The 44,184-nt window shown below is 69.7% G+C and carries 37 protein-coding genes, 1 tRNA gene and 1 pseudogene (1 of these 39 cut by a window edge); 15 read left to right on the top strand and 24 right to left on the bottom strand.

What is annotated here, in order from left to right; genetic code table 11:
* The 3 genes and pseudogenes from G528_RS0113270 to G528_RS0113265 form a co-directional block, all read right to left on the bottom strand.
* Positions 1 to 221, bottom strand: a pseudogene (locus G528_RS0113270) (IS256 family transposase); the annotation flags it as partial.
* A 100-nt stretch (positions 222 to 321) separates the two neighbouring features.
* On the bottom strand, positions 322 to 930 hold the full coding sequence (locus G528_RS18255) for a DUF3558 family protein (protein WP_169515278.1): 609 nt from the start codon (positions 928 to 930) through the stop codon (positions 322 to 324).
* A gap of 38 nt (positions 931 to 968) precedes the next feature.
* Complete coding sequence (locus tag G528_RS0113265; protein WP_026919394.1) at positions 969 to 1,277, bottom strand: hypothetical protein; 309 nt, start codon at positions 1,275 to 1,277, stop codon at positions 969 to 971.
* Between the two features lie 266 nt (positions 1,278 to 1,543).
* Here G528_RS0113265 and G528_RS0113260 point away from each other — a divergent pair, with 266 nt between their 5' ends.
* Both G528_RS0113260 and G528_RS0113255 read left to right on the top strand, forming a co-directional pair.
* Entirely contained in the window at positions 1,544 to 2,047 is a 504-nt protein-coding gene (locus tag G528_RS0113260) for an SRPBCC family protein (protein ID WP_211220636.1), read from the top strand.
* Between the two features lie 87 nt (positions 2,048 to 2,134).
* Positions 2,135 to 3,040, top strand: coding sequence for a type IV toxin-antitoxin system AbiEi family antitoxin domain-containing protein (locus tag G528_RS0113255; protein WP_026919392.1), 906 nt, complete (start codon positions 2,135 to 2,137; stop codon positions 3,038 to 3,040).
* A gap of 75 nt (positions 3,041 to 3,115) precedes the next feature.
* Here the strand turns inward: G528_RS0113255 and G528_RS0113250 are convergent, their stop codons facing one another.
* Positions 3,116 to 4,273 (bottom strand): cystathionine gamma-synthase, encoded by a 1,158-nt coding sequence (locus G528_RS0113250; protein ID WP_026919391.1) that lies wholly within the window; start codon positions 4,271 to 4,273, stop codon positions 3,116 to 3,118.
* Positions 4,274 to 5,689 (bottom strand): cystathionine beta-synthase, encoded by a 1,416-nt coding sequence (locus tag G528_RS0113245; protein ID WP_026919390.1) that lies wholly within the window; start codon positions 5,687 to 5,689, stop codon positions 4,274 to 4,276.
* 98 nt (positions 5,690 to 5,787) lie between these two features.
* Between G528_RS0113245 and G528_RS0113240 the strand changes: the two genes are divergently transcribed.
* Positions 5,788 to 7,011 (top strand): acetyl-CoA C-acetyltransferase, encoded by a 1,224-nt coding sequence (locus tag G528_RS0113240; protein ID WP_026919389.1) that lies wholly within the window; start codon positions 5,788 to 5,790, stop codon positions 7,009 to 7,011.
* Here the strand turns inward: G528_RS0113240 and G528_RS17555 are convergent.
* The 4 genes from G528_RS17555 to G528_RS0113220 form a co-directional block, all read right to left on the bottom strand.
* Entirely contained in the window at positions 6,992 to 8,524 is a 1,533-nt protein-coding gene (locus G528_RS17555) for an MDR family MFS transporter (protein WP_084638214.1), read from the bottom strand. The genes G528_RS0113240 and G528_RS17555 overlap by 20 nt on opposite strands.
* A gap of 180 nt (positions 8,525 to 8,704) precedes the next feature.
* Positions 8,705 to 9,592 carry a Bax inhibitor-1/YccA family protein gene (locus tag G528_RS0113230; protein ID WP_026919388.1) on the bottom strand — a complete coding sequence of 296 codons (888 nt, stop codon included), beginning with the start codon at positions 9,590 to 9,592 and terminating at the stop codon, positions 8,705 to 8,707.
* Positions 9,593 to 9,671: 79 nt separating this feature from the next.
* A complete protein-coding gene (locus tag G528_RS0113225; RefSeq protein WP_026919387.1) occupies positions 9,672 to 10,304 on the bottom strand; it encodes a TetR/AcrR family transcriptional regulator in 633 nt (210 codons plus the stop codon).
* A gap of 61 nt (positions 10,305 to 10,365) precedes the next feature.
* Positions 10,366 to 12,579 carry an MMPL family transporter gene (locus G528_RS0113220; RefSeq protein ID WP_026919386.1) on the bottom strand — a complete coding sequence of 738 codons (2,214 nt, stop codon included), beginning with the start codon at positions 12,577 to 12,579 and terminating at the stop codon, positions 10,366 to 10,368.
* A gap of 125 nt (positions 12,580 to 12,704) precedes the next feature.
* Here G528_RS0113220 and G528_RS0113215 point away from each other — a divergent pair, with 125 nt between their 5' ends.
* The 5 genes from G528_RS0113215 (at position 12,705) to G528_RS17545 (ending at position 18,871) form a co-directional block, all read left to right on the top strand.
* Complete coding sequence (locus G528_RS0113215; RefSeq protein ID WP_026919385.1) at positions 12,705 to 13,823, top strand: phosphotransferase family protein; 1,119 nt, start codon at positions 12,705 to 12,707, stop codon at positions 13,821 to 13,823.
* Positions 13,823 to 14,947 carry an Rv3169 family protein gene (locus G528_RS0113210; RefSeq protein WP_026919384.1) on the top strand — a complete coding sequence of 375 codons (1,125 nt, stop codon included), beginning with the start codon at positions 13,823 to 13,825 and terminating at the stop codon, positions 14,945 to 14,947. The genes G528_RS0113215 and G528_RS0113210 overlap by 1 nt, the downstream gene beginning before the upstream one ends.
* 41 nt (positions 14,948 to 14,988) lie before the next feature.
* Entirely contained in the window at positions 14,989 to 16,053 is a 1,065-nt protein-coding gene (locus tag G528_RS17550; protein ID WP_084638213.1) for an ABC transporter ATP-binding protein, read from the top strand.
* Between the two features lie 112 nt (positions 16,054 to 16,165).
* Positions 16,166 to 17,203 (top strand): extracellular solute-binding protein, encoded by a 1,038-nt coding sequence (locus G528_RS0113200; RefSeq protein ID WP_051198831.1) that lies wholly within the window; start codon positions 16,166 to 16,168, stop codon positions 17,201 to 17,203.
* A 15-nt stretch (positions 17,204 to 17,218) separates the two neighbouring features.
* On the top strand, positions 17,219 to 18,871 hold the full coding sequence (locus tag G528_RS17545; RefSeq protein WP_084638212.1) for an ABC transporter permease: 1,653 nt from the start codon (positions 17,219 to 17,221) through the stop codon (positions 18,869 to 18,871).
* Between the two features lie 90 nt (positions 18,872 to 18,961).
* Here G528_RS17545 and G528_RS0113190 read toward each other — a convergent pair whose 3' ends face one another.
* Positions 18,962 to 19,669 carry a DsbA family oxidoreductase gene (locus G528_RS0113190; RefSeq protein WP_026919382.1) on the bottom strand — a complete coding sequence of 236 codons (708 nt, stop codon included), beginning with the start codon at positions 19,667 to 19,669 and terminating at the stop codon, positions 18,962 to 18,964.
* A 113-nt stretch (positions 19,670 to 19,782) separates the two neighbouring features.
* On the opposite strand from G528_RS0113190, the gene G528_RS0113185 reads away from it, so the two are divergent.
* From G528_RS0113185 to G528_RS17540, 3 genes are all read left to right on the top strand, one after another.
* Positions 19,783 to 19,856, top strand: a tRNA-Leu gene (locus G528_RS0113185).
* Positions 19,857 to 20,044: 188 nt separating this feature from the next.
* Positions 20,045 to 21,181 carry a DUF3089 domain-containing protein gene (locus tag G528_RS0113180; protein WP_051198829.1) on the top strand — a complete coding sequence of 379 codons (1,137 nt, stop codon included), beginning with the start codon at positions 20,045 to 20,047 and terminating at the stop codon, positions 21,179 to 21,181.
* Between the two features lie 365 nt (positions 21,182 to 21,546).
* Complete coding sequence (locus G528_RS17540; protein WP_245569773.1) at positions 21,547 to 22,416, top strand: aldose epimerase family protein; 870 nt, start codon at positions 21,547 to 21,549, stop codon at positions 22,414 to 22,416.
* Between the two features lie 14 nt (positions 22,417 to 22,430).
* Here G528_RS17540 and galK read toward each other — a convergent pair whose 3' ends face one another.
* The 3 genes from galK to G528_RS0113155 are packed head-to-tail and all read right to left on the bottom strand — an operon-like array spanning position 22,431 to position 25,479.
* Entirely contained in the window at positions 22,431 to 23,540 is a 1,110-nt protein-coding gene (gene galK / locus G528_RS0113165; RefSeq protein WP_026919380.1) for a galactokinase, read from the bottom strand.
* Positions 23,537 to 24,679 carry a galactose-1-phosphate uridylyltransferase gene (gene galT / locus G528_RS0113160; RefSeq protein WP_026919379.1) on the bottom strand — a complete coding sequence of 381 codons (1,143 nt, stop codon included), beginning with the start codon at positions 24,677 to 24,679 and terminating at the stop codon, positions 23,537 to 23,539. The genes galK and galT overlap by 4 nt, the downstream gene beginning before the upstream one ends.
* On the bottom strand, positions 24,676 to 25,479 hold the full coding sequence (locus tag G528_RS0113155) for a DeoR/GlpR family DNA-binding transcription regulator (RefSeq protein ID WP_026919378.1): 804 nt from the start codon (positions 25,477 to 25,479) through the stop codon (positions 24,676 to 24,678). Before G528_RS0113155 ends, galT begins: the two co-directional genes overlap by 4 nt.
* Positions 25,480 to 25,600: 121 nt before the next feature.
* Between G528_RS0113155 and G528_RS0113150 the strand changes: the two genes are divergently transcribed.
* The 3 genes from G528_RS0113150 to G528_RS18075 all read left to right on the top strand — a co-directional run bounded on the left by G528_RS0113150 (position 25,601) and on the right by G528_RS18075 (position 30,237).
* Positions 25,601 to 27,307: a sodium:solute symporter family protein gene (locus tag G528_RS0113150; RefSeq protein WP_026919377.1), complete on the top strand. Its 1,707-nt coding sequence runs from the start codon at positions 25,601 to 25,603 to the stop codon at positions 27,305 to 27,307.
* A 34-nt stretch (positions 27,308 to 27,341) separates the two neighbouring features.
* Complete coding sequence (locus tag G528_RS18915) at positions 27,342 to 27,677, top strand: hypothetical protein (RefSeq protein WP_051198827.1); 336 nt, start codon at positions 27,342 to 27,344, stop codon at positions 27,675 to 27,677.
* A 118-nt stretch (positions 27,678 to 27,795) separates the two neighbouring features.
* Positions 27,796 to 30,237, top strand: a complete 2,442-nt coding sequence (locus G528_RS18075; RefSeq protein WP_051198825.1) for a GGDEF domain-containing protein — start codon at positions 27,796 to 27,798, stop codon at positions 30,235 to 30,237.
* A 10-nt stretch (positions 30,238 to 30,247) separates the two neighbouring features.
* Here G528_RS18075 and G528_RS0113135 read toward each other — a convergent pair whose 3' ends face one another.
* Genes G528_RS0113135 through G528_RS0113120 form a run of 4 tightly spaced genes read right to left on the bottom strand, consistent with a single transcriptional unit; the run spans position 30,248 to position 35,672 of the window.
* Positions 30,248 to 31,525 (bottom strand): competence/damage-inducible protein A, encoded by a 1,278-nt coding sequence (locus G528_RS0113135; RefSeq protein WP_026919376.1) that lies wholly within the window; start codon positions 31,523 to 31,525, stop codon positions 30,248 to 30,250.
* A 56-nt stretch (positions 31,526 to 31,581) separates the two neighbouring features.
* Positions 31,582 to 34,176 carry a multicopper oxidase domain-containing protein gene (locus G528_RS0113130; protein ID WP_035720032.1) on the bottom strand — a complete coding sequence of 865 codons (2,595 nt, stop codon included), beginning with the start codon at positions 34,174 to 34,176 and terminating at the stop codon, positions 31,582 to 31,584.
* Between the two features lie 52 nt (positions 34,177 to 34,228).
* Complete coding sequence (locus G528_RS0113125) at positions 34,229 to 35,101, bottom strand: patatin-like phospholipase family protein (protein WP_026919374.1); 873 nt, start codon at positions 35,099 to 35,101, stop codon at positions 34,229 to 34,231.
* 40 nt (positions 35,102 to 35,141) lie between these two features.
* Positions 35,142 to 35,672 carry a DinB family protein gene (locus G528_RS0113120; RefSeq protein ID WP_026919373.1) on the bottom strand — a complete coding sequence of 177 codons (531 nt, stop codon included), beginning with the start codon at positions 35,670 to 35,672 and terminating at the stop codon, positions 35,142 to 35,144.
* A 69-nt stretch (positions 35,673 to 35,741) separates the two neighbouring features.
* On the opposite strand from G528_RS0113120, the gene G528_RS0113115 reads away from it, so the two are divergent.
* Positions 35,742 to 37,442 carry a fumarate hydratase gene (locus G528_RS0113115; protein WP_026919372.1) on the top strand — a complete coding sequence of 567 codons (1,701 nt, stop codon included), beginning with the start codon at positions 35,742 to 35,744 and terminating at the stop codon, positions 37,440 to 37,442.
* A gap of 53 nt (positions 37,443 to 37,495) precedes the next feature.
* Here G528_RS0113115 and G528_RS0113110 read toward each other — a convergent pair whose 3' ends face one another.
* The 7 genes from G528_RS0113110 to G528_RS0113080 form a co-directional block, all read right to left on the bottom strand.
* Positions 37,496 to 38,902, bottom strand: coding sequence for a class II fumarate hydratase (locus G528_RS0113110; RefSeq protein ID WP_026919371.1), 1,407 nt, complete (start codon positions 38,900 to 38,902; stop codon positions 37,496 to 37,498).
* 48 nt (positions 38,903 to 38,950) lie between these two features.
* A complete protein-coding gene (locus G528_RS0113105; protein WP_035720030.1) occupies positions 38,951 to 39,985 on the bottom strand; it encodes a siderophore-interacting protein in 1,035 nt (344 codons plus the stop codon).
* The gene (locus tag G528_RS17520) at positions 39,975 to 40,799 is read right to left on the bottom strand and encodes an ABC transporter ATP-binding protein (protein ID WP_051198821.1); all 825 of its coding nucleotides are present in this window, start codon (positions 40,797 to 40,799) and stop codon (positions 39,975 to 39,977) included. The genes G528_RS0113105 and G528_RS17520 overlap by 11 nt, the downstream gene beginning before the upstream one ends.
* A complete protein-coding gene (locus G528_RS0113095; RefSeq protein WP_026919369.1) occupies positions 40,796 to 41,848 on the bottom strand; it encodes a FecCD family ABC transporter permease in 1,053 nt (350 codons plus the stop codon). The genes G528_RS17520 and G528_RS0113095 overlap by 4 nt, the downstream gene beginning before the upstream one ends.
* The gene (locus tag G528_RS0113090) at positions 41,845 to 42,849 is read right to left on the bottom strand and encodes a FecCD family ABC transporter permease (protein WP_051198819.1); all 1,005 of its coding nucleotides are present in this window, start codon (positions 42,847 to 42,849) and stop codon (positions 41,845 to 41,847) included. The genes G528_RS0113095 and G528_RS0113090 overlap by 4 nt, the downstream gene beginning before the upstream one ends.
* Positions 42,846 to 43,862: an iron-siderophore ABC transporter substrate-binding protein gene (locus tag G528_RS0113085; RefSeq protein WP_026919367.1), complete on the bottom strand. Its 1,017-nt coding sequence runs from the start codon at positions 43,860 to 43,862 to the stop codon at positions 42,846 to 42,848. Before G528_RS0113085 ends, G528_RS0113090 begins: the two co-directional genes overlap by 4 nt.
* Positions 43,863 to 43,959: 97 nt before the next feature.
* A protein-coding gene (locus tag G528_RS0113080; protein ID WP_342663121.1) for a phosphoribosylanthranilate isomerase crosses the window boundary here: on the bottom strand, positions 43,960 to 44,184 show its 3' portion. Its footprint extends 411 nt past the window's final position; 225 of the gene's 636 nt are visible here — the last part of the coding sequence; its start codon lies beyond the right edge, outside the window — the gene reads right to left on this strand; the stop codon is at positions 43,960 to 43,962.

Here is a 44,184-nt window from a genome sequence, read left to right as displayed (position 1 = left end):
GTCATCACCTCCCGCTCGTTGTGGTAGCCGTTACGCACCACCAGCCGGCGACCGTGCTCATCGACCTGATCGGTGAACTGATCGACATAGGCAGCGACCTCGGCCTGCAGGGCTGCGGCGAGCATCTGCCGGGCCCCGTCGCGCACGATCTCATCGAGGATCGACCGGTGATCGTCGTTGGACTGGTTGGAACCATCAGGGGCGTTGACTACCGTGAGCACGAGGCGTGCCTTTCCGCCAGCGCTGCAACGCTGACTTGATCAAGTGACTACCGGGATCATTCTGCGGGAAGGCACGCCCTCCCAGATCCACAGGTCTTGATCATTCCTCGATCGTCGCCCGCGTGAAGGCCAACGCCCGCTCGCAGATCTCCTCCGGGGTTGCAGCCGGTCTTCCATGATTGCGCACCATCGTATTTACGGCCGCATCCCCTGACTGCACGTAGGTGTCACAATCACGGTTGTTGGTAGTGCGATGAACGCCTACGGTGCGGCCCGCCATGCGGACGTCGGGAAGCCAAATGTCATGACTTGTTGACTTCAGCCGCTTGTCCTCGTTGAGGCTCGGCGAATTTCCAACAAATTGCATCAACGTCCACCGAATAGCTGCATCGTTCGCCTGGAATTGCCACCGGCAACCGCGAAGTGTCTGACCGTCAGTCCCCGCAGCATCCTCGGCACTCACCGGATCGACCCCGAGCGATTGAAGTGTTCCCGAATCTAACGCAGTGCACGGCTCGTACTCCGTACCGCTGTTCGCACGACTCCAACGACGATGAAACTTCGTTTCGAAGGGTAACTTCCGGCCAGCCGCATCCGTCTGCCTAGGCTTAGGCAGACTTCGCGACGAACCCTGGCTAACGACGGCGCTATTCCCCGCCCTCGGAATCGATCCCTCTGAGTTGCATCCCTGCAGCAACGGACCTGCCATGGCCAGAATCAGTAAGCAACTACTGACTCGCCGAGGCATCACTTACCGTCCATCTGGAATAGACCCGTCTGGCCGTCCGAGGTCTCGAGAATTCGGCCTCCGAGTGTGGTCAGTTCGCTGATGTTGCTGGCGGCACTTGCAGCGTCCTGCAGCATCCCAACCCCAGCGCTCAAGAGTGATTGCAACAACGTGAACATCCGTTCCCCCTCCACGCAGCCGCAACCAAAATAGTTTCGACTCACAAGACTCGCGAGCCGATCCCCCAAAGCGTCGAGCGAAGTCGCCGATTCCCTCGCGACGCTGGCGCGACGGGCCCAAAGGTCTGGGTCGAAGATCAGGTCTGCCACTCGTGCCTCCGTCGTTCCGCCGTCGACTTGGAAGTTCCGTGGCGAAGACCGCACCCCCCAGCGCGGTCTTCGCCACGGCCCCCTTCGCCGACGTGGTCTTGGCGTCTCCGGGATCCAGGCGCTGATCCAGACGCTTATGAATTAGACGCTGCCGAGCCGAGAACGGTTCCGTGTCAGATTCCCGAGCGGCCGAACGTCACGCCGACACACGCGCACCGTCATACTGTCGGCGCCCCGACGTGACGGCGACCACTACACTCGTGGCCATGGCATACGACCTCGAACCATTCGACGAGTCCTACTTCGACATCGCCCCGATGAGCTACACCATCGACGTCAACATCCCGGTGTCCCCCGAAACGGCGTGGGCGGAGTTCACGCGACAGAACACCCTCGACTGGTGCCGCGCCCTGAACTCTGTGGAGTACACCTCGACGCCGCCTCACCACGTCGGCACCACACGGTCGGTCGCACTCGCGCCCGGATTCATCAAGATGGACGAGCTGTTCTTCGTGTGGAGTGAGGACTCCGCGACCTCCACCTACAAGCACGCATTCCACGGCGTCCGCGCCAGCGTTCCCGGTCTCAAGAAGTTCGGCGAGTACACCGAGGTCTCACCCGCCGCCAACGGGTCACGTCTCATCTGGAAATTCGCGATGGAACTGGGCGGCGTCGGACTGCCGCCATTCCTGTCCGGGCCGATCGCGAACGGCGCATTCGGCACCGTGAAGACCGACACGATCAAGCACTTCGCGACCTTCGCCGGCTGACCTGCCTTCGCCGGCTGCCCCCGCCCCCACGAAACGCCCGAGAGGCCCGCTGCGGAACCGTCGGGCCGGCCGGAGCGTCCAATCGGCATGGACGATGAGCGCGCGAGCGACCTGCGCGTCGCCGAACACCTGGCCGACCACGACGGCGTGATCACCACCGCCCAGGCCCTCACGCTCGGGATGACGCGCGGCCAGATCCGCGCTCGCCGCCGCAGCGGCCTGTGGACACCACACGCGCGGTCGACCCACCTGTCCGCCGAGCACCGGATGACCGACGCCGCCCGCATCAGGATCGTGAGCTCCGCACACACCGGGGCGGTCATCGACCGCACCGCCGCAGCGTGGCTCCACGGCCTCGCCGACCGCCTCCCCGACGAGGTCACCGCGTCGGTCGCCCGCAGCGGCAGCAACACGCCCCGCTGCGTCGTCCCCGCATCCATCCGCCGACGCACCTACCCAGCCGAAGACATCAGCAACGTTCGGGGCATCCCGGTGACCGCGCTTCCGCTGACCGTGCTCACCGCGGCCGCCGAACTCCCCGACGGGATCGCGATCCTGGACCGCGTCCTACAGACGCGGCGCGTCACCGTGGCCGAACTCCGCGCGACCCTCGACCGCAACTCCGGCATCCACGGTCTGCGCCCGGCACGACCGATCCTCGAATCGGCCGACAGCCTCTCAGAATCCGAACTCGAACGCCGATTCGTCCGGTTCTTACGCAAGCACTCGATCACCGGATGGCAGCAGCAGGTGTGGCTCGGGAATCGGCGGCTCGACTTCGCGTGGCCCGCCGAACAGGTCGCCGTGTCACTGCACGGATGGGCGTTCCACCACCAGCACGACCGTTGGGAGAACGACCAGGCGACCACCAGTGCGCTCGCCTCGATCGGTTGGCTTCCCCTCGTGTTCACCTGGAAACGGCTCGAGTACCAACCCGACGAGGTCCTCGCCGAACTCGCTCGAGCCCTTGACCTCCGTCGCGCTGTGCAATGACAGAAGTGCGACAGAAACTTGGGTGATTTTCCGGTTCTCATGGACCGGAAAATCACCCAAGTTCTTCGGGCTGGGTCAGGCGAGCGCCTGCCGGACGTCCTCGAGCAGATCCTCGGCGTCCTCGATGCCGACCGAGAGCCGCACGAGGTTGTCGGGAACCTCCAACTGCGATCCGGCGGTCGACGCGTGCGTCATGGCTCCGGGATGCTCGATCAGCGACTCGATCCCACCGAGCGACTCCGCGAGAGTGAAGATCTTGGTCCGCGCACAGAAGTCGAGGGCCGCGTCACGGCCACCGGCCAGCTGCACCGAGAGCATCCCGCCGAATCGGCGCATCTGGCGTGCCGCCGCCTCGTGGCCGGGGTGGTCGGCGAGGCCCGGGTACAGCACCTTCTCGACTCCCGGATGAGTACCGAGGAATTCGACGATCTTCTCGGCGTTGTCGCAGTGCCGCTCCATGCGGACCGCGAGGGTCTTGACGCCGCGCATCGTGAGATAGGCGTCGAACGGCCCGGGAACCGCGCCCGCACCGTTCTGCAGGAACGCGATGTCGGCGTCCAACTGCTCGTCGTCGGTGATGATCGCCCCGCCGACCACGTCCGAATGCCCGCCGAGGTACTTGGTGGTGGAGTGGAGCACCACATCGGCACCCTGCCGCAGCGGCTGCTGCAGGTACGGCGTCGCGAAGGTGTTGTCGACGACCAGCTTGGCGTCACCCGCATGCGCGACGGCGGCGAGCGCCTCGATGTCGCCCACGTTGAGCAGCGGGTTCGTCGGCGTCTCGACCCACACCAGCTTGGTCTGCGGGGTCATCGCCGCGGCGACGGCCTCCGGGTCGATCACCGGCGCCACCGAATACGTGATGCCCCACTGGGTGAAGACCTTGTCGATCAACCGGTACGTGCCGCCGTAGGCGTCGTCGGGGATGACGATGTGGTCACCGGGGCGCAGCGCGGCCCGCAGCATCGCATCGGTCGCCGCCATCCCGGAGGCGAAACCACGCCCGTAGCGACCGCTCTCGATCGCCGCGAGGTTCGCCTCGAGCACCCGTCGCGTGGGGTTGCCGGTGCGTGCGTACTCGAAACCGTCGCGCATGCCGCCGACGCCGTCCTGAGCGAACGTCGAACTCGCATAGATGGGGACGTTGACCGCACCGGTCCGGCCGTCCGGGTCCCACCCCGCGTGGATCGCGGTCGTCGAGAATCCGCCGCCGACGAAATCGTTGTCTGCCATCTACTTCTCCTCCTGCCGTGCCACCGCCATCGGATGCGTGCTCGCGAACGCCAGCAGATCGTGGCGGGTGATCACGCCGATCGGTTTGCCGTCTTCCACCACCATCAACGCGTCAGAGGCCCCGAGAGCTTCCATCGCCTCGGAGACCTCCTCGCCGGCGCCGATCAGCGGGAAGGGTTCGCCCATGTGCTTCGACACCGGGTCGGCGAGGTTGGCCCGACCCTCGAACACCGCGCTGAGCAGGTCGCGCTCGGACACCGCGCCGGCGATCTCGCCTGCCGTGATGGGCGGCTCGGCGCCGACGACGGGCATCTGGGAGACGCCGAACTCGCGCAAGATCTCGATGGCGTCGCGCAGCGTCTCCTGCGGGTGGGTGTGCACCAGATCGGGCAACGTCCCGCCCTTGCCGCGCAGCACGTCGCCGACGCGGGACTCCTCGCGTTCCACCCCGTCGAGCGGGGTGCGCAGGAAACCGTAGCTGCTCATCCAGTCGTCGTTGAAGATCTTCGACATGTAGCCGCGACCGCCGTCGGGCAGCAGGACCACGACGACGGCGTCGGGGCCCTCCCGCTCGGCGACGAGCAGTCCCGCGACGACCGCCATCCCGCAGGAGCCGCCGACCAGCAGGCCCTCTTCGCGGGCGAGGCGGCGGGTCATCTCGAACGAGTCGGCGTCCGAGACGGCGATGATCTCGTCGGGCACCGTCGGGTCGTAGGCGCCCGGCCAGAAGTCCTCGCCGACGCCTTCGACGAGGTAGGGCCGTCCCGAGCCGCCGGAGTACACCGATCCCTCGGGGTCGACGCCGATGACCTTGACGCGGCCGTCGGAGACCTCCTTGAGGTACCGGCCGGTGCCGGTGATCGTGCCGCCGGTGCCGACGCCGGCGACGAAGTGCGTCACCGTGCCGTCGGTGTCGTCCCAGATCTCCGGACCGGTGGTCTCGTAGTGGCTCAGCGGGCCGTTCTGGTTCTCGTACTGGTTGGGTTTCCAGCCGCCGGGCAGGTCACGCGCGAGCCGGTCGGACACGTTGTAGTAGCTGTCGGGATGCTCCGGCGGGACCGCTGTCGGGCACACGATCACTTCGGCGCCGTAAGCGCGCAGCACGTTCCGCTTGTCCTCGGCGACCTTGTCGGGGCACACGAAGACGCACTTGTAGCCGCGCTGCTGGGCGACGAGGGCGAGCCCGACGCCGGTGTTGCCGGACGTCGGTTCGACGATGGTTCCACCGGGTTTGAGCTCCCCGGACTCCTCGGCCGCATCGATCATGCGGGTGGCGATCCGGTCCTTGGAGCTGCCTCCCGGGTTCATGTACTCCACCTTGGCCGCGACGAGCCCGGAGCCGGGTTTGACGACCTTGTTCAGCTTGACCAGCGGGGTGTTTCCGACCAGGTCCACGACGTGATTGGCGATGCGCATACCGTCCATGGTCCCAAACGAGACGGCCTCGCGCCCGTCCGGGCCGCGATCGGGTCATCGGTCGGATCCCGTCGGACCCCTGGAGTAAGGTGCAGCGCATGACTGAAGCAGTGATTGTCGCCCATGCCCGCTCCCCGATCGGCCGTGCCGGCAAGGGTTCCCTCAAGGATGTCCGGCCCGACGAGCTCGCCCGTCAGATGATCGCGGCCGCGTTGGCCAAGGTCCCGGAGCTCGACGCCGCCGACATCGAGGACATTCATCTCGGCATCGGCCAGCCCGGTGGCGCCGGCGCGTACAACATCGCACGGTCGGTGGCCGTGCAGCTCGGTCTCGACCACGTGCCGGGTGTGACGGTGAACCGCTACTGCTCGTCGTCGCTGCAGACCACGCGGATGGCGCTGCACGCGATCAAGGCCGGGGAGGGCGACGTCTTCATCTCGGCGGGCGCCGAGAGCGTGTCGAGTTTCGGGTACGCCGGTGCTGCCGACGGTCTGCCGAACTCCAAGAATCCCCTGTTCGCCGAGGCTGAGGCGCGCACGGCGAAGACCGCCGAGGGCGGCGCCGGAGCGTGGCACGATCCCCGCGAGGACGGGCTGCTGCCGGACGTCTACATCGCGATGGGCCAGACGGCGGAGAACGTCGCGTCGTACACGGGCATCTCGCGCGAGGACCAGGACCGTTGGGCGGTGCTGAGCCAGAATCGTGCCGAGAAGGCCATCGACGACGGCTTCTTCGCCCGCGAGATCGATCCGGTCACGCTCGCCGACGGTACGGCGGTGTCGACCGACGACGGGCCGCGCGCCGGCACCACGTACGAGAAGATCTCGCAGCTCAACCCGGTGTTCCGTCCCGACGGCACCATCACCGCGGGCAATGCCTGCCCGCTCAACGACGGTGCGGCCGCACTGGTCGTCATGAGTGACGCGAAGGCGAAGGCGCTGGGCCTCAAGCCGCTGGCGCGGGTCGTCGCCACGGCGGCCACGGGTCTGTCGCCGGAGATCATGGGGTTGGGCCCCATCGAGGCGGTCCGCAAGGTGCTGCGGGTGGCGGGGATGTCGATCTCCGACATCGATCTGGTGGAGCTCAATGAGGCGTTCGCCGTGCAGGTGCTGGGTTCGGCCGCCGAACTGGGCATCGATCACGACAAGCTGAACGTCTCGGGCGGCGCGATCGCTCTGGGGCATCCTTTCGGCATGACGGGCGCCCGCATCACCACGACGCTGATGAACAACCTGAGCACGCACGACAAGCAGTTCGGTCTGGAGACCATGTGCGTCGGCGGCGGTCAGGGCATGGCGATGATCATCGAGCGGTTGAGCTGATCGGTTCGACGTCGCGATCAGGGCGGTCCCGGGTTCCGGGGCCGCCCTCGTACTGTTCGGCGGGTGCGGACGATGCGGTGTCCCGCACGAGGAGTGCGACGGCGACGACGACGAGCGCGAGCGCTCCCGCGGCGTAGAAGACGGTCCGCACACCGTTGGTGATCGCGTCGGGTGCGGGCACGCCCGCCTCCTGGTCGGCGGTCGACACGACGGTCATCACCGTGATGAACACCGCGGTGCCCGCCGCACCGGCGACCTGTTGGAGGGTGCCGAGCACCGCGGAGCCGTGCGAGTACAGGTGGGGTGCGAGCGAACCGAGGCTCAACGTCATCAGCGGCGTGAAGGTCGCCGCCAGTCCGAGGCACAGGATCGCCTGGGCCACGACGAGCAGCCAGGCGGACGTGTCGGGGGTGATCCGGGTGAGGAGCCAGACGCCGGCGGCGATCGCCAGCGTTCCCGGGACGACGAGGATTCGCGGGCCGCGGAGATCGTAGATCCGTCCGATGAGCGGTGACGCGAGACCCATGAGCAGGCCGCCTGGCAGCATCAGCAGTCCCGTCGTCATCGGCCCCAGCAGCAGGACTTTCTGGGCGAAGTAGGGCACGACGATGAAGGTGCCCATCATGGTGGCCATCGCCGCGACCACAAGGACGATCGACAGCGCGAACGGCCGTGACGCGAACACCCGCAGGTCGAGCAGGGCGCGGTCGGCGCGGGCGAGGACGATCTGGCGTCCGACGAATCCGGCGAGGCCGAGGCCGCCGATCAGGAACGGTATCCACAGGGGCATCGCGGCGTTGCCCTCCGCCGCCTGGCCGATGCCGACGAGGCCGTAGACGGCGCCGCCGAATCCGGCGATCGCCAGCGGGATCGACACGACGTCGACCGGCTCGGACGTGCGGTCGCCGACCGGTCGCACGAACACCGCACCGACCAGCAGCGCGATGACGGCGATGGGCAGGACGGCCCCGAAGATCCAGCGCCAGTGCCAGTTCTCGAGGATGAGGCCCGACAGGGTGGGGCCGAGGGCCGGGGCGACGGCGATGACGACGGAGATGTTGCCCATCATCACCCCGCGGCGTTCTTCGGCGACGAGCGTCATGACGGTGGTCATCAGCAGGGGCAGCATCACGGCCGTGCCGAGCGCCTGCACCACCCGCGCGACCAGGACCATGCCGAATCCCGGAGCGACGATCGCCAGCAGCGTGCCGAGGACGAACAGGGTCATCGCCGCGATGAACATGGTGCGGGTGCCGAAGCGTTGGATCAGGAACCCGGTCAGCGGGATCACCACCGCCATCGTCAGCATGAAGATGGTGGTCAGCCACTGTCCCTGTGTCGGGTCGACGCCCAGGTCGTCCTGCAGGACGGGGATCGCGACACTCATGACCGTCTCGTTGAGGATCACGACGAAGGTCGCGACGATCAGCGTGGCGATGATCGTCAGATCGGTGCGTGGCATCGCGGTGCCGGCGGTGTCGTCGGCGGGTGCGGCTGCGGGGTCGGCGGTCATATGAGCTCTCGTCGGTCGGCGGGTGCGGTGGACAGGTACCGCGTCGGTGGTGCACCCCGGCGGCGAAGGTTCCGGCAGCGGCGAACCACTACAGCGAACACGACGAAGCCCGGCCGTGCAATTCGATTTCTCGATGCACGGCCGGGCTTCGTCGAGCGACTCGCCGCGGGGCGCGTCGTCCTAGTCGCTGTTGAGGTAGCTCAGCAGGCGCAGGATCTCGACGTACAGCCACACCAGGGTGACGGTGAGGCCGAGCGCGACCCCCCACGCCGCCTTCGACGGTGCACCGGCGCGGATCAGCTGGTCGGCGGCGTCGAAGTCGATGAGGAACGAGAAGGCCGCCAGACCGATGCAGACGAGGGAGAAGATGTAGCCGATCGGGCCGGCTTCACGCAGTCCGGTCTCGACGCCGAACATGCCGAGGACGAGGTTGCCGACCATGAGGACGAGGACGCCGACGAGACCCGCGGTCATCATGCGGGTGAATCGCGGTGTGACGCGCACGGCGCCGACCTTGTAGACGATCAGCATGCCCACGAACACGCCGATGGTGCCGAGGACCGCCTGTCCGATGAGGGCGCCCGGCGAGGTGTCGCTGACGCTCATGTTGCCGAAGACGAACGAGATGGCGCCGACGAAGAGGCCTTCGAACGCTGCGTATGCGAGAACGATCGCGGGATTGTCCTGCTTGCGGCCGAAGCTCGCGATGAGGACCAGCACCAGGCCGCCGATGGCACCGACGGCGAGGAACGGGAGTGCCATCTTCTGCTGTGCGAGGATGTCGCCGCCGCCGCTGGTCGCGATGATCCCGTAGGAGGCCACGGCGACGGCGATCAGGACGCCGAGCGTCATCGCGGTCTTGGTGACGACGTCGTCGATGGTCATCGGGCGGATGCCGGCCGGGGCCTGGTATCCCTGCGTGTACTGCTCGAGATGCTGCTGCTGGCCGTGCGTCATCGACGCCTGCCCCGCACCGGCGAGGCCGGTGCCGAACGTCGCGTACCCGTTCGCATCCTTCTTGTTGTCCCGAATCACGCCGCGCATGATCGGGTTGTTGGACTCTCGCACTGATGCTCCTTAGACGATGTACGTGCGCAGGTGTGTCGGTATCTCAACGACCATGAGACCGATTCGGTTCCGAGTTTACTTATTCTTGACGGAGTCCGTCGGATACGGCCCTCAGCGTGGCCTCGGCGAGGTCGAGGTCGTGGCCCCACGGCAGACCCGGTTTGGAGATCATCAGCGACGCCACCCCGTGCGCGGCCGACCAGAGCTGCAGGACGCGCGGGACGACGTCGCCCTGCGGCATCATCCCGGCGTCCATCACGTCCTGAACGGTCTCGGAGAAGTGCACGAACGCCGATGACAGCAGCACCTGGTCGGTGAGTGTCGGCTCACCGGGCGGCGTGACGCGGCCGAAGGTGATCCGGTAGAGGACGGCGCTGTCGATCGCGAATCGCACATAGGCCATGCCCTGGGCCAGACCCCGGTCGATCGGGTCGTCGACGCCGCGGGCCGCGGCCACCATCACCTCGTCGAACTGCTCGAAGTATTGGGCGCAGACGGCGTCGAGGAGGGTTTCCTTGTCGGCGAAGTGCAGGTAGATCGACGGCGGGGTGACTCCGACGCGGTGGGCGACGGCGCGGATCGACACGGCGTCCTCGCTGCCCGTCTCGATGAGCAGTTCGGTGGTCGCGGTGATGATCTCGTCGGCGAGTCGTTCGCCGGCCCCGCGGGGCGACCGCGGCCGGACGGCCGCCCGATCCGCATCGGCGCTCACTGGCACCACCGTCCTTCTCCGTCGCATCCCGTCATCCGTCGCGCCCCGTTCGCCGACCGTCTCACTCTTCGGTGAGCCCGATCCGCTCGTGCAGGGCACGCAACGGTTTCGGTGCCCACCAGTTTCCCACGCCCATCAGCCGCATGAACGCGGGAACCACCAGCATTCGGATGAACGAGGCGTCCATCAGGACCGCGAGGGCGAGACCGACGCCGAACATCCGCATGAACGACACCTCCGATGCGGCGATGCCGGCGAACACGATGCTCATCAGCAGTGCCGCCGCGGTGACCACCCGGCCGGTCCGGGCGATGCCGACGGCCACCGCCCGATCGTTGGCGGCGTGGTCGCGGTCGGACTTGAGCCATTCCTCACGGATGCGTCCGAGCAGAAACACCTCGTAGTCCATCGACAGGCCGAAGGCGATGCAGAACATGAGCACGGGCATGGTGGCGACGAGATACCCGGTCGGTGTGGTGCCGAACGCCCCGAGGTGCCCGTCCTGGAAGATCCACACCATGGCGCCGAAGGTCGCCGAGAGCGACAGGATGTTGAGGACGAGCGCCTTGAGCGGCAGCAGGACGCTGCCGGTGAACAGGAACAGCAGCACGTAGGTGGCGATCGCGATCACCCCCAGCACCCACGGCACGTATTTGTACAACGAGTCGACGACGTCGTTGTTCAATGCGGCCATCCCGGTGAAGCTGACGCGCGCGTCGGCGGGGGTCGCGACGTCGCGCAGTTCGTCGATCTGGGCGCGCCCCAGGTCGCTGAGCGGCGCGACGGTGCTGGAGATCGTCACGACGGCGCGGTCGCCGATGCGGTCGGCGGGATCGCCCGGCGCCACCGGGCGCCCGTCGGCGAAGATTCCGGCGGGGGTGCTGACGGCTCCGACCGCGTCGACTCGCGACAGCGAGGAGGCGTAGTCGCCGAGGGCCGCGTCGGTGACGTCGCCCTCGACGAGGGCGGTGACGGTGCCGCCGGAGTTCTCGGCGAACTGGTCGTCGATCTGTTTCTGCACCGCGTGGACCTCGGCGGTCTCGGGCAGGACGCGTTCGTCGGGGAAGCCGAACTTGATGCCGAGGAACGGCGCCCCGAGCAGCAGGAGGATCGCGGGCACGATCACGGCCACGGGCACGGCGCGTCGCAGCACGGCCGTCGCGATGCGGTACCAGCCGCTCTGCTCGACCGGTTTCACGCAGGGTTCCGGGCGGCCGAGTCGGCGTCGGATCCAGGCGCGGACGTCCAACGCGTCGATCCTGTCGCCGAGGACGATGAGCAGCGCGGGCGTCAGGATGAGGGCGGCGGCGACGGCGACGATGACCACGCCGACGCCCGCGTAGGCGAACGACCGCAGGAAGTACATGGGGAAGATGCCGAGCGCGGCCAGGGACAGTCCGACGGTGATCCCGGAGAAGAGCACCGTGCGGCCCGCGGTGTCCATGGTGCGCAGGACGGCGGCCCGCCGGTCGAGTCCGGCGTCGACCTCTTCGCGATAGCGGGTGATGATCAGCAGCGTGTAGTCGATGGCGAGGGCCAGGCCCATCGCGGTGGTGAGGTTGAGCGCGAAGATCGAGACGTCGGCGAGGCCGGCGACGATGCGCAGCAGCGCGAGGGTGCCGAGGATGGCCGATCCGCCGATGAGGACCGGGAGGGCTGCGGCGACGACGCCGCCGAAGACGATGACGAGCAGCAGGAAGCTGATCGGGATCGCGATGGCCTCGGCGACGAGGAGGTCCTTCGACGTCTGGTCGTTGACCTGGCTGAACATCAACGCTTCACCGCCGACCGCGATGTGGAATCCGTCGCGGTCGCCGCGGATCGTCTCGGCGAGGTCGGCGGCCCGCCCCGGTGCGAGTTCGTCACCGCCTCGGACGCCGGCGACGACCAGGGTGGACGTCTTGTCGCGGCTGAGGAGTTCTCCGGCGAGGCCGGGGTCGTTCCACAGGGTGAGGACGGGGTCCTGGATGTGGCCGGATGCGGTGAGCCGGGTGACGACGTCGGCGGCGACGGCTTCGGCCTCGGGACTGTGCGAGATGTCGACGCCTTCGGGGCCGTCGATCTTCACGACGATGTTCGCGCCGCCGCGGTCGAGTTCCTCGTCGAGGATCTGGCGGGCGTGGGACGACTCGGCGTGCGGGTCCTCGAAACCGCCGGCGAGCATCTGGTCGGCGGCGCCGAGGCCGTAGATCCCGCACAGGGTGAGGAGGACGACGGCCGCGCCGAGGACGGTTCGGGGCGCGGACGCGACGCGCGATGTGAGTCGAGTGAGCATCGAGGTCTCCCGATCGCAGGTGAGTTACCGGCGTTAACTTATCAGCGATATCTCAGGACCTGAAGTCTGTGCCACCCGTCGGTGATCGACCCCACATCCCGACTAGAACGTGTTTCAATCGACTCATGGCTGACAACGAAGACGCCGACAAGGCCCAGATCGCGCGGCCCAGCGACTCCCGCCGCGACCCGGAATGGCTCCGCGACCGACTCGACGCATGGATCCGGTCGGTCGAAGGCCCCGATGCGACGGTCACCGAGGTCACGGTCCCCGAATCGAACGGCATGTCCAGCGAGACGCTCCTGGCCCGCGCCCGATGGGGCGGCAGCGACCGCGACGTCGTCGTCCGGGTGGCCCCGCAGCCCGAGAGCGACCCGGTGTTCCCGACATACGACCTCGACGGCCAGTTCCGCCTCGTCGAACACGTCCGCGACCACACCGACATCCCGCTGCCGAGACTGTGGTGGTCCGAGCCGAAACCGGAGGCGCTCGGCGCACCGTTCTTCGTGATGGACCGCGTCGACGGCGAGGTCCCGCCCGACGTGATGCCGTACACCTTCGGTTCGTGGGTCACCGAGGCCACCGCCGACCAGCGGGCGGCCATGATGCGCGCCTCGGTCCGCGTCCTCGCGGCCGTCCACGCGGCGCCCGTCCCCGACTTCTTCGTCGCCCGACCCGCCGACGGCGAGACGCCGCTGCGCGCCCACGTGACCAGACTCCGCGACTTCTACGACTGGGCGAGCGCGGGACGCGCCGGCTCCCCGCTCATCGAACGCGCCTTCGCCTGGGTCGACGACAACCTCCCCGACACCGATGACGGCGTCCTCACCTGGGGTGACGCGCGCATCGGCAACATCATGTACCGCGACTTCGCGCCCGTCGCCGTCCTCGACTGGGAGATGGCGGCCATCGGTCCGCGCGAACTCGACGTCGCCTGGATGATCTTCCTGCACCGCTTCTTCGAGGACCTCGCCGCACTCGCGGGCATGGAGGGCCTCCCCGACTTCCTGCGGAAGGACGACGTGGCCGCCGAGTACGAGCGCCAGACCGGGCATCGCCCCGTCGACCTCGACTTCTACATCACGTACTCCGCGCTCATTCACGCGGTGATCATGTTTCGGATCCAATGCCGCGCCATCCGATTCGGGCAGGTCGCCGAACCCGCCGACCCCGACGAGATGATCATGCACCGAGCCGCCCTCGAGGCGATGCTCGCCGGAACCTACTGGGACGGAGTCGCCTGATGCTCTCACCCATGGACGACTACCCGATCCACCAGGTCGCCGAGGTGGTCCGCCACGTCGGAACGTCCGACCGCAACTTCTACGACCGCTACTACTTCAACTGCCATCACGGCGACCCCGACGACCCGTGGCTCATAATCGGCCTGGGCGTGTATCCGAATCTCGGCGTCAGCGACTGTTTCGCCGTGGTCCGCCACCGCGACGACCACATCGTGGTCCGCGCCTCGCGGGCGCTCGGCGCCGACCGCAACGACCTGCGGGTGGGCCCGTTCCACGTGGAGGTCCTCGAGGGCCTGTCGCGGCTCGCGGTCCGCCTCGAGCCCGGTCACGGCGACCTGTCGTTCGACCTCGTCTTCGACGCCGACGGCCCGGCGGCACTCGAGCCGCGTCACTTTCAACGGCAGCTCGAGCGGGTCACGTTCGACACGATGCGGTTCGTGCAGACCGGCCGCTGGACGGGATCGCTCACCGTCGACGGCGAACACTTCGACGTGGAGCCCGAGACGTGGCGCGGCAATCGCGACCGCTCGTGGGGTGTGCGGCCCGTCGGCGAGGCCGAACCTCCGGGGCGGCGCGCCGCCGAGACGGAGGCGACGACGTTCTTCTGGATCTACTCGGTGATGCGGTTTCCCGACTACTCCGTGATCGTCCTCGTTCAGGAGTTGCGCAGCGGGGAGCGGATCATGGGCGATGCCCGCCGGGTCTGGAACGATCCGGACCGCGAACCGGAGTGGCTGGGCCGGGTGGAACACGATGTCCGCTTCGTCTCCGGCGGCCGCGAACCGGAGTCGGCGACCCTCCGTTTCGTGAAACCCGACGGGTCGACCATCGCGGTGGAGTGCCGCCCGAGGCTCGCCAACTACATCGGCTTCGGCACCGGGTACGGGCTCGAGGAGGACTGGCGTCACGGCATGTGGCAGGGCGAGGAGAAGGTGGAGTCCCAGCGGTTGAGCATCGCGGGCCTCGATCCGGTGATGGCGATGTTCTGTCCCGTCGATCACCTGTCGGATTTCACGCTCACCGAGAACGGCGACGATCTGGCCGGTCGGGGGCTGTTCGAGTTCGCCGTGATCGGCCCCCACGACCAGTACGGGTTCACCGAGTTCCTCGACGTGGCGCCCTGACCGATCGCGGCGCCCGCGGCCGACGGTTGTAGCCTGGCGTCATGTTCGAGATCCGCGGCGTCACCCGGGTCTTCCCCGCGCGCCCCGAGCCGGTGCGCGCTCTGCGCGGGGTCGACCTGAACGTCGTGCGCGGCGGACTCACCGCGGTGCTCGGCGCGTCGGGGTGCGGCAAGACGACGCTCCTGCGGATTCTGGCCGGTTTCGACCGTCCCGACGGAGGTGTCGTCCGGCTCGACGGCGCCGTGGTCGCCGGGCCGGGTGTCTTCGTGCGGCCGGAGAAGCGCAGTGTCGGCATCGTCGCCCAGGAGGGCGCGCTGTTCCCGCATCTGAGCGTGGCCGCCAACATCGGCTACGGGCTTCCCGGCGGCGGCCGGCCGTCGCTGCGGCCCGCCGAACGGCGGCGGCGGACCGATCGGGTGGAGCAGATGCTCGAGTTGGTCGGGTTGCCCGGTTACGGCCGCCGCCGGCCGGCCGAGCTGTCCGGCGGGCAGCAGCAGCGGGTCGCGTTGGCTCGGGCCCTCGCTCCGGCGCCGTCGGTCGTCCTGCTCGACGAGCCGTTCTCCGCCCTCGACGCCGCGTTGCGCGTGGAGTTGCGCGAGGAGGTCCGCGACCTGCTGGCGCGGATCGACACGACGGCCGTGCTGGTGACGCACGATCAGGACGAGGCGCTCTCGCTCGCCGATCACATCGCGTTGATGCGTGACGGGCGGGTGGTGCAGGAGGGCACGCCGCAGGCGGTGTACCGCGCACCCGCCGACCGCGAAGCCGCCGCATTCCTCGGCGATTCGGTGGATCTGCCGTGCACCGTCGTCGACGCCGACGACCACGGTCGGACGCGCGTGCACTGCGTGCTCGGAACGTTGACGGTGGCGACGTCGTCGGTCGACGGCGACACCGTGATGCTGCGGCCGGAGCAGCTCGAGATCGCCGATTCCGGGGTGCCCGCGACGGTGTGCGCCACCCGGTTCTTCGGGCACGACGGTCTGGTGCGGCTGCGTCTGGACGACGGGACGCCGCTGCGGTTGCGTGCCGCGGGCGATGCATTGCCGTCGGTCGACGCCACGGTCCGGGTGCGCGCCGTGCACACCGTCGACGCGACTGTGTGACACCCCTCTCCCGCCGAGTTATGAGGGAAGACTATCCTTACATCCGTCGTGTTCTCACGGTGACAGCATGCGAGCGCGGCCCGAACCGACTTCGCGACGAGAGTGAGAAACCATGTCCCTGCAGTGGAAACGCGGCCGCACCGCGCGGCTGCTCGCCGCCACAGCCGTTGCCGTCACCGCACTCGGTCTGACCGTCGGCTGCTCGGCCGACGACTCCGGCGACGCCCTGACGATCTACTCCGGCCAGCACGAAGACCTGGCGAAGGCCCTGGCCGACGGCTTCGAGAAGGCCACCGGCACACCGGTCGAGGTCCGCGCGGGCAAGGACGCCGAGATGGTCGGGCAGATCGTCGAGGAGGGCGACCGCTCGAAGGCCGACGTCATCATCACCGAGGAGCCCGCGCCGATGGGCACCCTCGACGCCAAAGGCCTCCTGGAGACCGTCGACCCCGCCGTCCTGAAGGTCCCCGACCAGCGCTTCGTCCCGTCCACCGGGCACTGGCTGCCGTTCGCGGCCCGCTCCCGCGTCATGTTCTTCAATCCCGACGAGATCGCCGAGGACGCACTGCCGTCGTCGATCCTCGACCTCACCCGACCCGAGTGGAAGGGCCGGTTCGCCTACGCCCCGTCGGGCGCGTTCAAGTCGACGACCACGTATCTGCTGAACACCATCGGTAAGCAGAAGACGCTCGCATGGCTCAAGGGCATCAAGGCCAACGGCGTCAACGAGCAGAAGAACGGCAAGGTCCGCGACAGCGTCGAAGCCGGCCGCCACGCGTTCGGACTCTCGAACCACTACTACTGGTACATCCTCGCCAAGCAGAAGGGCGGCGAGAAGGCGCTGACCTCCCGCGTCCACTACCTCAACAACACCGACGCCGGCTCGCTGATGCTGGCCTCCGGTGCGGGTGTCCTGACCTCGAGCTCCAAGAAGAAGGAGGGCGCCGAGTTCCTGTCGTGGCTGGCCTCCGCCGACGGCGGGCAGAAGATCGTGGCGACCCAGAGCCCGCAGTTCCCGCTGACCCCGGGCGTCACCAGCGCGTACGGCCTACCCGCGCTCGACTCGCTGACGTTCCCCGAGTTCGACCAGGCGTCGTTGAAGAACGTCGACGAGGCCAACGACCTGCTCAAGCAGAGCGGGATCGTCTGACGGCCACGGCGACGCATGGCTGATCCGTCGACCGGTTCCGGCTCGACCGTCCTCGCGGCGATCGAGCCGGAGCCGTCGGCGATCGACGAGGTCTTACCCGAGGTCGGCGCGCGCCCCCGCCCGCGACGTCGGGTACCCCTCACTCTCGCGGTGCCGGGTGTGCTCATCGCGCTCGCCGCACTGTCGCCGGCCGCCTACCTGCTGCTGCGGGCCGGGTTCAGCTTCTCCCTGCTGCGGGACGAGCTCGACGGACCGACCACGTGGCCGCTCATCCGGAACACCGTCGCGCTGGTCGTCACGGTGAGTGTCGGGTCGGCGATCCTGGGCATCGGCGCGGCCGTGCTGATCGCCCGGACCACCCTGCCGCTGCCCCGCCTGTGGACGGTGCTGCTCACTCTCCCGCTGGGCGTCCCGACATTCGTCGGCTCGTATGCGTGGGTGGCGTTCAGCTACCGATACTTTCCCGACACCGATCTGATCTTCGGGCTCGGCGGGGCGTCGGCGATCCTCACCCTCACGCTGTTCCCGTATGTCTTCCTGCCGACGCTGACGGCGCTGCGACGGCTCGATCCGGCACAGGAGGAGGCCGCTCGCTCCCTCGGTCACGGACCCGTGCGCGCCTTCGTCGGCGTCACCCTCCCGCAGCTGCGGCCGGCGATCGCGACCGGGGTGCTCATCATCAGCCTGCACATGCTGGCCGAGTACGGCGCCGTCGCGATGCTCAACTACGAGACCTTGACCACCGCGATCGTCCAGCGCGCCAACGTGTTGGGGATGCCGGAGTCGGCGCGGGCGTTGGCCGTCGTCCTCGCCGTCGGTGCGTTGGTGCTGCTCGCCGCCGACCGGCTGCTGCGCGGGCGTCGCGCCCCGGTGCGGACGGGGACGGGGACGCCGCGCCCGCCGATGCCGTGGCGGCTCGGCGTCACCACCGGGTTCTGGCTGCTGCTGTGCGCGGCCGTCGTCGTCGCCGCGCTCGCGGTCCCGCTGTGGGTCACCGCGTCCGGTCTCGTCGATCACATCACCGGCGCCGGTGGCGACATCGACTGGCATCAGCTGGGCACCGCGTTGGGCAACACCGCGCAGTGGGCGGTCGCGGCGGCGCTCGTGGCCACGGTGTGCGCGCTGCCGGTCACGCTGATGGCCGTCCGGCATCCGGGTACCGTGTCGAGTGCGGTCGAACGGTCCACGTGGATCGCCCACGCCCTGCCCGGCGTGATCATGGCGCTGTCGCTGGTCTACATCTCGGTGCACTGGCTGTACCCGCTCTATCAGACCCCGACGCTGCTGGTGGCCGGGTACGTCGTGATGTTCCTGCCGTTGGCGGTCGGCGCCCAGCAGGTCGGGGTCGCGCAGGCCTCGGTGCAGCTCGACGAGATGTCGCGCGCGCTCGGCCGCGGACCGGTCACAACCTTCTCGAGGATCACCCTCCCGCTTGCGGCTCCGGCCATCGGCACGGGCGCGCTGCTGGTCGGCCTCGACGCCGGCAAGGAGCTGACCACGACGCTGCTGATGAAGCCGACCGGCGAGCATTCGCTGGCCACCGCGCTGTGGGCGACCACCGACGGGGAGGTCCTCGACTTCACGGCGGCCAGCCCGTACGGCGTGGCGCTGCTGCTCATCGGCGCCGTCCCCGCCGTGCTGCTGGCCCGCTCCACCCTGCGGCGCTGACGCCCCACCTCCCGCTCGCTCCCCGCGGTCGACGGCATGACGCTCCGGTCGTCGTCATCGTCGAATGCACGGTCGGCGGCTGAGCGTGCCTCAGTTCTGGGGGACTTCGCAGCCGTCGGGGCCGCAGGCGTCGCCGTCGGCGAGCATCGTCGGCGTCGATCGGTCGCCCCACGCCCGGTTCAGCGCCTGTGTGAACAGTTCGGTGGGCTGGGCGCCGGAGACCGCGTACGTGCGGTCGAAGACGAAGAAGGGGACGCCGTTGACGCCGAACTCCTGCGCCTGGCGTTCGTCGTCGCGGACGGCCTGCGCGTAGCGCTGCTCGTCGGAGAGGACGTCGCGGACGGTCGTCTCGTCGAATCCGGCGTCGACGGCGACGCGCACGAGACGCTCGCGGTCGCCGAACAGCGGCTCGGTGTCGGCGAAGTTCGCCGCGTACAGCGCGTCGATCAGTTCCTCTTGCCGGTCGAGGTCGCGCGCCCAGTGCAGGAGCCGATGCATGTCGAACGAGTTGCCGTAGTCGCGGCCGCTGGTGATGTATTGCAGACCGATCTCGCCTGCCGCCGCTGCCATCTGCCGTTCCCCGGCGGCCACCTGTTCGGGCGTGCGCCCGTACTTGGCGACGAGTTTGTCGACCACGTCGCCCGACTCGTCGACGGGCACCGTCGGATCGAGTTCGAACGAGCGGTGCGTGATCTGCACGCTCCCCGCGTGCTCGAACTCGGCGAGCGCGTCGGTGAACCGCTTCTTCCCGAGGTAGCAGAACGGGCAGTTGATGTCGGTCCAGATCTCGACCTGCATGGGGGCCTCCACGTGTGCGACGGATTCTCCCCCTTCAACAGGTGTCGGGATCGATCTGTTCCCCGCCCCGGCCCAGCAGCCGACGCCCACATCCTGGCATGCTTGTCGCACACGCCCCCATAGCCCAATTGGCAGAGGCAGCGGACTTAAAATCCGCCCAGTGTCGGTTCGAGCCCGACTGGGGGCACCCTGACATACCTGAGCGCCCGCGCTGACATCCCGGTCGTGCTCCAGTCGGAGTGCCCGCGCGCCCCTCCCCGGGTTCCTCGATTCGCCCGTGATCGACCCGTCGACGTCGTACTGTCCGAACCGACGGGGTCCGGGCGGGCGGAAGGTCGCGACATGACGAGAATCCGGGTACGAGCGAGTGCAGTCATGACAGCGGCCGCGGTCGCGTGCGGTCTGCTCGGCACCGTCGCGGCTCCGGCGGAGGCGACACCCGGCGGAACCACCTGGCTGTGCCGACCCGACATGCCCCGCGACCCGTGCGACCTGCCGAACGACACCACCGACATGCTGACCGGCAAACGCACGCCCGCGACCTCGATCCCCGAGGCCGACAAGAAGGTCGACTGCTTCTACGTCTACCCCACCGTCACCGACACGTCCGGTCTCGTCGCCGACCGATCCCCGGTCCCCGCGGTCCGCTCCATCGCCCGGTTTCAAGCGGCTCCCTTCGCCGACCGGTGTCGAATCTTCGCACCCGTCTACCGCCAGATGACGCTCTGGGGACTCACCCCGGCGGTCATGGCCTCGTGGGTCGGGAACCGCGACCTGCCGGCGATCGGCTACGGCGACGTCCGACGCGCATGGCGGGAATACCTGCGCACCGACAACAACGGTCGCGGCGTGATCTTCATCGGCCACTCGCAGGGCACGATGGTGCTCCGCAAACTCATCCGCGAGGAGGTCGACCCCCACCCCGCCGTCCGAAAGAAGCTGGTCGGCGCATTCCTCATGGGCGGCAACATGATGACCGCCCGCGGCGCGACCACCGGCGGCGACTTCCGGAACATCCCGATCTGCACCCGTCGCGGCGAATTCGGCTGCGTGACCGCATACTCAACCGATCTGATCGCCGGGCTGCCGTCACTGTTCGGCAACAGCTCCCTCGATCTGCTCAGCACGACCATGCACCTGCCGACAGGACCTCGCTACCGGGTGGCATGCACCGACCCCCTGACTCTCAGCGGCGACCGGCGGCCGGTGGGCGTGACCGTCCCGAGCAGGCCGTACGCGATGAGCATGATCGCGATCCTGATGAAGATCTCGACGTTCCCCGGCGACCTGCCGACATCCACCTCCACATGGACCACCGGACCGGGCCGGTTCGCCGTCCGCTGCGCCGACGACCTCGGCTCCCACCGGCTGCACGCCACCCCGGTCGTTCCCCAGCACTTCAACGAGCTGCCGCTGTTCGACACTCACCTCGTGGACGTGAACCTCGGCCTCGACCGCCTCGTCTCGATCGCCCGCCAGCAGACCGCGGCGTACCTCGCGCAACTTCGGTGATTTTCGCGCTCCCACGGACACGAAAGTCGCCGAAGTGTGTTCGGCGGTCTCCGTGCGCACCGAGAGGGCGCCTGTCGGCCGAGGCCGGCGCGGCGCCCTGTCGGTGGGCACGGACCTTACAGCGTGCCGTTGATGAAACCGCCGATCAGCAGCGGTGCCGCAGCGATCATGGAGACGACGACGGCGGCGACGATTCCCACCGCCACCAATGGACTCGCATCACCCATCAGGGATCCCTCCTCTCGGCCCAGTCGTACGAACAGCGGACACCGACTACGTCGCGCGGACCAGGCCCGTCGTTACGCGCGACCGTCGTTCACCCGACCGACGGATCAGCCACGCCGGACGCGCCTATCGTGGACTCCGTGGCCCCCACCGACGACCGCGCCCACGACGACACTCTCGCGTTGAACACCACGGACGCGCAGGTCCGCGTCTGCCCGGGAACGGGCCGTCTGACCTCGCTGCGTGTCGGCGCCGACGAGCTCCTCCGCCCCGGCGACGACGGCGGCTGCTTCCCGATGGCCCCCTGGTGCGGACGCCTCGGCGGCGGCGTCCTCCGCGTGGACGGCCGCGAATTCGAGTTCCCCCGCGACGACCCGCCCCACGCCCTGCACGGCACGGTGCGCGACCATCCGTGGCGGGTCGTCGAGCACACCCCCGACCGGGTGCTCCTCACCCAGCGGCTCGAGGGACGCTGGCCGTGGGCGGGCGACGTCGTCCAGGACATCCGGCTGCGGTCCGACGCCGTGGAACTGGGGATGACGGTCCGCTCCGACGCGCATCCGTTCCCCGCGCAGGTCGGATGGCACCCGTGGTTCCGGCGCCGCCTGGCCGCCGGCGACGGCGACCTCCGCGTCCACGCCGCCCCCGCCTGGCAGGAGGAACGCGGCGACGACTACCTCCCCACCGGCCGCAGAATCGACCCGCAGCCGCCACCGTGGGACGACTGCTTCGGGATGCCCGACGGCGTCGACGTGCGACTCGAATGGCCCGGGCGCCGATCCCTGCGCATCCGCAGTGACGCGCGCTGGGTCGTGATCTTCGACCATCCCGTGGACGCGATCTGCGTGGAACCGCAGACCGGACCGCCGAACGGACTCGCCACGGCGCCGCGCACGGTGCGCCCCGGCGATCCGGTGACGGCGTCGACGGTGTGGAGCTGGGGCCCGCCGGACGGCGCGGGGGCTGCGTCCCAGGTCCCTGCTCAGTCTTCCCCGCTCAGGCTTCCGTGATCAGCGTTCCCTGATCAGCGCAGGTGTGCGCCGGCCCCGGGCCGGACGGCGCGGACCACCGGTTCCGGGAATCCGGCGGCCGTCACCGCGGCGGGCAGGTCGGCGATGATCCGGTCGGCGACAGCGGTCTCGGCCAGCGCGACCACCGAGCCGCCGAATCCGCCGCCGGTCATCCGCGCGCCCAGCGCCCCGAGACGGGTCGCGGTCGCCACGATGTAGTCGATGTGGTCGGTGGTGATCTGGAAGTCGTCTCGCATCGAGGCGTGCGACTCGGTCATCAACGCACCGAAGGCGCGGTGATCGGCTGCGCGGAGCGCGGCCACCGCGGCCAGGACACGCTGGTTCTCGGTGAGGACGTGGCGGGCGCGCGCGGCCTCCACCGGGTCGGCGAGTCGCCGACAGTCGTCGACGGCCGCGTCGCGCAACGTCTCGACCCCCAGGTGATCGGCTGCCGCCGCGCACGAGGCGCGCCGTTCGCCGTACTCGCCGGCGACGTTCCGGTGCGGTGCTCGCGAGTCGATGACCAACAGCCGATGTGCACCGTCGGTCGCCACCGGCACCGGTGTGACCTCCGCGGTGCGGAAGTCGAGCAGCAGCGCCCGATCACGCTGTCCGAACAGGCTCGAGAGCTGGTCGAGCAGTCCCGTCGGGGCGCCGACGTATTCGTTCTCGGCGCGCTGCGCCAACCGCGCCACCTCCATGCGGGTCGGTGTCCTCCCGCCGTCGCCGGTGCTCTCCGCTCGAGCCGCTTCGACGAGTGCGAGCAGCACCGAGCACTCCAGGGCCGCCGACGACGACAGTCCCGACCCGACGGGCACCTCCGAGTCGATCCGCAGGTCGCCGCCGCGGACGGGCACACCGGCGGTGCGCAGCGCCCACACGCAGCCGGCGACGTACGCGCCCCAGCCGTCGACCCCGCCCGGCTCCGTGTCGAGCGGGACGACGACCGATCCCGGTGCGGTGGCCGACGACGCCCGGACGGCGTCGCCGTCGTCGGGGGTGAAGTCCGCCAGCGTCCCCAGGTCCAAGGCGATCGGCAATGCGAAGCCGAGGTTGTAGTCGGTGTGCTCGCCGATGAGGTTGACGCGTCCCGGGGCGAAGGCGCGCACCGTCGCCGGGCTCATGCCCGCGCCTTCGCGATCGCGGCGGCCAGTTCCTCGGCGATCGCCTCGGGGGTCTTGTCGGTGACGAAGGCGCCGCGTCCGGACTCCGATCCGGCCAGGTATTTGAGTTTGTCGCGGCTGCGGCGGATGGAGAACAGTTCGGCGTGCAGGCGCCCGTCGGCCACGTCGGGGGCGTACTGGTGCCACGACGCGATGTACGGCAGCGGGGCGTCGTACATCGCGTCGAAGCCGCGCAGCACCGCGAGGTAGACGCCCGCCAGATCGTCGGCCTGGTCGTCGGTGAGTTCGGCCAGGGATCGCACCGGACGGCGCGGGTAGACGTGCACCTCCGCGGGCCAGCGGGCCGCGAACGGAACGAACGCGACGGTGTGCTCGGTGCGCAGGACCACGCGCGTGCCCGCGTCCTCGGCCGCGACGATCGCCTCGAACAGGTCGCCGCCGGTCTCGGCGCGGTACCGGGCCGCCTCGGCCAACAGTGTCGACGTCCGGTCGGTGCGGTACGGGTAGGCGTAGATCTGCCCGTGCGGGTGGGCGAGGGTCACGCCGATCTCCTCGCCGCGGTTCTCGAAGCAGAATACCTCGGCGACGCCGTCGCGGGAGAGCAGGTCGGCGGTCCGGTGCGACCAGGTGTCGATGACGAGCCGCGCCTGAGCCTCGGTGAGGTCGGCGAACGAGCCCTCGTGCCGGTCGGTGAAGCAGACGACTTCGCACCGGCCGTACCCGGGCGCCGCCACCTCCAGTTCGTCGCTCACACCGGGCAGGGTGAACCCCGTTCCGGGGCGGGCGGTCGACAGCGACGGAAAGCGGTTCTCGAAGACCACCACGTCGTATCGTTCGGCAGGCACCTCGCTCGACCGTCCGGTGGGGTCGGCGCACAGCGGGCACATGCGGCGCGGCGGTTTGTAGGTCCGTTCCTGGCGGGCGGGCGCGACGATGACCCAGTCCCCGGTCCGCGGGTCGCGTCGGACCTCGGTGGGGGACGCGGCCGGTCGCGGCGGCAGGTCGCGGCGGTCGGGCAGCGGACGGGGCGGTTCGGCGGCCGTCGAGAAGAACAGGATCTCGCGGCCGTCGGCCAGGTGACTGCGCTGCGGTTGCGGGAGGACCCGCCCGGCGGGGGCGGGTACCGGCGAAGTGGTCACGTGGTCCGCTCCTTCGGCGATTCGGCGACGATCAGGTCGACGACGGCGGCGAGCGTCCGCCGCTGGTCGGGCCGCATCCCCGCGTCGGTGACGATGCGGTCGATCCGCGCGAACGTGGCGTACAGGTGCGCACCGATCTCGTCGTACTTGGTGTGGTCGGCGAGGATCACCGCCGATCGTGCGGTGTCGAGCAGTTTGCGGTTGGTCTCCGCTTCCGGAAGGTTCGGCGTGGTCATCCCGGCCGTCGGGTCGATTCCGTGGACGCCGAGGACGGCGACGTCGGTCCGATAGCGTTCGAGGGCGGCGTTGGCGACCGGTCCCACCAGGGCGTCGGACGGGGTGCGTTGCCCGCCGGTGAGTTGGACCGCCCCCGGATCGAGGATCCGCTCTCCCGGGTCGGTGAGCAGCGCGAAGATCGACATCGAGTTGGTCACGACGGTGATGTCGCGGCCGCGGAGGAGGCGTGCGAGTTCGAGGGTCGTGGTGCCGGCGCCGAGCGCCACGGTCATGCCGTCGTCGATGAGGTCGACGGCTCGGGCCGCGATCGCCCGTTTGGCTGCGGGTTCGCGTTCTGCCTTCAGTGCCGCGGGCGGTTCGAGGCCGCGCACACCGTCGAGGTGGGTGGTGCTGACGGCGCCGCCGTGGACCTTGCTGAGTTCGCCTGCGGCCTCGAGCTGTTCGAGGTCGCGGCGGATGGTCATCACCGACACGCCGAGCTCGTCGGCGAGGTCGGTGGCGCGGACGGCGCCGCGCTCGGTCACCGCGGCGAGCACCAGCGCGCGCCTCTCTGCCACCAACATGACCGGAACTGTATCAACAGCACACAGATTCCAACGGAAAAGCACACTTTCATTCCACAGAGGCGGTGATTCCTGTTACTTTCTGATGACCACTGATCGGTTTTGTTCCCAAGGAGCCGCCATGACCCTGGCATCCGACACGGTCCTCCGGTTGAACACCGGCGTGATGGACTACGTGCTCATCGCCGTGTACTTCGTGTTCGTTCTCGGCATCGGATATCTGGCTCGCAGCAAGGTCGCCACGAGCATCGACTTCTTCCTGTCCGGACGGAGCCTGCCGGCCTGGGTGACGGGCATCGCGTTCGTCTCCGCGAACCTCGGCGCCGTGGAGATCATGGGGATGTCCGCCAACGGCGCGCAGCTCGGCCTGTCGACGATGCACTACTACTGGATCGGCGCCGTCCCGGCGATGGTCTTCCTCGGCATCGTGATGATGCCCTTCTACTACAGTTCGAAGGTCCGGTCGGTGCCCGAGTTCATGCGGCGTCGCTTCGGCACCGGCGCCCACCTGGTGAACGCGCTGAGCTTCGCGATCGCCCAGGTCCTCATCGCCGGCGTGAACCTCTTCCTGCTGGCCACCGTCGTGAACGCGGTCCTCGGCTGGCCCCAGTGGGTCTCCCTGGTCGTGGCGGCGGCGGTCGTGCTCACCTACACGGCGCTCGGCGGTCTGTCGGCGGCCATCTACAACGAAGTGCTGCAGTTCTTCGTCATCCTCGCGGCACTCGTGCCCCTCACCGTCATCGGCCTGATCAAGATCGGCGGCTGGAGCGGGCTCAAGGAGAAGATGTTCGACTCCCACGACACCGCGGGCGCGGTGACCGCCTCGGTGAACGATCAGCTCAGCTCCTGGCCCGGTCAGGCGCTCAGCGGGTTCTCCTCACCGGTGTGGTCGGTCGTCGGGATCGTCCTGGGCCTGGGCTTCGTGCTCTCGTTCGGATACTGGACCACCAACTTCGTGGAGGTCCAGCGCGCCATGGCGTCGGACTCCACATCGGCGGCGCGCCGCGCCCCCATCCTCGGCGCCATCCCCAAGATGTTCATCCCGTTCGTCGTGGTGGTCCCCGGCATGATCTGCGCCGCCGCGATCGGCGACATGATCCACCTCAAGAACACCGGGTCGGGCGACGGCGTCACCTACAACGACGCGATGCTGTTGATGATGCGCGACATCCTGCCCAACGGTCTCCTCGGCGTCGCCGTCGCGGGCCTGCTCGCCTCGTTCATGGCGGGTATGGCGGCCAACGTCTCCGCGTTCAACACCGTGTTCAGCTACGACCTGTGGCAGCAGTACGTCGTCAAGGACCGGCCCGACTCGTACTACATCACCGTCGGGCGCATCGCGACGATCGGCGCGGTGCTGCTGGCGATCGGCACCGCCACGATCGCCGCCGGGTACTCCAACCTCATGGACTACCTGCAGACACTGTTCGGGTTCTTCAACGCACCGCTGTTCGCCACGTTCATCCTGGGCATGTTCTGGAAGCGGATGACACCCACCGCCGGCTGGGTGGGGCTGGTCGGCGGCACCGCGTCGGCCATGACCGTGTTCGTCCTACAGGAGACCGGCGTCATCGATCTGCCGGGCCAGGGCATGGCGTTCGTCGCGGCGATCGCCGCCTTCGTCGTCGACATCGTGCTGTCGATCGCGGTCTCCCTGGTGACCGCCCCCAAACCGGCCGCCGAACTCGAGGGCTTCGTGTACTCCCTCACCGACAAGAAGACGCTGCTCGGCGACGACCCGCACGGCACCCCCTGGTACAGCCGTCCCGTGCCGCTCGGCATCCTGGTGATGGTGCTCGTGATCGTTCTCAACGCGGTGTTCCATTGATCCCGCTCCGCTCGCACCCTGAGGAGGGACCGCAATGAGTGACCACACCGAGAAGACCGGCCGCCCCGAGCAGACCGGGGACACCGAGAAGACCGGCGACTCCGGGAGCGACCGCACGTCGCGCATCGTGGCGAAGCTGTTCGACATTCGCAGCATCATCGGCGCCCTGATGGCGATCTACGGGGTGATCCTGCTGATCGGCGGTCTGCTGCCGGCGACGGCCGAGGCCGGAGCCGGTGACCGTCCGCCGTCGTCGAATCCCGTCGACATGTCCGTCGGGACCGGGGCCAACATCTGGGTCGGCGTGATCCTGGTGGCCGTCGGAGCGCTGTTCCTCGTGTGGGCGGCCCTGCGGCCCACCGACCGCTGAGACCCCCGCCCGAACCCCGCGCTGGGAGAAACCGTCCGTCACATGACATGATCGGTTCTGTGAACACCGAGGGCAAGATTCCTGAATCGCGCCACCGGGTGCTCGACTCTCGATCGTCATGTCCGGGCTGAGCGCCGCCGTCGTGCGCCGACTGCTCCCCGAGTCGCCGCCTCCGCTGTCCGCGGCCGATGAGCGCGAATTCCGCGCCGACTTCGCCGCCTCGGCCCGGATCTACCGGACGGAGATGTGGCTCATCCTCGCCGCCTCGGCCGTCCTGCTGCTGGCGGGCATCCGCATCTCGGGCATCGAGATCCCGCCGGACCTCGACCGATACCGCCCGTTGTTCCTCATCGGCCTCGCGATCCCGTTCATCGTCCGCTGGGCCAGTACGCTCGGCGGCCGGCTCGCGCGGTGGTCGACCCCGCTGTTCATCGCGTCGGTGTACATCGACGTCGTGGTGCTGATGACCGCGCGCGTGGCCGGGTTGCGCACCGGAGTCGACCTGATCCCCCTCGTGGTGCCCGTCGCCTTCCTGCTGAGCCTCGTCGTCGTCCAGATCCGCTTCCCCGTCCTCGTCTCGTCGATGGTGATCGGGTTCGCCGCGATCGCGGGAATCGAGATCATCGCCACACCGCCCGGGACGGCCGCGATGATCGACCTGCTGGCCTCGTCGGTCATCGTGTTCGTACCCGCCGTCAACGTCTTCGAGTACGAACGGTCGCTGCGCACCGTGTGGTCGGCCGAACGTCGGCTCGGCCGAGTCACCCGCACCGACGCCCTCACCGGGCTGCCGAACCGTCGCCGGCTCGACGAGGTTCTCGCCGCCGGCGTCGCATCGGGGCTCCCGGTGGCGGTCGCCTTCCTCGACGTCGACCACTTCAAGCACTACAACGACCGGTTCGGGCATCCCGCCGGCGACGCCTGCCTCGCGAAGGTCGGCGCCCGGCTCGCGGCGGCCACCGCCGGTCGCCCCACCGAGTTCGTCGCGCGGGTCGCCGGCGAGGAGTTCGTCATCGTCTGGGTCGGCGACGACGAGGCGACGGTGCTCCGTCGCGCCGACGAGGTCCGCGCGGCCGTCGGGACGCTCGACGACGCCCTCGCACCGGTGACGGCGTCCGCCGGGCTGGCCTTCCTCGACGTCGCGGGGCGAGACGTCGCCGGCGGCGTCCGCGACCTGATGACCACCGCCGACGACGCGCTGTACCGTGCGAAGCAGACGGGCCGCGATCGCCTGGTGGTGGCCGAACCCGCGTCGGATGCGGCGACCGCCCCCGCAGCAGACTCCCCCGCAGCAGACTCCTCTGCAGCTGACTCCTCTGCAGCTGACTCCTCTGCGGCCCCCGCATCCGGGACCGGGATCGCTCCGTCGACGCCGGCCGGTCGGGCGTTCCGCGCCGACCCCCGCACGATGCACACCACGCCGGCGTCGATCGGCTTCACCGACGGGGAGTCCGAGCGTCGGTTCCGCGCGTCGTACGAGGTGCGCGGGCTTCCGTCCCGGCGGCTGATCATGGCCGGTACGGCCGCCATCGTCACGCTCATCTTCCTGGGCCAGCGGTGGCCGCTCGGTCTGCCCGACGAGGCCGTCGGCATCGGCCGAATCGTCATCGTCGCCGGAATGCTCCCCGCGGCCCTGGTGGGCCTCGCGGGCACCGTCTCGGTTCGGCTCCGCCGCCTGTCGACGCCCCTGTTCATCGGTGCGGTCGCCGTCATCGTCGCCGCCCAGATGGTCGAGCGGCTCTATCTCCTGCCCAAGGGCATCGACGTGGTCCCCATGATCTGGCCGATCGCCCTGCTGCTCGGCATGTCCCTGGTGTGCATCCGCTACTCGGTGCTGCTGCCGGCGATGCTCGGGCTGCTCGGTGCGGTGATCGTCGCCGACGCCGTCGTCCTGCCCCTCACCTCGGTGAACCTGCAGACCTACGCGACCATGCTGTCGATGGCGGCCGTGACCCTCCGCTTCGCGTACCGCGAGGAGCTCTCCGCGCGGCTCCTGTGGCAGCACACCGACCGACTCGACGCGGCGAGCCGCATCGACGCCCTCACCGGCATCCTCAACCGTCGGTCGTTCGATCGGCACCTGCGCGAATGGCTCGGCGACGGGGGCGCGGCGGTCGCGATCATCGACGTCGACCACTTCAAGGAGTACAACGACCGGCACGGGCATCTCGCGGGCGACGCCTGCCTCCGCCAGGTCGCGAGCGTGATCGCGGACTACGCCGGCGACGACGCCTTCGCCGCGCGCCTGGGCGGCGAGGAGTTCGCCCTGGTCCTGCGGTATCGGCCGGGAGACACCGACGCCGATCGCACGGCCATCGTCGACGCCATGCACGCCGCCGTCGCCCGGCGGACGCCCGTGACGGTGTCGGTGGGGTTGGCGATCACCCACCCCAGGACCGTCCCGGCAGCAGGCGGTACGGCAACAGGCGCTACGGCAACAGGCGCTACGGGGGCGGTCGACGCCGCAGCACACGATCTGCTGTCCCGAGCCGACGTCGCGCTCTACCGCGCGAAGAACGGCGGACGCGACCGCATCGTCCGCGACCGCGTCCCCGTCTGAACCTCAGCCGTCACCCCGATGCCAGCGCGTCGGCGACGAGGTGCATCGCCGTGGCGACCGCCAACCGCCGCACCGTCTCCCGATCGCCGGGGAACCGGCGGGTGACCGTGTCCGTGTCCCTCCCGGCGATCGCGACACCGAAGCACACCGTGCCCACCGGTTTGCCCGGTCGTCCCCCGCCGGGCCCCGCGATGCCGGTGGTCGAGACGGCCACATCGCAGTCCAGCACGCGGCGCGCGCCGTCGGCCATCGCGGCGGCCACCCGTTCGCTGACCGCACCGACCTCGGCGATGAGGTCGGCGGGGACCCCGAGCGCACCCGACTTCACCTCGTTCGCATACGACACCACCCCGCCGACCATGAACGCCGACGACCCCGGACGGTCGGTGAGGCGTGCGGCCACGAGTCCGCCCGTGCACGACTCAGCCGTCCCGATGGTGCGGCCGTCGAGCAGCCGCGCGACGAGATCGTCCACCGAGGAGCCGTCGGTGGAGTACACGCGGTCGCCGTGCCGACGCAGGATCATCTCCTCCAGGCGCCGGTAGACCGGCTGCGCCGCGACGGCGAACCGCGTGACGATCTCCAGTTCGCCGCCGCGCATGCACGTGGTGATCTCGAGGTCGTCGAATCCCGCGAGTTCGTCATGCGCCGCCCGCAGGGTGACGGCGAGGTCGGCCTCCGACAGTCCGTAGGCGAGGATCATCTGCTCGTCGTACACGCCCCGATCCGCGATCGCCGCCGCGACGGGCGCGGTCTTCAACGCCGCGGGCCACATGGCCTGCAGTTCGTGGGGCGGTCCGGGCAGCACGAGGACCGCGGGCACATCCGGTCCCGACGGGACCGCGACGCCCGGCGCCGTGCCGGTCGGCGCGATCGCCTCCGCTCCGGCAGGTACCAGCGACTGCTTGTCGATCGCCGCCCGCACCGCCGGCGGGAGCGGGCGATCCGCGTCGTATCGTCCCCACCCGCGGATCACCGACTCGATGACCTCTCGGATCTCCGGGTCCGTGCGCAGGGGCCGCCCGGTGAACTCGGCGACCACCGCGACGGTCAGATCGTCGGCCGTCGGGCCGAGTCCGCCGGTGGTGACGATGAGGTCGACCTCTTCGGCGGCCAGGAAACGCAGCTGCGCGAGAAGGTCGGCGGGGCGGTCGCCGCACACCGTGAGGTGCGGGATGTCGACACCGAGGCGCAGCAGTTCTCGGGCCGCCCACGGGCCGTTCCGGTCCGAGATCCGTCCACCGAGGACCTCGGTACCGGTCACCACGATTCCCGCGCGCGTGCTCACCCTGTCCAGATTACGTGCCGGAGCCCGTCATGCGGGTCCGCCGTCGGGCGGGGCCGTCACTCGACGACGATCGTGCCCATCGCCCCCCGGTCGCCGTCGACCATCCGGTGGTTCAGGATCGTGTACGTACCCGGTTCGGGGAACGTCATCTCGACGAAACCGCCCTGCGCCGCGGCCAGGTCGAGGACCTGCGACCCGCCCGGACCGTCCCGGTCGGGCCGGAGCAGGTAGGCGCCCTCCTTGTAGACGGTGTCGAATTGCGTGCCGATGACGTGGAACGACAGCGGCTCGTTGGGGCCGGCGTCGAGGACCCACATCCGCACGCGGTCGCCGACCCTGGCCCGCAGCGGCCGATGCATGTACTGGTTCGCGTACCCGTTGAACATCACCAGGTCGGGCACGCCGCCGGCGGCCACCTTGTCGGCGTCGATCGGTTCGCCGTCGCCGCCGAGGTACCACTCCGACTGCGTGAACAGGTATTCGGCCGACACCGGCGCCAAGTCGGGCGGGTCGATCACGACGGCGCCGAACATCCCGGCCGCGAGATGCACCGGCATGGGTGCGGTGGCGCAGTGGTAGAGCCAGATCCCGGTGTGTTCGGCGCGGAAGCGGTACACCAGCGACTCTCCGGGACCGATGTCGCGCATGTTCTCGTCGGGCGACACCATGCCCGCGTGGAAGTCGACCGAATGCGACATGGTGCCGCGGTTGACGAGCGTGATCTCGAAGACGTCGCCGAGTCTGCCGCGCAGCGTCGGCCCCATCACGGTGCCGTTGTACGTCCACAGCGTCTGTCGCACGCCGGGGGCGATCTCGCCGACGTCTTCGGTGGCCTCGAACGTGAATCGGTGGACCGTGCCGCCGGGTGCCGGGGCCAGACGCGGGTCGCGGGCGCGGAAACCGTCGCCCGGGTCGGCCATGAGGTCGACGGTCGGGGGCGTGGCCGACGGTCCGCCGTGGTGGCCGCCCGAGCCTCGGGCACCGTCGTCGGTGCCGCCCTCGGCGCGGATGTGCAGGACCATCCCCTGTTGGCGGTGCCCGACGATCGAACACCAGCCCTCCACGGAGCGACCGACGACGCCGACGTCGAGGGTCGCGCTGTCTCCCGGGCTCAGCCGGCCGCTCTGTTCGCCGGTCTCCAAGACCAGGTCGTGCACCATCGTGTCGCGGTTCGTCACCCTGATGACCAGCCGATTCCCCGCGGGAACGGTGATCGTCTCGGGGGTGAACCGCATGCCGACGGCGTCGACGTCGACGGTGGTGGTCTGTCCCGTCGGGGTCACACCGGCCGCCGCGTCCTGCTGCGCCCCCGGCGATGTGCCGCCCATCGCGACGCCGAAGGCCAGCACCAGTCCGATCGCCGATGCCGCCGCCACGGCCTGCAGTCCCGGCTGCGGGGTGCGCGGCGACGGCGCTGCGGTCTCGCCCCGCCGGACGCGCAACGCGACGACGGCGCTGCGGATCATGATGGGGAGGAAGACGATGAACGCGAGCATCACCAGCGACGAGAGGGCCACCTTCACCCAGCTCGACATCGGCAGCAGCCACAGGAGCAGTCCGCCGTTGATGACGAGGACCCGCCACAGCCACCACCGGTCCATCTCGGCCTTGCCCGCCGCGGTGACCTCGCCGCCGCCCATCATCGTGGGCAGCAGGTGGCTCATGACGCCGAAGAGCAGCTGGGCGGCGAAACCGGCGAGGAACCCGATGGTGAGCAGGCTGAGCCGGTCCTGCACGAACGGCCCGCTCACGAGGACGACCGCATACCAGACGAGGGTCCCGATGAGCCACATCAACGCGGCGGTGATCGACGCCGACGCATAGGTTCGCGGCGGACGACGCACGATGGCGGGGACGAACGGGGCGGCGACGACGAGCCATCCGGCCGTGTAGACGCCGACGCCGACGGCGGCGACCACCGGCCGGTCGGCGAGAGCGCCGCCGCAGATCACGGCGATGCCCGCGACGAGGACGCCGAGTGCCGCGGGACGGCGGCGGAGCGGCACCGTCGTCTCCCCGAGGAGCCGCGGGAACATGATGAGCAGCACGCCCGCCGCTGCGAGGCCGAGGAAACCGAGGAGGTTGACCGCCTGGTGTGTCACCACCAGGCCCGCCTGGAGGGGATCGCCGAATCCGTATGCCAGGGCGGCGCCGACGCCTGCGCCCACCGGCAGCAGCGACGCCGAGGCGACGAAGAACCACACGCTCAACGCGTTCTCGGCACGCCCCTCACCGGCCGTGACGCGGTGCCGCTGTGCCTCCCCGATCAGGAGGGCCAACGCCACCGCGTGCCAGGCGACCATGAGTCCGATCAGCACGGCGCCGATGGTCGTGAGCCACCACAGCACCGTCTGCATGCCGGCGATGGTGACGAGAAGACCGAGGTTGAGTACGTAGATCCGGATCAGGTGCGGGCGGCGGCGGGTCTCGGGGAGGTGGTAACCGAGGAATCGTTCGCCGAGGGTCTGCGACCAGACGAGGATCGAGTTCGCGACCAGACCGATCGTGAACATGTGCACCAGCAGCCAGCGCGCATCGGGCAGCGCCCAGTGCATCACCCCGACGACGATCAGCAGGACCATCCAGATGCGGACGGGCAGTCCCGCACGCTGGTGCCAACTTCGCGGTCGCTTCGCAGTCCTGGCGTTCACGACATCGATGGTAGCGATCTACGACGCACGATCGTAGATCAAGAGACGCAGGTCATTCCGTCCGGCAGTCCGCCCCGTGGGGGTGGACGTCGACGGTGTCGGCCGGTGAGGCCCGGCGGCCGCCGTCGACGCTGAGGAACGCGCGAGCCGACTCGTAGCCGCGCACGATCAGCTCGTCGGCGCGGGAGAAATCCAATGCCCCCACCGTCAGCGGACACGGCGGCGGCACCACGATGAGCTCGGCGTCGTCGGAGTACTCGCGGATGTCGCGCACCAGGCGTTTGTGAATGAGCAGGGTCATCGTGTGCAGCAGCGTGCTCGCCACCCCCGCGGGCGGTTCGGCGAGCGCGCACGGGTAACCGCAGGGCAGAACGTAGATGGTGTCCACGCCCCGCGACACGGGACGGGAGATCGCGGTGTTGTCGGCGATTCCACCGTCCACCAGCAGCCGTCCGGCCCGCTCGACGGGCGGCAGGAGCCCCGGTATGGCGCTGCTGGCGAGGATCGCCTCGAGCGCGGGGCCGGCGTCGATGTCGACCTCGTCGCCGCTGAGCAGGTCCGTCGCGACCACCGTGAGCGGGATCGGCGAGTCCTCGATGCACTCGAATGCGAGGTGGTCCTCGATGAGCGACCGCAGTCCGTGATCGCCGAACAGTGCGGTGCGCCGACCGAACAGTGCGCCGACGATCCGCCGCGGGCTCGGCGGGAACAGGCTCCAGGTCGACAGTCCGCGCCAGATCTCGCCCAGTTCGTCGGCGACGTCGACCGTGAGACCGCGACCGGCGACGAACGATGCGTTGAGCGCGCCCGCCGAGGTGCCGACGAGCACGTCGGGGGTCACGCCCTCCTCGGCGAGCGCCCGCAGCATCCCCACCTGCATCGCCCCCAGGTTGGCCCCGCCGGAGAGCACGAACGCCGTGGTCATCGCAGGACCCCGAAACACCGGGAATCGAAACGCATGTCCCTCACCTCCGTGCCGGCAGCCCGACGTCGACGCGGTGGTGCTCGACGTCGTGGATCGCATAGCGGGCGAGGGTCTCGACGGTGAACGGTCGCCCGTCGCCGCGCTCGCCGCGCCGTGTCCAGTCCCGCTCCGGCACCGCGCGGTAGGCGTCGGCGAACTCTCGGGCATTGGCGGCCAACGCCGCTCCGACCGCCACCGGGTCCTGACCGCGATAGTCGCCCGCGACGGCCACCGCGTCCTGGTCCCAGTCGGCGAACCGTGCGGGCTGCCGCTCGCGCATCAGCTCGAGTCGCTGCCGCATGACGGTGTACAGATCGCGGACGTGACAGGCGTACTCCAGCGGCGACCACGTCTGTGGATCGGGACGCTCGGCGACTCCGGGGCGGGACAGGACCGTCTCCCAGCCCGCCGCCGACGCCGCGATCCGGTCCGCGACTCCGGCGCGCGTGAGCGTCCCCGGATCGAATCCGCAGTCGACGCAGGGGGTGTCGATCACCCAGGTCCAGTCCTTGCTCTCCGGTTCGATCGTCATGACCCAACGGTAGTGCTCCCGGGACCCCGCCGTCATCGGCCTCGCATACCCGCGGGATACGATCGACGGGTGAGTGAATCAGCTTCAGCCCCCGAATTCCTCTACTCCGACCTCCTGCCGGCGCCCCACGACGACACCCCGTATCGACTGGTGACCACGGACGGCGTCTCGACTGTGGAGGTCGACGGTCGCACCTTCCTCAAGGTGGATCCCGAGGCCATCTCGCGTCTCACCACCGAGGCGATGCACGACATCAGCCACTATCTGCGGCCCGCGCATCTGGCCCAGTTGCGGAAGATCATCGACGACCCGGAGGCGTCGGGCAACGACCGCTTCGTCGCCCTCGATCTGCTGAAGAACGTCAACATCTCGGCCGGCGGTGTCCTGCCGATGTGCCAGGACACCGGCACCGCGATCGTGATGGGCAAGAAGAGCGAAGGCGTCCTCACCGGCGTCGACGATGCCGAATACATCAGCCGCGGCGTCTTCGACGCCTACACGAAGCTGAACCTGCGCTACTCCCAGCTCGCCCCGCTGACCACGTACGAGGAGCGCAACACCGGCACCAATCTGCCGGCGCAGGTCGAGATCTACGCGACCGAGGAGGGCCCGAAGGGCCCCGAGTACCACTTCCTGTTCATGGCCAAGGGCGGCGGCAGCGCCAACAAGTCGTTCCTGTTCCAGGAGACGAAGGCCATCCTGAATCCCAAGCGGATGCTGAGCTTCCTCGACGAGAAGATCCGTTCGCTCGGGACGGCGGCGTGCCCGCCCTACCATCTCGCCGTCGTCATCGGCGGCACGTCGGCGGAGTTCGCGTTGAAGACCGCGAAGTACGCGTCGGCCCACTACCTCGACGACCTGCCGACCTCCGGGTCGATGTCGGCGCACGGTTTCCGCGACACCGAGTTGGAGGAGGAGGTCTTCAAGCTCACGCAGTCGTTCGGCATCGGCGCGCAGTTCGGCGGGAAGTACTTCTGCCACGACGTGCGGGTGGTGCGGCTGCCCCGCCACGGCGCCTCGTGCCCCGTCGCGATCGCCGTCTCCTGTTCCGCCGACCGCCAGGCGCTCGGAAAGATCACCGCCGACGGCGTGTTCCTCGAGCAGTTGGAGACCGACCCCGCCCAGTACATGCCGGACGCCGGGGTCGCCGAGGACATCTCCGGCGGTGAGGTCGTCCAGATCGATCTCACCGCGCCGATGGACGAGATCCGTGCCGAACTCGCCAAGCATCCGGTCAAGACCCGGCTGTCGCTGACCGGTCCCCTCGTCGTGGCGCGCGACATCGCTCACGCGAAGATCGCCGAGCGCCTCGACGCCGGCGAGGAGATGCCGTCGTATCTGAAGGACCATCCCGTCTACTACGCCGGTCCGGCGAAGACGCCCGAGGGGATGGCGTCGGGATCGTTCGGGCCCACCACCGCGGGCCGGATGGACGGCTACGTGGAGCGTTTCCAGGCGGCCGGCGGGTCGATGGTGATGCTGGCCAAGGGGAACCGGTCCAAGCAGGTCACCGAGGCGTGCCACGCCCACGGCGGCTTCTACCTGGGGTCCATCGGCGGGCCGGCGGCCCGGCTGGCGCTCGACTGCATCAAGAGCCAGGAGGTCCTCGAATACCCCGAGCTTGGGATGGAGGCCATCTGGAAGATCGAGGTCGAGAACTTCCCGGCGTTCATCGTCGTCGACGACAAGGGCAACGACTTCTTCACCGACCCGTCGGGAACCGTCAGCGTCCCGATCAGCGGCATCCGCATCCGCTCCCGCGAACGCTGACTCCCCCTGAACGTCGGGACGCTCCGGGGGGCAGCGCTCGCGGTCGAGGTTCGTCAGCGTTCGCGGTCGAGGTTCGTCATTGCGAGCACGTCGAGTCGGCGGTCGAGTTCCTTCTCCGGCAGCGCGTCCCCGACCAGGCCGCGGTCGATCACGGCCTGGCGGATCGTCTTGCCGTCGCGGAGGGCCTCCTTGGCGACGGCCGCGGCCTCCTCGTAGCCGATGGCGCTGTTCAGCGGCGTCACGATCGACGGCGACGAGGAGGCCTGGGTGCGCAGATGCTCCTCGTGAGCCTCGAGTCCCGCGATGCAGCGGTCGGCGAACAGCCGTGACACGTTGGCCAGCAGATGGATCGATTCGAGGACGTTGCGCGCCATCATCGGGATGTAGACGTTGAGTTCGAAGGCACCGTTCCCGCCTCCCCACGTGACCGCGGCATCGTTGCCGATCACCTGGGCGGCGACCTGGGTGACGGCTTCGGGCAGCACCGGGTTGACCTTGCCGGGCATGATCGAGCTGCCCGGCTGCAGATCGGGCAGGGCGATCTCGGCGAGACCGGTCAGGGGCCCCGATCCCATCCACCGCACGTCGTTGGCGATCTTGGTCAGCGACACGGCGACCGTCTTCAACTGGCCCGACAGTTCCACCAGCCCGTCGCGTGCGGCCTGCGCCTCGAAGTTGTCCTTCGCGAGTCGCAGATCGTCGACGCCGGTGAGGGCGATGAGCTCGCCGACGACCCGGGAACCGAAACCGGCGGGGGCGTTGAGTCCGGTGCCGACCGCCGTTCCTCCGATGGGGAGTTCGCCGACCCGCGGCAGCGTCGCGCGGACGCGCTCGGATCCGGCCTCCACCTGACGGGCGTACCCGCCGAACTCCTGGCCGAGCGTCACCGGGACGGCGTCCATGAGGTGCGTGCGTCCCGACTTCACGACGGTCCGCCACTGGCGGGCCTTGTCGGACAGGACGTCCCGGAGGTGGTCGAGTGCGGGAATCAGCTCGGTGACCACGGCCTGCGTCGCGGCGACGTGCGTCGCGGTCGGAAAGGTGTCGTTGGAGCTCTGCGACATGTTGACGTCGTCGTTGGGGTGGACGTCGACGCCTGCCGCCGCGGCGATCGAGGCGATCACCTCGTTGGTGTTCATGTTCGACGAGGTCCCCGACCCGGTCTGGAAGACGTCGATCGGGAACTGGTCGTCGTGGCGGCCGTCGGCGATCTCGCGGGCGGCGGCCACGATCGCGCGGGCCTTGTCGTCGGGGAGCAGCCCGAGGTCGTTGTTGACGGTCGCCGCGGCGGCCTTCAACAAGCCGAGCGCGCGGATCTGGGAGCGTTCGAGCGGCCGGAAGCTGATCGGGAAGTTCTCGACCGCCCGCTGTGTCTGGGCGCGCCACAGCGCGTGCGCCGGAACGCGGACCTCACCCATCGTGTCGTGTTCGATTCGGTAGTCACCAGTGTCTTCAGCCATACCCGATTCAACCGTTTCCGAGGTCGTTCTGTTCCGCATCCGGTCCGGTCAGCCCTTCATCGCGACGCCCTCGCGCCAGTACCCCATGAATGCGACCTGTTCGCGCGGGACGCCCAGTTCCTTGACCAGATGGCGGCGCAGGCCGGTGACCACGGTGCTCTCCCCCGCGATCCAGTAGTAGCGATGGTCCGCCGACGCCGCGGTCGCCGGTTCGATCCGCTCCCCGGTCTGCGAGTAGGTCGGCGTCTCCCACACCAGATCGGCTGTCTCGTCCGCGTCGGGTGCGGCGTCGGCCTCCGCGTCGGGTGCGGTGTCGAGGTCGGGGGCTGCGTCGAGGTCGGGGGCTGCGTCGAAGTCGGGGGCTGCGTCGAGATGCTCGCGAACCGCCGCACGCAGGCGCACACCGTGCGGCGAACCGTCGCGCGGGAGCCAGTGCACGGCGACCCCGTCGGGCGCGGCGATCGGCTGCGGGTCCCGCGCCGAGGGCACCTCGATGAACGCGACACCACGCAGGTGCGCCGGCGCGTCCTCCAGGATTCGGGAGATCGCCGGGGCGGCCGTCTCATCGCCCGCGAGAAGCACGGCCGCCGACGGTTCCGGCAGATACTCGATGCCGCCGCCGTCGAACCGTCCGCGCCGCGGCCCGACGACGAGCAGTTCGTCGCCGACGGTCGCCGACGCCGCCCACGACGACGCCGGGCCGGTGTTCCCGGGCACGAGGTGCAGGACGAAGTCGACGTCGATCTCGGTGGCGCCGTCGTCGGCGACGCGCAGGTCGCGGATGGAGTAGGTGCGCATCGAACCGCGTTCGTCGGCGGGCAGTGCCCGCCACGCGGCGTACCAGTCGTCGCCCGCCGCCGGTTCGGGCAGGACGCCCGCGGCGGTCGGGAAGATGAGTTTGATCCGCTGATCGAACGTTGCGCCGGGATTGCCGACGTCGGTCAGTTCCGCTCCGACGAGGGTGACGCGCACGAAGCTCGGCGACAGGCGGTGGACGTCGCCGACACGGGCGCGGACCAGCCCGTAGGCACCGGCGCCGTCCTGCGGGTCGGATTCGGCGGCGGGCGTGGAGTCAGCGGACATGGTGCCTCCCTCGCGGCATGACGGCGGGCTTGCCGGAGACCGGATCGCTCATGACCACGCTGTCGAGGCCGAAGACGTCGGCGACGAGGCCTTCGGTGACGACGTCGTCCGGAGCGCCCTGCGCGTGCACCCGCCCGCCCCGCATCGCGATCAGCCGGTCCGAGTAGCGGGCCGCCAGGTTGAGATCGTGCAGGACCAGCACGATCGTGGTTCCGTGCTCGTCGCGCAGGTCGGTCAGCAGATCGAGCACCTCCACCTGGTGGGCGACGTCGAGGAAGGTGGTCGGCTCGTCGAGCAGGAGGATGTCGGTCTCCTGCGCGAGGGCCATCGCGATCCACACGCGTTGCCGCTGACCGCCGGAGAGTTCGTCGACCGGCCGGTCGATGAGATCGGCCGTGCCCGTCGCGTCGAGGGCGTGGGCGACGGCCGCGTAATCGTCGGCGGTCCAGCGGGCGAAGGCCCGCTGGTGCGGGTGCCTGCCGCGGCCGACGAGATCGCCGACCGTGATCCCTTCGGGCGCGATCGGACTCTGCGGGAGCAGCCCGAGGACGCGGGCGACGTCGCGCGAACGCCGCGCGGCGATGTCCGCGCCGTCGAGCAGGACGATGCCGGAATCCGGTGCGAGCAGCCGCGACAGCGCCCGCAGCAGGGTCGACTTCCCGCAGCCGTTGGCGCCCACGACGGACGTGATGAGGCCCGGATGCACCGCGACGTCGAGGTCGTCGACGACCACGCGGTCGCCGTACGACAGTCGGAGGGATCGGGCCGCGAGTGTGTGGACCGGCGGCGCGGTCGCGGAATCATGAGCGGTCACAGTGTTCCTCCCGAGCGGTTGACGCGGATGAGCAGATAGAGCAGGAACGGGGCGCCGAGGACGCCGGTCACCACACCGACCGGGTAGCGGTGCGGCAGGGCGAACTGTCCGACGAGATCGGCGGCCAGGACGAGGACGGCGCCGACGAGGCCGGCGGGGACCACGAGGGAACCACCGGCCCGGGTGAGCAGCCGTGCGGCGATCGGACCGGACATGAAGGCCACGAAGGCGATCGGGCCGGTGCCTGCGATCGCGAAGGCCAGCAGCAAGACGGCGCCGAGGATCGCGAGGACGCGAACGCTCTCGACGCGGACGCCCAGCCCGGCGGCGGTGTCGTCGCCCAGGCCGAGCGCGGCCACCTCGCGCGCCGACCACAGCATCACCGGGACGACGACGGCGGTGACGATCGCCAACGGCCCCACGGGATCCCAGGAGGGTTCGCCGAGGCTGCCGGTGATCCAGCGGAGTGCGGCGGCGATGTCCCACTCGGAGGCGCGTGCCAGGGTGTACGAGATGACGCTGGTCAGCATGGCGGCCACGCCGATGCCGACGAGGATGAGTCGGGTCGCGGAGAAGCCCTCGGAGGTGGACAGCGCGTAGACCGCGGCGGCCGCCAGGAGCGCGCCGACGACCGCGGCCAGTGCCACCTGCGAGCCGGACAGCCCCAGGACGACGATCCCCACGACGGCGGCCGCGGACGCGCCGCTGGACACCCCGATGATGTCGGGTGAGGCGAGCGGATTGCGCAGCAGCGACTGGAAGGTGACGCCGGCGACGCCGAAGGCGAAGCCGGACAGCACCGCCAGGCAGGCGCGCGGCAGCCGCAGTTCCCCCACGGTGAACGACGCCCCCGGGACGCGGCGGCCGACGACCACATCCCACACGGCGCCGAGCGGGTAGAAGGTCTGGCCGACCATCAGCGCGGTGGCGAACAGACCCAGCAGGACGGTGGCCAGTGCGGCGAGGACGAGTACCCGTCGCCGGGTGCGGGCGGTGCGGCTCGCGCGCACCGCGTCGATGGTCGTCATGGTTCGCGGACCCGTCGTCATAGTTCGCGGACCTTCTGCCGGCGCACGATCCAGATGAAGAACGGCGCGCCGAGGACGGCGGTGATGACGCCGACGTCGACCTCCTCGGGGCGGGCGATCACGCGGCCGAGCACATCGCTCAGCACCAGCAGTCCGGCACCGGCGAGGGCGACGAACGGCAGCAGCCAGCGGTGGTCGACCCCGATGAGGGCGCGGCAGGCGTGCGGGACGAGCAGTCCGACGAAACCGATCGGACCGGCGATCGCGGTGGCGGCTCCGGCGAGCGCGACGGCGGCGAGACCGGTCAACAGCCGAGTGCGTCGGACGTTCTCACCGAGCCCGGCGGCGACGTCGTCCCCCAGCGCCAACGAGTTCATGCCGCGTGCGCAGGCGACGGTGAGGATCGCTCCGGCACCCAGGACCGGCGCCAGGACGACGATCCGGTCCCAGTCGGCGCCGCCGACGCCGCCGACCTGCCAGTGCTGGAACCGCGACATCACGTCCACCCGGGGCAGGAGCACCGCACTGGTCAGACAGGTGAGGGCGGCGGCCGTCGCCGCGCCCGACAGGGCCAGTTTCAGCGGGGTGGCACCGCCTCGGCCCAGCGAACCGACGGCGTAGACGGCCACCGCGGTCACACCGGCGCCGGTGATCGCGACCGCGATGAACGAGGACGGGTCGGTCAGACCGCCGAAGACCAGCCCGATGACGACGGCGAGCGATGCGCCCCCGGAGATGCCGAGGATCGCCGGGTCGGCCACCGGATTCCGGGTCACCGCCTGCATCCCCGCGCCGGAGAGGGCCAGGGCCGCACCGACGAGGATCGCCAGCACGGTCCGCGGGATGCGTTTGGCGATCGCGGCCTCACCGAAGGTGTCGGCGTGCCCCAGGAGCGCGCCGGTGATCTCGTCGAGCGCGACTCCGCGGCTGCCGAAGGCGATGGAGACGCCGAACAGGACCGCCAGCAGCACCGTGCCCACGGTCAGGCAGATCACCGCCCTCGCCGTCTGCGCGCGGGTCACGACGTCGTGAGCGCCGCGGCCAGCCGACCGAAGTATTCGTCGACGTGGGCGGGGATCGAGAGTGCGGTGGGGTTGGACGCCGATGCGAGCGGAGTCGAGTCGGGCAGGACCGCGACGTGACCGGCCTTGACGGCCGGGATCTTGCCGAGCAGCGGATCGGCCTGCAGCCGGGCGAGCGTCTTCTCGTCGCCGTAGGTGACGATCAGGTCGACGTCGTCGAAGCGATCGGCCTGTTCGGCGCTGACCTCGCGGTAGAACTCGTCGGAGCCGCGGCCGGCCGCGGTGACGGCGGCCGGCACCGGGAGTCCGGCGTCCCGGAGGAACTCGGCACGCGGGTCGTTGAGCGTGTAGAAGCCGATCTTGCTCATGTCGGTGGGATCGAGGTACGCGAACATCGTGGAGGCTGCGGCGAGCTCGGGGTGTGCCCCGACGGCGGCGTCGATCCGGGCCCGCAGGTCGGCGATCAGTGCGGCGCCTTCGGCTTTGCGTCCCATCGCGGTGGCGTTCAGCTCGATGGTCTCGTCCCACGGGGTGCCCCACGGGATCTTCGGGTAGGCGATGACCGGCGCGATCTTCGTGAGCTTGGTGTACTGCTCCTCGGTGAGGCCGGAGTAGGCGGCGAGGATGAGGTCGGGGTCGGCGTCGGAGACGGCTTCGTAATCGGGGCCGTCGGTCTCGTCGTAGCGGGCCGGGGTGTCGGCGCCGAGGTCGTCGAGTCGTGCCCGCACCCACGGCAGGATGCCGTCGTCGTCATCGTCACCCCAGGTGACCGAGGCCATGCCGACGGGGACCACGCCGAGCGCGAGGGGCACTTCCTGATTGCTCCAGCCGACGGTCGCGATGCGGTCGGCGGAGTGGACGGTGGTGGATCCGAAGGCGTGCTCGACGGTGACGGGGAAACCGTCGGCGGCGTTGTTCCGGACGTCGGCGTCGGCCGCGCAGGCGGTGACGGCGACGGCGGTGAGGGCGGCGAGAGCGGAGGCGAGGGGACCGACGAGGCGGCGCGAGATCATGGGAGGGTCACTTTCCAGCGGGGAACTTCAGGCAGGGAACTTTAGGGCACCCTACCCTTAGTGAGGCTCTCCTAAAAAGTGCCTGGTCGCGCCGCCCTCAGCCGGCGGATCTCGCCGCGCGAACGAAACGCGCGACGGCCTCGAGGTCCTTGACGCCCGGCGCCGACTCCACGCCGCTGGAGACGTCGACGCCCCAGGGCTGCGCCAACGCGATCGCCTCGGCGACATTGTCGGGGTCGAGCCCGCCGGCGAGCAACCACTGTCCACCCACCTCGCGATCGGTGAGGTCGGCGAGGTCCCAGCGACGGCCCGACCCGGGCCG

Source organism: Gordonia shandongensis DSM 45094 (assembly GCF_000423025.1).
In the GTDB taxonomy this organism is placed as follows: Bacteria; Actinomycetota; Actinomycetes; order Mycobacteriales; family Mycobacteriaceae; genus Gordonia; species Gordonia shandongensis.
The sequence above is the reverse complement of the archived record's forward strand: the minus strand, read 5'-3'. Positions and strand labels throughout refer to the sequence as shown.

What these genes read in the sequence shown, in the direction of transcription:
- G528_RS18255 (WP_169515278.1), bottom strand. Translation starts at nt 930, where the DNA reads ATGGCAGGTCCGTTGCTGCAGGGATGCAACTCAGAGGGATCGATTCCG.
- G528_RS0113260 (WP_211220636.1), top strand. Translation starts at nt 1,544, where the DNA reads ATGGCATACGACCTCGAACCATTCGACGAGTCCTACTTCGACATCGCC.
- G528_RS0113255 (WP_026919392.1), top strand. Translation starts at nt 2,135, where the DNA reads ATGGACGATGAGCGCGCGAGCGACCTGCGCGTCGCCGAACACCTGGCC.
- G528_RS0113250 (WP_026919391.1), bottom strand. Translation starts at nt 4,273, where the DNA reads ATGGCAGACAACGATTTCGTCGGCGGCGGATTCTCGACGACCGCGATC.
- G528_RS0113245 (WP_026919390.1), bottom strand. Translation starts at nt 5,689, where the DNA reads ATGCGCATCGCCAATCACGTCGTGGACCTGGTCGGAAACACCCCGCTG.
- G528_RS0113240 (WP_026919389.1), top strand. Translation starts at nt 5,788, where the DNA reads ATGACTGAAGCAGTGATTGTCGCCCATGCCCGCTCCCCGATCGGCCGT.
- G528_RS17555 (WP_084638214.1), bottom strand. Translation starts at nt 8,524, where the DNA reads ATGACCGCCGACCCCGCAGCCGCACCCGCCGACGACACCGCCGGCACC.
- G528_RS0113220 (WP_026919386.1), bottom strand. Translation starts at nt 12,579, where the DNA reads ATGCTCACTCGACTCACATCGCGCGTCGCGTCCGCGCCCCGAACCGTC.
- G528_RS0113215 (WP_026919385.1), top strand. Translation starts at nt 12,705, where the DNA reads ATGGCTGACAACGAAGACGCCGACAAGGCCCAGATCGCGCGGCCCAGC.
- G528_RS0113210 (WP_026919384.1), top strand. Translation starts at nt 13,823, where the DNA reads ATGCTCTCACCCATGGACGACTACCCGATCCACCAGGTCGCCGAGGTG.
- G528_RS17550 (WP_084638213.1), top strand. Translation starts at nt 14,989, where the DNA reads ATGTTCGAGATCCGCGGCGTCACCCGGGTCTTCCCCGCGCGCCCCGAG.
- G528_RS0113200 (WP_051198831.1), top strand. Translation starts at nt 16,166, where the DNA reads ATGTCCCTGCAGTGGAAACGCGGCCGCACCGCGCGGCTGCTCGCCGCC.
- G528_RS17545 (WP_084638212.1), top strand. Translation starts at nt 17,219, where the DNA reads ATGGCTGATCCGTCGACCGGTTCCGGCTCGACCGTCCTCGCGGCGATC.
- G528_RS0113190 (WP_026919382.1), bottom strand. Translation starts at nt 19,669, where the DNA reads ATGCAGGTCGAGATCTGGACCGACATCAACTGCCCGTTCTGCTACCTC.
- G528_RS0113180 (WP_051198829.1), top strand. Translation starts at nt 20,045, where the DNA reads ATGACAGCGGCCGCGGTCGCGTGCGGTCTGCTCGGCACCGTCGCGGCT.
- galK (WP_026919380.1), bottom strand. Translation starts at nt 23,540, where the DNA reads ATGAGCCCGGCGACGGTGCGCGCCTTCGCCCCGGGACGCGTCAACCTC.
- G528_RS0113155 (WP_026919378.1), bottom strand. Translation starts at nt 25,479, where the DNA reads ATGTTGGTGGCAGAGAGGCGCGCGCTGGTGCTCGCCGCGGTGACCGAG.
- G528_RS0113150 (WP_026919377.1), top strand. Translation starts at nt 25,601, where the DNA reads ATGACCCTGGCATCCGACACGGTCCTCCGGTTGAACACCGGCGTGATG.
- G528_RS18915 (WP_051198827.1), top strand. Translation starts at nt 27,342, where the DNA reads ATGAGTGACCACACCGAGAAGACCGGCCGCCCCGAGCAGACCGGGGAC.
- G528_RS18075 (WP_051198825.1), top strand. Translation starts at nt 27,796, where the DNA reads ATGTCCGGGCTGAGCGCCGCCGTCGTGCGCCGACTGCTCCCCGAGTCG.
- G528_RS0113125 (WP_026919374.1), bottom strand. Translation starts at nt 35,101, where the DNA reads ATGACCACGGCGTTCGTGCTCTCCGGCGGGGCCAACCTGGGGGCGATG.
- G528_RS0113120 (WP_026919373.1), bottom strand. Translation starts at nt 35,672, where the DNA reads ATGACGATCGAACCGGAGAGCAAGGACTGGACCTGGGTGATCGACACC.
- G528_RS0113110 (WP_026919371.1), bottom strand. Translation starts at nt 38,902, where the DNA reads ATGGCTGAAGACACTGGTGACTACCGAATCGAACACGACACGATGGGT.
- G528_RS0113105 (WP_035720030.1), bottom strand. Translation starts at nt 39,985, where the DNA reads ATGTCCGCTGACTCCACGCCCGCCGCCGAATCCGACCCGCAGGACGGC.
- G528_RS0113095 (WP_026919369.1), bottom strand. Translation starts at nt 41,848, where the DNA reads ATGACGACGGGTCCGCGAACCATGACGACCATCGACGCGGTGCGCGCG.
- G528_RS0113085 (WP_026919367.1), bottom strand. Translation starts at nt 43,862, where the DNA reads ATGATCTCGCGCCGCCTCGTCGGTCCCCTCGCCTCCGCTCTCGCCGCC.